Genomic DNA, 56,852 nt, shown 5'->3' on the forward strand with positions numbered 1-56,852 from the left:
TGCGGCGCCGCCGATACCGTGCCGTATATTATGGTGACCAACCTGGCGCGCACCATGCGTCAGCTTAAAGACCGCGACATATGGCTGGTGGGTACCGATGACCAGGCGCAGGCAAGCATCCACGACATCGATGCGCGCCGCCCCATGGCCTGGGTCATGGGCGCCGAGGGCGAGGGCATGCGCCGCCTTACCCGTGAAACCTGCGACGAGCTGGTGAACATCCCCATGCTGGGGGCGGTAGAAAGCTTGAATGTCAGCGTCGCCAGCGCGGTTTGTCTGTACGAAACGGTACGACAGCGCAATATGGTCGGCTGAGCTCAAACCGACGGCGAGTGCGTCTTTTACCGGGCGGTGCGGCGGGTTCAAGGTAACAGGCCTTTTCCGCTCGGCTGCAGCCGCGTTGTTTTTTTTCCATCTGTTTTTTGAATTTTTTATTGTGCACCGCCATGGCTAACAACGGCTTTACCACCACCCTCGTTCACTCTGATCGCCGCTCGACCGTCGAGCACGGGGCCATTCATAAGCCGCTTCATCCGTCGTCAGAGTATGCGTTTGCCGATTCACGCGAACTGGCCGCTGTGTTTCAAGGCAAGGCGGGCTTTACCTATGCGCGGCAGGGTACGCCCACCACCATGGCGTTGGAGGCCAAGATCACACAAATGGAGCAGGGCATCAACACGGTCAGCTTTGCCACCGGCATGGCCGCCTTGAGCGCCACTTTCTTCACACTGCTTAAGGCCGGCGACCACCTTATTTCCAGTCGGCATATTTTTGGCAATACCAATAGTTTGCTGGGTACGCTGGCCGGCCTGGGCGTGGAAGTAACCTTGGTGGATGCCACCGACGCTGCCAATCTGATGCCGGCCTTACGCCCAGAAACCCGTATGGTGTTTGTCGAGACCATCGCCAATCCGGGTACCCAAGTGGCCGACCTTGAGTCCATTGGCAAATGGTGTGCAGAACATGGTCTGCTCTACGTAATTGACAACACGTTGAGTACGCCGTGGCTGTGCCGGGGTAAAGACATGGGCGCCGGGCTGGTGGTGAATTCGCTTTCCAAGTACATTGGCGGGCACGGCCATGCCCTGGGTGGCGCGGTAACCGATACCGGGTTGTACGATTGGTCAACGTACCCCAATATTTCTGAGGTCTACCGCAACGGAGCGCCGCGCGGATGGGGCCTGACTCAAATCAAGAAGAAAGGGCTGCGCGACATGGGTGCCACCTTGTCCGCCGATTCTGCGCACCGCATTTCGGTGGGTTCTGAAACTCTGGCGCTGCGCATGGAGCGCTGCTGCAGCAATGCTCTGGCGCTGGCTCAGGCGTTGGCCGCCCACCCCAAGGTGTCCAAAGTTGGATATCCGGGCCTTTCCGCCCATCCGCAGCACCAGCGGGCAGGCCAACTGTTCGGTAACCGTTACGGCGCATTATTGGCCGTAGAGCTTATCGACGGCATCGATGTGTTCGAGTTTCTGAACCGCTTGAAAGTATTTGTGCTGGCCACGCATTTGGGGGACACGCGTACGCTTGTTTTGCCGGTTGCACACACCATTTACTACGAGATGGGCCCCGAACGTCGGGCGTCGATGGGCATTGCCGACAGCATGTTGCGCATCTCGGTTGGCATCGAAGATATTGACGATCTGACCAACGACTTTTTTCAAGCGCTGGACACGCCGCAGTAAGCGGCCCGGAGTCCCAAAAAGGCCCTCTTCGGTCAAGGTCGTTTCGGCGCTTCGCAGGGCATTTGTCAATTTATATCTTTAAGCAGAAAGTTTTAAAAAGTCAGCAATCGTGCGGGTTTTCAGCGTTTTTTCTCTTGACATGGGTTTATTTCAGAGGCTTAATACGCGTTAGCCGGCAGGCAGCGCCTTCACAGACATTTCCACCAGTCCATTGTGGCCGCTGCACTTGAACGTGCTGCGTTTTTTTTATTTAAAAACACCGGCCGTGGGTAGCATGTCCGGGTCGGTCATAATAATTTCCAGGGGTATACCTTAATGAACAAAACTGAGCTCATCGAACACATTTCCACCAAAGCCGATCTTTCCAAGGCCGACGCAGGCCGCGCCCTCGAAGCGTTCATCGGCGCCGTTAAAACGACCCTGAAAAAGAAGGGTACAGTCACTTTGGTTGGCTTTGGTACGTTTGCCGTTTCCGAGCGCGCTGCCCGCACTGGTCGCAACCCCCGCACCGGCGAAGCCATCAAGATCAAAAAAGCTCGTGTGCCCAAGTTCCGTCCCGGCAAAGCCCTGAAAGACGCCGTCAACTAAGATTCCTGATCACGCCATTTGCACGGATCCTAACAAAAAGATATAATCTTTTTTTTGGCACGAAGTGGCCCCAAAAGTATTAGGTCGTTGGCCGCAACTGATACGAACGGGGTGCTTAGCTCAGTTGGTAGAGCGGCGCCCTTACAAGGCGTAGGTCACAGGTTCGACCCCTGTAGCACCCACCACTTATGTCCGTCGAAACAAAGCCCTTAGAGAAATCTAGGGGCTTTTTTCATTTTGCCTTGCGCAAAGCATCACCAGCCTGTCGCAAACTGCCTCATCAAAATATTGAGAATTAAGGGTTTGTGCTGATAAATTATGAATCATTAATGATTTATGATTTAAAAAATGGAGGAGCTAAGGCATGTTTATTACGAATGCATGGTATGTGGCTGCCTGGGGCGATCAGGTGGGTCGGGCGCTGAAACAGATCACCATCATCGGCGAGCCCATTGTGTTGTATCGCACAGAGGCCGGTGACGCGGTGGCGTTGGACGACCGGTGCCCGCATCGCCGCGCCTCGTTGTCCAAGGGAAGGTTGGTGGGCGACGACGTGCAGTGCGGGTATCACGGCATTACCTTCAACTGCGCCGGTTCGTGCGTCAGTATTCCGGGCCAGGACAAGATCCCGTCGGGAATGAAGGTGAGGCGCTATCCGGTGATTGAAAGATGGCAGTGGATCTGGATCTGGATGGGCGATCCGGACGCCGCAGACGAGTCACTTCTGCCCGCCAATTTTCGATATAACGATGAACCCGGCTGGGTCGCAACGGGGGGCAGTTTGCCAGTCAAGGCAAATTACCAATTACTGACCGACAACCTGCTTGACCTGACGCATGAAACTTATGTGCATGGCAAAACCATAGGCAACGCTTCTGTGGTCGAAACACCCATGGAGTACGAAGTACGCGGCGACGAAGTTCATGTGAGCCGCATCATGCGCAATACACCTCCGCCGCCGCTGTTCAAACGAGTGGGCAAGTTCGAAGGCAATATTGATCGGTGGCAACTTATTCGTTTTCAGATGCCTGCGCATATATCGATTGACGCACGAGGTTACCCCGCAGGTAGCGATGACCTGCAACGCGGCATGAGATGGTTTTCATTGAATTCCATTACACCGGTGGACGCGCGCAGCAGCGTTTATTTCTGGACGATCACTCGTTGCTTTGACCTGAACGACCAGGATCTTTCCAGCTTGATCAACGAAAAAATTCTGGCCACTTTTCTTGAAGACGTCGAGGTGCTCGAGGCTCAGCAAAAGCTCATCGAAACCGACCGGCGCGGCCTTGACGAAGTAAGTATCCGGGCCGACAGCGGATCGATCTCGGCTCGACGAATCGTCAAGCGCTTAAGCGAACAGCCTCAGACGGTCAGCTGAGATTTTCTCGAGCGTCCGGGCCATACATTTTATTGAACAGGATCTTGCCCATGCCGGCTGAAAAAAAAGTAGCGTTTCGTGCCCCACCCTCTATTGCAGAAAGTATCGTGACCATTCTTCGAGATCGACTGGCCGGGGGCGTCTACCCGCCCGGTAGCTGGATCCGGGAAAGTGCACTGGCTGAGGAGTTTCAGTTCAGCAACGGCCCGATCCGCGAGGCGTTGCAGACCCTGGTCAATGACGGGTTGTTGGTTCGTGAGCCCTGGAAGGGCGTTCGCGTCGTCAGCCTCGACGACGACGAAATCGTCGAGATGTTTCAACTGCGCCTTGCGCTGCAAGAACTGGCCGCACAGTTGGCCGCCCAGCACGCAACGGCTCAGCAGATCGCCGAAGCCCGCACCCTATTGGCAGAAATGAACCAGGTGCTTGAGCGGGGCGACATCGATGCGCAGATGCCGATAGGCGGGCGTCTAAGCCAGTGGTTATGCGCATGCTCCGGAAACTCGCGGCTCGAACAAAACTGGAGCCGTCTTACTTATCAAACCCGTATGTATATCTACGCGTCGCTGCGCGATGCGAAGGATCTTCGCTCGATTGCGCTGTACTGGCACGAACTTGTAGACGCTATTGAACGGCGAGATAGCGCCGGCGCCTGCTCGGCTGTACGAAAGCTTGCCCGTCGAACGCTCGATGACTTGAACCTGTCATTGGGCCTCTGAACAAGCGTTCGCGTATTTCTTGATTTTATTCATAACAACAAGTACCCGGCCAGCAGCTTGCTGAAAACTGTTCTGCCGGCCGCCAAACAAGGAGACAGACATGGATTTCAAGAAGATGCTGGCCGTGGCCGCCCTGGTTTCCGCCGTGGGAAGCGCTGCAGCAAACGAGGTGCGAATTGGTGTGGTCACGACCCTTACGGGTCCGTTGGCGGCACTGGGTACCCACGTGCGTGATGGTTTTGCACTTGGGGTCGAGGAAGCCGGCGGCAAGCTCGGAGGCCTCGATACCAAGGTGTTTGTCGAAGATGACCAATTAAAGCCCGAGGTAGGACGGCAGGCCGTCAATAAGCTGTTCGGGCTGGACAAGGTGCAGATCCTGACCGGCGTCATTTTCTCAAATGTGGCCATGGCGCTGGCGCAGCCGGCTCAAGAAAGCAATGTCATCTTCATCAGTCCCAATGCTGGGCCGGCTCCTCTGGCGGGCAAAGGCTGTGCACCCAGTTTCTTTTCAACGGCTTGGCAGAACGATCAGCCGCACGAGGCAATGGGGGCCCATCTTCAGCAAGAGGGCGTCAAAAAGGTATACCTCATCGCCGGCAATTACAACGCCGGAAAGGAAGCGCTGAATGGCTTCAAGCGAGCCTACAAAGGCGAAGTCGTCGAAGAAGTCTATGCTGCGATGGGCCAACTGGATTTTGCGGCCGAAATTGCGCAAATTCAGGCTGCCAAACCCGACGCGCTCTATGCGTTCTTGTCGGGCGGCATGGGCATCAACTTCGTAAAGCAGTACGCCCAGGCAGGGCTTACCACTACCATTCCCTTATATTCGGCCTTTACGATCGACAGCATCACCATGCCTGCTATCGGCGAGGGGGCAGTAGGAACCTACCAAACCAATTTATGGAATGCCGACTTGCCCAACCCGGCCAACCAGCGCTTTGTTGAACGCTTTCGTGCCAAGTATGGTTACGAACCTTCCAACTTTGCCGCCCAGTCGTACGACACTGCTCGCCTGATCGACAGTGCGCTGCGCAAGACCGGCACCGCCGACGACAAGCAAGCCCTGATCAGCGCGCTTGAAGAAGCCGATTTCGAATCTGTGCGTGGGCCGTTTTCATTCAATACCAATCATTTCCCAATCGGCAATTTTTATCTCTTGAAAGTGGTGAAGGACACCGACGGCACGATCAAGCAAGTGACTGAAAAGACCGTTCTCGAAGGGGCGAAAGACGCCTACTACACCGAATGCTCAATGAAGGGCTGATGTCCCGGGGGCCAGGCTCTGGCTTGGTGCATAGCGCCGCGTCGTGGTTAAGCGGGTGGCTGGGCGTCCGGCAAACCGAATGAAAGGTGATGTTTGCATGAACAATGATCAAAGCTTGTGTGATCAAAGCTTGTTGAAAGACGAAGCCTATATTGGCGGGCAGTGGGTGGCGGCTGAGTCGTCGGCCTCGCTGAATGTGTACAACCCGGCAACCGGCGAGCTTGTAGGCGTAGTGCCCGATATGGGCGCCGCTGAAGCACATGAGGCAGTTGAAGCAGCGTCGCGCGCGTTTCCCGACTGGAGCTCCATGTCGGCCAAAGAGCGCGGGGTCATCTTGAAGCAGTGGGCGCGTCTGATCAATCTGAATAGGGACGCCATTGCCGAAATCCTTACTGCCGAGCAAGGCAAGCCACTGGCTGATGCGCGTAACGAAGTGGCGTTTTCGGCATCTTTTGTCGAGTGGTTTGCCGAAGAAGGAAAGCGGACCTACGGTGAGGTTATTCCTGCGCCACGCGCCGACATGCGCTACTTGGTGCAAAAAGAACCGATAGGCGTCTGCGCAGGTATTACTCCCTGGAATCTGCCTTGCGCCATGGTAACTCGTAAGGCGGCCCCGGCACTGGCGGCCGGGTGCACAATGGTGCTGAAGCCGGCAGAGCACACTCCGCTAACCGCGCTTGCCCTGGCAGCACTCGCCGAGCAGGCAGGTCTTCCACCTGGTGTGTTGAACGTTGTCACGGCCGGAAGGCAGAACGCTGCGGCGGTGGGCGCCCAGTGGACGGCGAGTCATGCCGTCGCCAAAGTCAGTTTTACCGGGTCCACCGCGGTGGGAAAGCGATTAATCGCTCAATGCGCTGATACCGTCAAGAAGGTGTCCATGGAGCTGGGCGGCAACTCTGCGTTCATTGTCATGGCAGATGCCGACCTGGAGATCGCAGTTGCTGCAGCCATGTTCGCCAAGTTCCGAAATGCCGGGCAAACGTGTATTGCGCCCAATCGGTTCTTTGTTCACGAGTCAGTGCTTGATGAGTTTTCCAGCCGGCTGCAGCGCGCCATGCAGGGCATTGTGATCGGAAACGGAGCCATGCCGGGTACGACCCTGGGGCCGCTGATTACTGATCAGGCGGTCGCCAAGGTTCGGTCTCACGTCGACGATGCGTTAAGCAAGGGGGCTCGGCTTCAGATGGGCGGGCAAAAGCCCGACGGGGTTGGATGCTTTTATGAGCCCACGCTGCTCTTGGGCGTTACCGCCGACATGCTTATGTGCAAGGAAGAAACCTTTGGCCCTGTCGTGGGCATCACCGCGTTTTCTGACGAAGCCCCGATGCTGCAGGCCGTCAACGCCACGCGGTTGGGCTTGGCTGCTTATTTGTTCAGCACAAACGCAGCCACCATACATCGAACCACACGGCTCATCGAAGCGGGAATTGTCGGGGTCAATACCGGAATGATCGCGACCGAAGTGGCGCCTTTCGGTGGCTATAAAGAATCGGGTATTGGGCGCGAAGGGGCTCGGCAGGGCATTGACGAGTTTCTGGAAACCAAATTCATATGCGAGGCGTTTCCAACATGATCAAACAGGGGCAGTCATGAGTAAAAAAATCTACCTGGACGGAAAACGCGTTCTGGTCACGGGTGCTGCCAGTGGCATCGGAAAGGCAATAGCCATTCAGTTGGCCGAAGATGGAGCATTGGTGGCCGCCGCTGATCTCAAGGCTCCTGTCGAGACGGTAACGGCGATCCAGGCGCTCGGCGGGACGGCGGTCGGCTTGGCGGCAGACGTTTCGGATGCGCAGCAGGTTGAACAGATGGTCGAAGACGCTCGGCAGGCACTTGGGGGGCTTGACGGTTTGGTCAATAATGCCGGCATGTTCTCTTCGATCATTCCAAGGCCGTTCGAAGAAATCGCTTCTGATGAATGGCGTAGGCTTTTTGACGTGAACGTGTTTGGCCTGGTGTCGTGTTGCCAGGCCGTTGTGCCGCTATTCAAGGTACAGGGTGGCGGCAGGATCGTCAACATCATATCGGGCACGCCCTTCAAGGGCGTCCCTTTCATGTTGCATTACGTGGCCAGCAAAGGCGCGGTACTTGCCATTACCCGCTGTCTGGCAAGCGAGCTGGGGCCAAGCAATATTCTGGTTAATGGTGTGGCGCCCGGGTTCACCTTGAGCGAGGGCGTGTTGAGCAACGAGATCCAGCTCAACAAGCTTCAGGATGTCTCCCGCAAGGCCCGATCCCTGGCTCGCGATCAGGTGCCTGCCGATGTGGTGGGTGCAGTGAGTTTTTTTCTTTCAGACGCGTCATCGTTCGTTACTGGCCAAACCATGCTCGTTGATGGTGGATCGTACTTCAACTGAGCGCAGCAGAAAAACCGCATAGATGGAAGAGTGTTGATGAAGGCAAATTCCGACGTGATTATTATCGGTGCAGGCATTGGCGGTTTAAGCCTGGCATTAAGCTTGCATCAGGCGGGCATATCGTGCCAGGTGTTTGAGGCGGTCCCCGAGCTGCGCCCTTTGGGCGTGGGTATCAACCTGATGCCTCACGCCAGTAAAGAGCTCGGCGAGCTGGGGCTGTTTCCCGAGCTGAATGCAGTGGCCGTACAAACCAGCGAATCTGTGTTTTTTACTCATCACGGCCAACAAATATACAAAGAGCCGGCGGGCGCTGCACTGGGTTATCCGTGGCCTCAATACTCAATTCATCGCGGCGACCTGCAAACCATATTGCTGGATGCAGTGCGATCGCGACTGGGGAAAGACAGCGTTCGCTGCGGGTATAGGTGTGTGGGCTTCACGCAAGACGACGATACTGCGACAGTGTCTTTTGTCGATGCTGACGGCAACCCATTACCCGCCGTCAAAGGCCGAATCGCCGTAGGTTGCGACGGCATACATTCGGTTTTTCGCAAGCAGTTGTACCCCGACGAAGGCCCACCGCGTTATTCAGGGGTGAATATGTGGCGCGGTACTACGGTTTGGAACCCCATACTCGGCGGCAAAAGCATGATCCGGGCGGGTTGGTTGTCGGTAGGAAAGATGGTTGTTTACCCAATTCGAAACGACGTGACCCCAGACGGCAAGCAATTGATAAATTGGGTGGCCGAGCTTGAAGCGCCGCGTTCGGCCGAGCGAGACTGGGGCCGTCCGGGCCAACTTGCGGATTTTCTGCCGGCATTTGAAAACTGGAACTTCGATTGGCTTGATGTGCCGGCATTGATCCAGTCATCAGAGTCCATTCTTGAGTATCCCATGTGCGACCACGACCCTTTGCCTACCTGGACTCAAGGACGTGCAACCCTCTTGGGGGACGCGGCACACCCCATGGTGCCCCGGGGCTCTAACGGTGCCGGCCAGGCAATTATCGACGCCCGTGTACTGGCGGGCGAATTGAAGCGCTCGGGTTTGACCCCTGAAGCGCTGCAAGCCTATGACGCAGTTCGGGTCGAGGCGACCACCCGTGTGGTGTTGACTAACCGGGTAAACCCCCCCGATGCAATTTTGCGCGAGGTATTCGAGCGGTCGAAAGGCCGGCGGTTTGAGCACATCGAAGATGTCATTGCGTTGTCCGAGCTTCAGGCCATTGCCGAAAATTATCGAAAAATAGCGGGTTTCGATGCGCCTTCTTTGTTGAACCGAAACCGCTACGTCTGAGGTTGGACACAGCTACCCCGAAACCCCCAGTCGGGCCGTACCCGAGCACAAGGACAATCCCAGGGTCAGGCGTCCTTCTTCGCGTACGACCAGGTGCACGCAATCGGCTTCGGCCTCGAGTGTCAGGCGGCTGCGTTCTTCGTCCGGACCCGGCTGGCCCTGGACGATCAGGTGTTCGCGCCAGGTAACCTTTGCAGTGGCCGCTTCGGTGCCATGCGTAATCACATCGCGCAGGGCGAGGTCCAGCGAATAATCGACAATATTCTCTTTGTTGACGGCAGCACCAAACACGCCGCCCATCTGAAGCAGGTCTTCTTTGGTCAGGGTCATGGCGATGCTGCCGGTGTGGGACCCATCTTTCTCGATCCGAACGTCTACCTGAAAACATGCCCCGTCGGCGATGTTGGTGTCGGTCCATTCGACCAGCGCGCGCGGATCGTAGTCGCGCATCAGGCCTTCGGCTTCCTGGCAGATGCGCTGCAGGTACTTGCGGATATCGTTGGGTGAGATGCCTTCGATGTCGGAAACCATGGTTCGCTCCTTCAAATAAAAAGCCGCGACGCCGGTTAGCGCCGCGGCAGGCCATAGGCAGGGCGACCAGCAAGCGATATGCCCCGGCACGCGTGGCCCGGGGCACAGCAAAGTGCTTTTATTCGGCGGCCACAAAGGCCCCGTCTTTGATGGTAAGCATCATCTGCGCCTGTTTGTCGAAGCCGAAATGATCATCTTTAGTGTACGTGATAACGCCCTGAGTAATAGGGATGCTGCCATGGGTTTCAAGCGCGTCTTTCAGGGCGCTGCGAAACTCGGGCGTGCCGGGCTTGCCTTTTTCGCGAGCAATGGGCACCACCTTGTCCAGGATCAGGTAAGCATCGTACGCGTGAGCGGCGAACTGGTTACGTGAGCCCGCGCCGTATTTTTTTTCGTACTCGGCGACAAAGTCGCTGGCGATCTTTTTGGACGGGTGGGATTCGGGCAATCCTTCGGGCAGAACTGCCAGGCCCGACACCACGAAAGAGCCTTCGACGGCCTTGCCGCCCAGGCGGATCAGGTCTTGGGAAGCGGCGCTGTGGGTCTGGTAGATTTTGCCTTTGAAGCCGCGATCGACCACCGTGGTGTGCGGCATGGCCGAGCCGCTGCCCGAAGCAACGATCAGTATGGCGTCGGGGTTGGTGGCGATGGCCTTAAGCGCCTGAGCCGTAACGCTGGTGTCGGCGCGCGCATAGCGCTCGGCGGTGGTAATTTTGATGCCGGCTTCTGTAGCCAGGCGGGTCAGGTCTTTAAGCCAGCTTTCGCCGTAAGCATCGCCGTAGCCAATAAACGCAAAGTTTTTGACGTTATGTTTTTTCATGTGTTCAATAACGCCACCGGCCATAACCGCCGTAGACTGGGGCAGCCGGAAGGTCCAGGTGCCTTTGCCTTCAGGGAACTCTGCCGGCGAAGCAGCCAACTGTACGGTCTTGCCTTCGGCTGCAGCTTCGCCCATGGCGATGGCCGGTGTTGTGGTGCTAGACCCAATAATGACATCGACCTTGTCTTCAGAGATAAGCCGTTGCGCATTACGTTGGGCCCGGGCGGGGTCGCTGGCGTCGTCCAGCGTTACGAACTTGACCTTTTCGCCGCCGACAGTTTCGGGCCAAAGCGCAAAACCGGTGTTAACCGGAATGCCCAAGCCGGACGCGGGGCCGGTAAGCGACAGCACGACACCGACGGTCAGTTCGGCATGGGCGGCCGGCATTGCGGCCAGAGCAAGTGAGGCGGCCAGCAGCGTGGTGCGCCAGATTTTTTTGTTTGCCATTGTTTTGTCTCCTGGATGATGCCGCAAGACTGTTTGCGGCGTTGTGGTTTTGGTTGGTTGAAAAAATCGGCATCGAAAAACCGAACCGGCGTGGCGTTGACTATGTGTGACTGGATTGAGTATCTGCTTTGATCACTCCGGCATCGGTCTCGTTGTACAGTGCGTCGACCAGGGCGGCCCGGTGCGTCAGCACGGCGCGCTGATTGATCGAACCTTTGTCGGTGATTTCGCCCAGGTCAAGAGAAGGGGGCTGGGTTAGTACCAGGCCGCGAGTGATGCGTGTGGCGCTGCCTGTTCCAAGGCTGTTCAGGCGCTGGATCAGTTGCTGGAAAAAGTTGCGGACCGCGGGGCTGGCCAGCGCCTCCTGGTCGGTGGCGCTTTCTGGCAGCCCGGAAAGTTTTCGGCACTGGGCCAGGTTGGGCACAATCAGCACGCCCAGTTCGCGACGGTTGTGGCCGGTAATGACCGAGTCTTGCAGGTAGGGCGCACCTTGGCGGGCAACCAGTGCCCGCAGCGGGCCTACGTTGACCCACGTGCCCGTATCGAGCTTGAAGTCTTCGGCGACCCGGCCGTCGAACACGAAGCCTTGGTTGGGGTCGTGGGGGTCGAGCCATTTAACGGCGTCGCCCGAGCAAAAGAAGCCTTCGTCATCGAACGCTTCGGCGGTTTTTTCGGGCTCACGCCAATAGCCCGGCGTCACGTTGGGGCCCTTGTAGCGCACCTCGGTCTTGTCGGCATTGGGTACAAGCTTGAACTCCATGCCAGGCAGAGGGTGGCCGATTTGGCCGGCCAGGGCACGCTCGTCAAGCACAAACATGGCCGACGGTGAAGTTTCGGTCATGCCTAAACCGGTTGTCATGACAATGCGTTCGCCGCACTCGAGTTCGGCCGTGGCGTGGAGTTTGTCCCATACCGGCTGGGCCAGCGCGGCCCCCGAATAGAACTGCATCTTTATGCGGCTGTAAAACTTGCTTCGCAATTCGGGATCGCTTTCGAGCGCGTTGGCGATTTTCTCCCAGCCGATGGGCACGTTGAAGTACACGGTGGGCGCGATTTCGCGCAAATTGCGCAGGGTGGTTTGCATGCCCTGATCGGTAGGCTTGCCCTCGTCTATGTATAACGTGCCGCCGTTGTACAGCACCATGCCCAGGTTGTGGTTGCCCCCGAATGTGTGGTTCCAGGGCAGCCAGTCGACCAGTACGGGCGGCTCTTCGGTGAGAAACGGCCAGGCCAGCACCATCATCTTCAGGTTGCTGCACATCATGCGCTGGGTGTTGATAACCGCCTTGGGCAAGCTGGTTGAGCCCGAGGTGAACAGGAACTTGACGATGGTGTCGGGGCCCGTCGCTTGTTGGGCCGTGTCGATGGCCGCAGTGGGCTCGGCAAACAATTGCTCGAAACTGGTGCAGGGCCGGTTGATGTTGCCGGGACGGGTGGCAACCAGCTCGATATCGGGGCTGATGGTGGCGTTGATAGCATCGCTGTAGAGCTGGGCATCAGCGGCAAATACCAGGCCGGGTGTGATCACCTCGAGTACATGGCGCAGTTTTTCATAGTCTTTGGAGACCAATGAGTATGCCGGCGAAATGGGCGAGTAGGGAATGCCTGCGAACTGGCAACCCAGAGCCAGCAAGGCTTGTTCGATGTCGTTGCCCGACAGTATCAAGACGGGCCGCTCGACACCTAGCCCGCGTTCGAGCAAGGCTTGCCCAATACGGCGAGCCGCTTGCAGGGCTTGGGCGTAGCTGATTCGGCGCCATGGGCCGTGGTCGGGCTCGCGCTGGGCGATGTAAGTGCGATCAGGCGCCTGTTTGGCCCAATAGATAAGCTTATCCGTCAGGCGAGCGGGGTAGTCGCCCAGTTGACCCGACGAACGGACGTAGGTGAACCCGTTGTCGCGCGTTTGGATGTCAATATCTTTGGGGCCGAGGGCCACGCTGCGATAACGCGGTGTTGTCTCCATGAGTCGTCTTCCAGATGATTCTTAAAATAATATCAAGTAACCTGATATTAGGCTTATACTACACGTCGAGATACCTGCTGACAAGCCCAATCATGATCCAGAAAAACCCGCAATTTGCGCAGACCTGGCCCCAGCGCCCCAACGGCATCGCCTATTTGATTGGCCGCCTCGATCATGTGTTGAACCGGCGAATTCGCGACGCTATCGCTCCCTGGGAGGTCACCGCCGCACAGTACACGGCGCTGTCGGTGCTGAATAGTCACGGGCAATTGTCCAATGCACAATTGGCTGAGCGCTCCATGGTGTCTCCGCAATCGGCAAATGAAATGGTCAAGCTCATGCAGGCACGTGGGTGGATCACCCGTGAATCGGCCGCATCGCACGGCCGCATCATTCATATACGCCTTACTCCTCAGGGTGAAGAGCTCTTGGCAGAATGCGATGCCGCCGTAGTGCGGGTCGAGAAGGCGCTGCTGGCCGAGCTCGACGAAGATCAGTACGCCCCTTTACACGGCCGGTTACGCGCCATGATGCGCGGGCTGAGCCATTTATCGCTATAGCCGGCCCGCAGTAACGCAACGCGATATTGCAAGCGATACAGCACTGTGGTTTTGCAACAGCGGCTGCCGATGAAATCATATTGCGAATGGTTCCCATTTCTGATATTGTGCTTGCTTGCCTGGATGGCCTTCCAGGAGCATTTAATATTTTGCCGTTGGATTCATGCCCCAGTCTCGTATCGAGCCGTTCCGTAGCCTTGCGCTAACCAAAGCCATTGCAGCCACTTGCGTTGCCGGTTTGCACTTCGCAGTGCTAGGCGTAATCTTGGCGGCCCCCAAAAAGACCGAGCTCGACCTGGCCGAATCAATCGAGATCCAGTTTGTCGAACTTGGGCCCGAAATCATCGACACCGCGCCCGAGCCTGAGGCCGTGTCGCAGCCCGATCCGCAACCTGATCCAGAACCCGAGCCCGAGCCCGAGCCCGAGCTGGAACCGGAACCGGAACCGGAACCGGAAGCCATAACGCCTCCGGAGCCGCCACCTTCACCTAAGCCGAAACCCGCTCCAAAGCCCGCTCCAAAGCCCGCAGCCAAGCCGGTCGTCGACCCTCCCAAGCCTGCGGTTCCGCCCACCGGCGCAGCCAGTGCGACCGCCGCGCCGCAGGCACCCAAGCCGATGCCCGATGACCAGCCTCGCCATGTGAGCCGGGTTGACTATCTGGGCAAACGGCCCAGTCCTCAGTATCCCAATGCCTCGCTGCGTCGGGGCGAAGAGGGGCGTGTGGTGGTACGGGTGCTGATTTCGCCGCAAGGCTCAGTCGTCAATGCCACGGTGCGATCCTCTTCGGGCTACGAGCGTCTCGACCAGTCCGCTTTACGGGCGGCCAGAACGGCGCGGTTCAAGCCATACACCGAGAACGGCGTTGCGTATCCCGCCCTGGCCGATATTCCTTTTGACTTTGTAATTTAGGAACCAGCATGTTCAATATTCTTCAAGGCGCATTGCAGGTCCTGGCGCAAGCCGGCAGCAGCGTAACCGATTCGGGCGCCGTGCAATCCGCAGTCGGCCCCGCCACGCAGGCCGACACCGGCGCATCGACAACGGGCGGCGCGCCCTCGCTGCTGGATGCCAGTGTTCAGCAATTGGCGGACGGAGGCATATTGCATTTTGTCGCGCAAAGCGACTTTGTCGGAAAAGCACTGTTTGTCATTCTGGTCTTGATGTCATTGGTCAGTTGGTACTTGATCTTCGTAAAGTCGTTTACAAACTGGCGGGTGAGCCGCGATTCAGCGCGTTTTTTGAACCATTTCTGGGCGGCAAGCTCGTTGGAGCAGGTCGAGAACGAGATCAATACGCACGGGGCAACGGAACCCTTTGCGCATGTCGCCAGCCACGCCATTCACGCCCGTAATCATCATGTGAAGTACGGCGCAATGAAACTCGAGGAAAAAGGCTCGACCGCAGCGTTTGTGACCCGCATGATCCGCAAGGTGATCGACGAAGAAACCGCCAAGCTCGAAAACGGCCTGACCGTGCTGGCATCCATCGGCTCCACCGCGCCGTTCGTAGGTTTGTTCGGCACCGTGTGGGGTGTTTATCATGCCCTGATCGGTATCGGACTGTCGGACGGCGTCAACATCAATAAAATTGCCGGCCCGGTCGGCGAGGCATTGATCATGACAGGCCTGGGTCTGGCTGTGGCCATACCGGCTGTGCTGGCGTATAACGCATTTGTGCGCAGTAACCGCGTCTATTTGTCGCGACTGGACGCTTTTGCGCACGATCTTTTCACCTTCCTTTCCACTGGTCAGCAGGTTATCGAAAATCGAGGCAAGATACGCGGCTTGCCGGCCGCCGCTCCTGCTACGCCTGCCGCAGCTCGTAAAGGCGAATAATCATGGCTTTTGGCAGCTTCGATACTAAAAGCAGCGGGCAGACCATGTCCGAGATCAACATGGTGCCGCTGATTGACGTGATGCTGGTGCTGCTGGTGATTTTCATCATTACCGCGCCGTTGCTCAGTCACTCCATCAAGATCAATGTGCCGCAAGTATCGGCAGAACCGGTCGAGCAAGAGCCCAAGGTCATTGACCTGGCGGTCGACGACCAGGGCCTGATGTTCTGGAACGAGCAGCCCGTACTGCTCGAAGAGCTCACCCCAAGGTTGAAGCAAGAAGCCGCGCAAGATCCGCAGCCTCAACTGCGTATCCGGGCAGACCTTGACACTCGATATGAGATTCTGGCTGAGATCATGGGCAGCGCCCGGGCGTCGGGCATGAAGCGGGTGGGCTTTGTGACCCGGCCTGCTGACAATGGGGGCGGGCAGGCCGCTCAGGCGGACTAAAGTTCTGCAAGCAGGGCAATGGTGGGCCGGTTCGATATAGAATCACAGCATGCGAGTTCTGGTTATCGAAGACGACGCCACCCTGGGCCCCGCTCTGCAAGAATTTCTAGCGGGGCAGGGTTACGCGGTCGATTGGCTCAAAGACGGCGAGCACGTGGCCGGCGCCGTTTCGGCGCAGGCCTACGATCTTTTGCTGCTCGACCTGAACCTGCCCGGCATCAGCGGGCTCGATATCCTTCGCCGCCTTCGAAACCAGGGCGAACAGGTGCCGGTACTGATACTTACTGCGCGCGACGCTGTCGAAGACCGGGTTGCGGGTCTGGACGCCGGGGCCGACGACTACGTCACGAAACCCTTCGAGCTGGCCGAGTTGGCGGCGCGCGTACGCGCATTTGCGCGGCGTCGCACAGGACAAGCGCAGCCCTTGCTCGAGGTCGGACCGCTGGTGTTTGACACCGTGAATCGCGAAGTACGAGCCGCCGGGTCACGACTGACGTTATCGGTGCGAGAACTTTCTGTGCTCGAAATGCTGATGGGTCGGGCGGGGCGGGTGGTCACCAAACGCCAGATTGTCAGTTCGCTGTCGGCCTGGGATGCCGACTTCAGCGAAAACGCGGTCGAGGTGTATGTGTACCGCCTGCGCAAGCGGCTCGAGGGCAGCGGCGCATCCATACAGACCGTACGCGGCTTCGGCTATTTGCTTGATGTCGAAAGCGCTGCCTGACTCCTTCGCACCGGGCGACACTCTCTTCAAGCGTTTGACGCGCCTGATGCCTGAGGGCTCGCTGGCTCGTCATCTCATTCTTCGCTTGCTTCCTCCGGTATTGCTGCTGGTCGCCATCGATCTGGTCATTACCTGGTACGTTACCACCCAGATCCATCTTGAAGTCTGGTTACTGCGCGATATTTTCTGGGCGATGTTGCTTGGTCAGTTTTTGCTCGTGGTCCTGTTTGCCTGGGTGCTGATTTCTGGCGTGCGCTCCAGCTTGCACTCGATCAATCGCCTGGCAGACGACCTGAAACAACGCTCGCTCGACGATCTGCAACCCCTCGATGCCACCGGCCTGACCACCGAAATCGCTCCGGTTGTGGCGCGCGTCAACGAACTGCTCAGCCGCCTTGACCAGTCGGTGCAGGCGCAAAAGCGCTTTATCGGGCACGCCGCACATCAGTTTCGCACCCCCTTAAGCGGCTTGAAGCTCGAATGCGAACTGATGCTGGCCAACGAGCTGCCTGACGACGTTCGTGCGCGTGCAGAGCGCATCAAGACCGTCACCGACCGCTTGATCCGGCTAGGCCAGCAGTTGCTGGTGCTGGCTCGGGCAGATGCATCGGCACGTCCTCAAGATACTTTCCAGCGCCTGGACCTCGCCGATTGGGTTCGGGTCAACGGTGCAGAGTGGGTACCTCGGGCGCATCGACAGCACGTCAGTCTGCAATTGGCCGCGCCCGACGAGCCGGTCTGGATTGACGCCGACCCCTTGCTGCTGTCCGAGTTGCTGGGCAACCTGATCGACAATGCCTTGTGTTATGGCGGTTCCGTACGCCATATCCGCTTGCAGGTAAATGCCACCCCGCCCGCCTTGTTGGTTGAAGACGACGGCGACGGCATCGACCCTGCCGATCAGGATCGCGTCTTCGAGGCTTTTTACCGCTCGCCGCAGTCGCAAGGTACGGGTTCGGGGCTGGGCCTGGCCATTGTCAGGGAAATCGCTTCGGCGCACGGCGCTTGGTGGAGCCTGACCAGCCGCCCCAGGCTAAACGGAACCCGCGTCAGCATTGTGTTTCCGGGTCCGCGCATCGGCGCAAACTTGACTAGACAATAGAACATGAAACAGCGCACTTACATAGGGACGATGTCATGAGCACCGAGAGTATGCAGGCCGGCTCAGCGCCGTCCGCCCCGCGACCGGGGGCGGCCCTGTTGCTGGGCGCCTTGGGCGTCGTATACGGCGACATCGGCACCAGCCCGCTTTACACCATACGGGCGGCCCTGTCGGGATTCAGCCCCGCCCAACCTCAGCACATTTTGGGCGTGCTGTCACTGTTGTTCTGGATGTTGATGTTCGTGGTGTCCCTGAAATATGTCGCCATGATCTTGCGGGCAGACAACCGGGGAGAAGGCGGTACGCTGGCTCTTATGGAGCTGGCTCTTCGAGGCCTTGAAGGCCGCAGCCGTTGGGTTGTGATGATCGTGGGTGTCATCGGGGCCAGCTTGTTCTACGGAGACACCATCATCACCCCGGCCATTTCGGTGATTTCTGCCGTCGAAGGCATTGGCGTGGTTTCTCACAAGCTTGACGACTGGGTGGTGCCGGTCGCCATGCTGCTTATTATCGGCCTGTTCGCCCTTCAGTCGCGAGGCACCGGCACCATGGGCAAGCTTTTTGGCCCCATCATGCTGCTGTGGTTTCTGGTTCTGGGCGTGTTGGGTGGTTGGCGCATTGTTCAGGCCCCGCAAATATTGCAGGCGCTCAATCCGGCGTGGGCGCTTTCTTTTATCGCGCAGGGGCCCTGGACCAGCTTTATTTTGTTGGGCGCCTTGGTACTGGCGCTGACCGGTGCTGAAACACTTTATGCCGACATGGGCCACTTTGGGCGTTCGGCCATACGCCGTGCCTGGTTTGGCATGGTCCTGCCTTCGCTGGTGTTATGTTATTTTGGGCAAGGTGCCTTGTTGCTGGCTGATCCGGCCGCGATCAAAAATCCGTTCTTCTTGCTGGCGCCAAATTGGGCTTTGTGGCCGTTGGTGCTGCTGGCCACTGCGGCAACCGTGATCGCCTCTCAGGCGGTGATCACCGGCAGCTTTTCAGTTACCCGCCAAGCCATACAACTGGGTTTTTGGCCGCGCATGGACATTCAACATACCTCGGCCAGTGAAGAGGGGCAGATCTACCTTCCGCGCGTCAATATTGCATTATGCCTGGCTGTGCTGGCGCTTATTGCTGTGGGCGGTTCATCGCAGGCGCTCGCCGGGGCCTACGGTTTCGCGGTAACGGGCACCATGCTGGTCACCTCGTTACTGGCGTTCAAGGTGCTGCCGGGGCGCTCGAAAGGCCCCCGGCGGGTCTTGTGGCTGGTATTGCTTTGTTTGTTCCTGGCGTTCGACGTCCTGCTGTTTTCGTCCAATCTTTTCAAGATTACTGCTGGTGGATGGGTGCCCTTGGTGGTGGCAATTTGCCTGTTCACCCTTATGATGACCTGGAAGCAGGGCCGCCAACGTATTCATGATACCTTGGCGGGCGACCAACCGCCCCTGCAGGCATTCATGCGCGATCTGGAGCAATACCCGCCTACACGGGTGGCAGGCACGGCGGTATTCATGAGCATGATCGTCGACACTGTACCGCCGGCGTTTTTACATAATCTCAAGCACAACAAGGTGCTGCACAGGCAGGTCGTGTTTCTAACGGTTAATAGCGCCGGCGTGCCCTACGTGGCGGCCCACGAGCGATATCGGCTCGAGCAGCTTAGTGCCGGTAGTTGGCAGGTCGTGGCCCAGTGGGGGTTCGAGCAAGAGCCCAATGTTCCGCAATTGCTTGAACAGGTTGGGCAAGAACACCCCGAGCTCGAACTCGAACCCATGCACACGTCTTATTACTTGTCGCGTCAAACCATTATCGTGGTGCGCAAGCTGCCCCTGCACCTGCGTTGGCGCCGAAGCCTGTTCGCGTTCATGGCACGCAACGCCAGCCGTAGCACCCGGTTTTTCAAGATACCGCCCAATCGTGTGGTCGAGATGGGAATGCAGCTTGAGCTTTAACGTCCGAGCAATAAAAAAGCCGTCTCGGCCAGAGACGGCGTGCAAATTATGGGCGGCCCGAATGCAGGCCGCGGGTGCTATCGCGGCGCCATACCTGCGCGGGGCAGGTTGCTGACTGCCGGATCAACGGTGTTCGGAGTGATGATGGTGGTTTGGGTTTCGGTGCCGCCGGGTATGGTGATCTCGGTGGTGCGCAGTATGCCGCCCCCTTCAACGCTGCCCTGAATGGTGGTGTTTGCCCCTTGCGACATCTGCGTCATGCAGTCGCCGCGCATGTCGGCGGGTAACGACTGGCAGCGCGCCGTGGAGTTTGATTGCAGCGATTGTTCTTGATGGGTCAGCAGCCGCTGCCTGCGCGCCTCTTGCATGGCCGCGCCCGCCTCGCGTTTGCATGTGGCAAGGTCTTGGTTTGTCTGGCCCGCGTTGCAGCGTTCGATGTCGTGGCGATATTTTGCTTCGATATCGGCGCTCGACCCGTTGGCGGCGAACGCACCCGCTGAAAAAAGGCCGGCGCTTAATGCGCAAATTGCCAAAACGCGTCGACGCTGTGTTGCTGAACAGTGATTCATCATGAACTCCTTTTAGACTGACGCAGCCGGAAATGAGTGATAGGCCGGAATGTGCTTACCCAGTATAAAAGAATGCCCGAACGACCCTGTAACCAAATATTGAACCGTCCGCTCGCCTGGTGGCGAAGCGCAGCAAGCGGCGTGCCGCCGGGCGCGTCGTAGTCCTGGAAGGCTAATCGTGTGAAACAGGCCGCCGTGCGTCGCGCCGTAAGCCGGCTTGCATTAGCAAGATAGCTGTGATGGGCGAGACGATTACCAAAAACATAATAATGAGCAGCTCGTGCAAGACAGGCCGCTGTGCCAGCGAAGAGGCCACCAGCACGCTGGTCAACACCACGCAGCAGGCGCCCATGGTATTGCCCAGAGTCACAGCGTGCATGCGCGAATAAAAACGCCTGAAGCGCAGTAACCCTGCCGAGCCGATTAGAGTCATGGTGCCGCTAAGCAGCAACAACAGCGTGCTGGGTATGGTTACCCACAAAGGAAGATCGCTCATGGTTCGATTACCTCGCCTCGAAGAAGAAACTTTGCCATGGCCGTCGAGCTGACAAACCCAAAAATGCTGATTACGACGGCAATGTCAAAATATAGACCTGTCTGATACTGCACGCCCAGTACAAGAATGATCAGCATGCCGTTGATATACATGGTGTCCAGGGCCAGTATGCGATCTTGCGGTGTCGGCCCGCGCAGCAACTGTACGGTGGCAATGCCCAGCGCAATGGCAAAGCAGCTTAGCGCATAGACGCCGGCCCAATACAAGACTGTAGTCATTCGAAAATCTCCAACAACAGGCTTTGATAACGGTTCTGCACCAGCTCGACCCAATGGGTCTCGTCTTTCAGATCGAGCACATGAAGAGTCAGGGTGTTGGTTTCTTCAGAATATCCTGACCAGACGGTGCCGGGGGTATATGTAATGATGCAGGCGAGGGCAGCCCGTGCGTGCGGGTCGGTCATGCTGAGCGGAATCTTCATGAAGCCCGGTGTGTGCGAATCGGGGCCAAGAATAATCAGGCGAGCGACGATAAAATTCGAATGGGTGATGTCGACGGCCACCCGCCAGAACAGCTTGAGCATGGCCCACGGACGCTTGGGCCGCGACCGCACCGGGCGAAGCGCCATGGCGGCCCAGGCAAGCAATAAAGCCAGCACGGCGCCGGTTACCAGATGCCCGGGCGACACCGAATTGTTCAGCAGCAGCCACATCAAGAGCAAGATCGCCGGCAGCACCAGCCAATACAGCGTGTTCTTCATGGCGTCGCTCCAAGGGGGCGCACTGGTTGCACGGCCATGACCGCATCAATGTACGACTGAGGCCTGTCGAGCATCAGCGCCGTGTCGTTCAGGAACGCCAAAACCGGCCCTGCCCAGATGGCCAGCGCGATACACGCAAGCAACAAAATGCCGACCGAGCCTGCTTCACTGATACGCAACCGTGGCACAACGGTGTCTTCAGAGCTCCAGAACAGACGTATGCCGGTGCGAGTCAGGGCGATGATGCCGGCCAGGCCCGAAAGCAGCACAGTGCCTACCAACGTCCAGGCGGCAATAGAGGGGGTGTCGGTGGCGGACGTTTGCAGCGCCGCCGAGAGCATCGACAGCTTGGCCACGAAGCCGGGCAGGGGCGGCAGGCCTGCTATCAGCAAGGCGCAGCAAATAAAGGCCATGCCCAAAAATGCCATGGCTGCCGGAATGGCCACCCCCACCACGTCGTCAGAGCGGTCAGGCGACTCTGGGTCGTCCAGGTCGAACGCTTCAAGACTGACTGCGAGCACGTCGGCACCGAAGCCGCGGGTACGTTCGATCATTTCAATCAGCATGTAGGCAGCGCCCAGGGCCAGGACTGAAGTAAGCAGGTAGAACAGTGCCGGGCCGGTAAGCGTGACGCCCGGCATACCTAGTGCGGCCAGCAAGGTACCCGATGACATGATCACGCAATAACCAATCTGGCGTTCGGCGTGTTGGGTGGCCAGCATGCCGATCGATCCGAAAACCAGGGTTGCCAGCCCCAGAGGAAACATCCACTCGCCGCCGAATGCGGCGGGAGCGCCGGTGGGTTGCAATAAGGAGCCCAGCCGTAGCAATGAATAGATGCCCACTTTGGTCATGATGGAGAACACCGCAGCCACGGGTGCACAGGCGTAGGCGTAGGCGTTGGGCAGCCAGAAATTAAGCGGCCACGCCGCAGCTTTGACCAAAAAGGCGATGCCCAATATGGCGGCGGCGGCTTCGAACAGGCGGCGGTCGCCGCCGGCAAGCTGGCCGGCCCGAACCGCCAGGTCGGCCATGTTGAGCGTACCGGTGACGCCGTAAATAAGGGCGATGGCTATCAGCAACAAGAACGACGCGGCAAGGTTGGTTGCAATGTAATGCAGGCCGGCGGTTACACGCAGCTCGCCCGAACCGTGCAGAATCAGGCCGTATGAAGCGGCCAGCAGCACTTCAAAGAACACGAACAGATTGAACAGATCGCCTGTAAGGAAGGCCCCGTTCAGGCCCATGAGCAACAACTGATACAAAGGTAAAAAGTGAACCCCCGCGCGCTCCCATCGGGCCGTGGAGTAAATCAGCGAGGCAAGGCCCAGCCCCGAGCAAAGCAGCAGCATGACGGCGGCCAGGCGATCGGCCACCAGTACGATGCCGAACGGCGCGGGCCAGTCGCCCAGCAGGTACACGGCGATATTGTCGGGCCAGAGTGCGGGCATATGGCCGGCGGTGACCAGTAATAACTGATACGCCACGAAAACCTGCATAAGCACCGAGGCAAACGACAATGTAAGGCGAGTCTTGCGGCGAGACTCCTTCAGCAGTACCAGAAGCGCGGCCGTCATGAGCGGCACCACAATGGGCAGCATGGGCAGATGTTGCAACCAGTTGTTCACAGGTCGGCCTCTCTGCCATCGACGTGGTCGTTACCGGCAAAGCCGCGCGATGCCAGCAGCACCACCAGAAACAGGGCGGTGGTGGCAAAGCCGATGACAATGGCGGTTAGCACCAATGCCTGTGGCACCGGGTCGGTGTAAAGCGACGGGTCGATTTCGTGGGCTTTGTCAATGACCGGTGCTGCGCCGATGCGCAGCCTGCCCATCGAAAAAATGAACAGGTTTACGGCGTAGGCCAGTAACGAGAACCCGATAATGACCTGAAACGTGCGGGGGCGCAAAATAAGCCAGACGCCTGAGCTGGTCAATACGCCGATAGCGAGCGCCAGAACAATTTCCACTAGGCTGCTCCTGAATTGGATAGGGGTGCGACGGACGAAGCGCCACCGGAGGGGGCTTTGCGTCGGAAGCGCAGCGATTGGTGAGCCAGGGCCACCAGAATCAGCACGGTTGCGCCGACCACCAGCATGTAGACGCCCAGGTCGAAAAACAGGACGCTGGACAGGTGAAGGGTGCCCACGACAGGGAGTTCGATGTCAGTGATCAGCGCCGACAGGAAGGGGCGGTACGCCGCCCAGGCGGACAATGCGGAGCCGCCCGCAACCAGCAGCCCCAATGCAATCCATTTTTGCGGCCGGATGCTCTGACGGGATTCGACCCAGACGACGCCACCCACGATGTACTGCAGGATGATGGCAGTTGCCATGATCAGCCCGCCCACGAAACCGCCGCCCGGCAGGTTGTGGCCCCGTAGCAGGAAGAACAGCGAAACCAGAACAGCCATGGGCAGCAGCAGCCGCGCCAGCACTGCAGGCGCCTGCATATTGCCGCGGGGCAGATCGGCGTCGGGATCGGGTTCGGGCTCGATGTGATCGAGCGAAGGGTTGTTGGCCCCTTGCTGGCGGCGAAGCGGGCCGTCCTTGATACTTTCCGGAGGTGGACGAAAACGCCGCAGCAATGCGTACACCGTCAGGGCAACGATACCCAGTACGGTGATTTCGCCCAGCGTATCAAAGCCCCGGAAATCGACCAGAATCACGTTGACCACATTCGAGCCGTGCCCTTCGGGCAAAGCGTTGCGCAGGAAGAACTCAGAAATGCCGGGCCCGGCGGGCTGTGTCAGTATGGCGTAGGCCAGCGCCGCCATGCCGGCGCCCGCGGCGATCGCCACAGCCAGGTCGCGCCCGCGACGGACCAGCGTTTTTGCATTCAGGGGTGCGCTGCTGTCTTTGGCCTGAATACGGGGTGGCAGCCAGCGTAAGCCCAGCAAAATAAGCACCACGGTAACGACTTCGACCGCGAGCTGAGTAAGGGCCAGGTCGGGTGCAGAGAACCAGGCGAAGGTCAGCGCAGTGGCCAAGCCGGCGCCGCCCGACAAGGCAAGGGTAGCCAGACGATGGAACTTGGCCTGGCGTGCCGCCCCGATGGCGCAGGCCGCGCCCGACAGCCACAGGGTAATGAAGAACAGGTCGGCCGGAGTCTCCATGACCGGATCCAGCCACCCCCCATGAACCAGCGGCAACAGTGCCACAAAGAAGGTGCCTGCCGTCACCAGCAGCAACTGGCGTTGCAGGCCGGGCGAATATAGCCAACCGAGCAAGGTAGCCGAGATGGAATCTATGCCTTCCATCAGCAGTTCGAAACTGCGGCGTCCGTCGAAGCGGTAGATAAGCGGCGCGCGCCCCGGCTTGACGTAGTTTTGATGGCGCAGCAAGTGCAGCAACAAAATGCCGCCGGCGAGCGCCATAAGGCTCATGGCAAGGGGTAGGTTGAAGCCGTGCCAGATTTTTAGGTCGTAATAGGGAGTAGCGTCGCCCAGAATGGACAAGGCCGCCGACTCGAGCAGCGGGCCAAGCGTGTATTTTGGAAGCATGCCCACCAATAAACAGGTCAGCACGAGCAGGCCGCTGGGCACGAGCATCCAGAACGGCGGCTCGTGCGGCGAGCGCGGCAAGTCGGTGGCAGGCGGGCCGAAAAAAACTTGCAAGATAAAGCGCAGCGAATAAGCGACGCTGAACGCACTTGCCAACACCGCCATGAGCGGCAGGCCGGTTTCGATGATCGGTCCATGGCCGGTAATGACCGTTTCGGCAAAGAACATTTCTTTGGACAGGAAGCCGTTCAGTAGCGGCACTCCGGCCATTGAAGCAGCCGCCACCACGGCCAGCGTGGCGGTAATGGGCATGGCCTTTCGTAGCCCCGAAAGACGTCCCATGTCGCGCGTGCCGGTTTCGTGATCGACGATGCCGGCAGCCATGAAGAGCGACGCTTTGAAGGTTGCGTGGTTCATCATGTGGAAGATGGCGGCGATGAGCCCTAAATTGCTGTTAAGCCCCAGCAGTAGCGTGATCAGGCCCAGGTGGCTGATTGTGGAGTAGGCCAGCACCCCTTTCATGTCTTGCTGGAAAATGGCCGCGTAGCCTCCGAGTACCAAAGTACAGAGCCCCGCCCCGCCAATAATGTAAAACCATTCGTCGGTGCCGGCCAACACCGGCCAAAAGCGCGCCAGCAGAAACACCCCTGCCTTGACCATGGTGGCCGAGTGCAGGTAGGCCGACACGGGCGTGGGTGCCGCCATGGCGTTGGGCAGCCAAAAATGAAACGGGAACTGAGCGCTTTTGGTCAGGGCGCCCAGGGCCATTAACACCAGAATGGTGGAGTACCAAGGGTGGCCGCGTACCAGGTCGCCTGAAGCCAGCACGACATCGAGGTCGTAGCTGCCCACCACGTGCCCCAGCATCAACACCCCGCCAAGCAGAGCCAGGCCCCCCGCACCGGTCACCGTCAGCGACATGCGTGCACCCCGACGCGCGTCGAGCCGGTGGTTCCAGTACGCAATGAGCATGAACGAGGTCAGGCTGGTCATCTCCCAGAACACGACCAGCTGGATGAGGTTGCCCGACATGACGACACCCAGCATTGAACCCATGAACATCAGGAAGAACGAGAAGAACCTGGGTACAGGGTCTTGAGGCGACAAATAGTACCGGGCGTACAGAACTATCAGCGCGCCCATTAATGTGATCAACATGCAGAACAGCCACGAATAACCGTCCATGCGCAGGTTGAAATCAATGGGAAGTGCCCCCGGGATCCAGGTGGTGGAGTACTGGATGACCTCACCCGACGAGATGGCCGGATAATTGACGGCTGCAAGCACCGCGCAAGAGATTGCAATGACGCCCGAAAGCCAGGCCTCTATATTGCGCGCATTGGCGGGTAGCGCGACGGCTATCAGGCTGCCAATGAACGGCAATACGAGAATGAGGATCAGGGACATTCGGGTTGCAGCAAATGAGGGGAGACGAAAGAAACCTTCCTAATGATACGATATTTTTCCGAGCGGTCAGTCCCCGGTTTTATCATCGATGCCCTGTGAGCCGCATGAAGTCGACCTTGGCAGGGTTTTCAGGCCCAGCACAAGGTAGGCGGTCACCCCTAACCCTATCAGGCCAAGTGGTATCTTCAAGGTTGGCACCACGAACAACATTGAATAGCCCAACGAAAGCCACATCAGCCCAATTGCCACAACCTTGATCCTGAGGGGAACGGCTTTTTTTTCTTGGTAGTCGCGCAGGTAATGGCCGAAAACCTGGTTTTGGGTGAGCCATGCATGCATTCGGGGCGACCCGCGCAAAAAACAAGCCGCCGCTACAAGCAGAAAAGGCGTGGTGGGTAACAGAGGCAGGGCCACCCCGAGCGCAGCCAGAGCCAGAGCAATACCACCGACGACGTTGAAAAATATCTTCATGCCTGATGTCCCTCAATACGGCAATAATACAGGCGTGCTGACGGCATATGCGCAACAAACGGCCCGCGTACGGATGTTGCAAGTTGTCGCGCCGGTCCCGGCTTGCTAGCATTACGCCCTGCAGAATTTGCTGCAGTCGATCAATGCATGCGTGCCAGTGGGGCGCGCCATAGGAAGCCGATACATGAACAACCAAATCACGCCTGCAGGCGAAAGCAGCTCGAACCGCGAAGCTGGTGCAGCAGGTAAGCCCGATTCGATTAAAACCGTGGCCACGGTGGTTTACGCTTTGCAGGCGGCAGCATTTTTTGTAGGCATTACCGCGATCGTGGCCGTGATCATCGCCCACGTAAAAATCGGCGACTCTCGTGGCACCTGGCTGGAATCCCATTTTCGCTGGCAGATCCGCACTTTCTGGTACTCGTTGCTGTGGTGTGTGGTGGGCCTGATCCTCATGACCATTGTTGTCGGCTATTTTGTATTGGTCGGCCTTCTGGTGTGGACTATTTACCGTATTGCCAAGGGCTGGTTGCGTTTGCTCGACGGCAAGGCCATGTATACAACGGCCTGATGGCCTTGCCCGGCTATCGCTGAGTGCTCTGACCGTTGTTCAACTGCATGATGCTATTTGGCTGGGCACGAGGGTTGCTGGGGGCGTGTGCATACCTGAAAGGAGATGCTCATGACCTGGCAGGCCCTGTTTGGTGAAGGCGCCACAACAAAAATTGCGGCGGTGTACGAAACACGCGATGCGGCCTCGGCGGCTGCGCAGGCACTTAGCCGGCAAGCAAAGCTGGAACCTTCACAATGGATGCTGGTGGCTCCCGAAGAACGCGATTATGCCCGCAAGCTCGAGCCGGAATCCAAGGGCATAGCCCGCACCGGCATCCGCGCCCACCTTATTTTGGGCGCCGTCGGCTTTTTGGTGGGGGTGGTGTTGTGGGCGGTGCTGTATGCGTTACCCATTACCTATATCGTCGCCTCGCCGGGCGCCAGCGCCGCAGTCATCGTCAGTTTTGCTACCATACTGGGCATGATGCTTGGTGGCCTCGTCACAGCGCGCCCCGACCACCAGATCGTCATACTGAAGGTCAGAAAGGCGGCCGAGCAGGGCAAGTGGTCGCTGGTGCTGCATCCGCGTAACCCCGAACAATGCGATGCGCTGATGAAAGCACTGACCGATGCAGGTGTCGACGTAGTCAGAACCGTCTGACCGTTTGCTGTCACTGCTTCAGTCATAACAATAATCCTAGGGCGCCGGAGCGCCCCATGGATATTTTTCTGCAAGCCGCCATTGATGAAGCCCGCAAGGGGCTGGCCGAAGGCGGCATTCCCATAGGTTCGGTCATTGTGCATCAAGGGCGCATTATCGGCCGCGGGCATAATCGCCGCGTCCAGCAGGGCAGCGCCATATTGCATGGCGAAATGGACGCCTTCGAGAACGCCGGCCGCCAGCCTGCCGCCGTGTATCGCGATTCGGTGCTGTACACCACCTTGTCGCCGTGCCCGATGTGCACGGGCGCCATACTGTTGTATGGCATTCCTAAGATTATCGTGGGCGAAAATCGCACCTTCATGGGCGATGAAGCCTTGCTGCGCGAACGCGGCGTGCAGGTCCACGTACTGCAGGATCCTGACTGCATCGCCATGATGACCGACTTCATCCGCGAGAAACCCGAGCTCTGGAACGAAGACATCGGCGTTTGAAGCAACCCGGGCAGCCTGCCCGGTTCCGTTGTTTTCGCGCGTCCCATTCTGAAGCCGACAAGGCTTCAGAATGGGAGCGGCTGCATGCGGCAGCGGGTTTTGGTTTAACCTTACAAAAACCCTAAAGCTTTGGTCTTCATGCAACCGATACTGCCCGCCTACCTGATCACCCGCTGGCTTCTTGTGCTCGTCATTCTTGCCGGGCTTTATTTTCTTCGCGGTTTCCTGGTTCCCGTTCTTGCCGCCCTCATCATCGCCTTGGCAAGCTGGTCGCTGTATCAGCGCTTGCTCCGACGCTGCGGCGGTCGCGACGCGTTGGCAGCGGGCCTGGCTCTGGGTATCGTGATTCTGGGCTTGGTCATCCCGTTGTCGCTGGCGATGAGTTTCGCTGTGCAAGAGGCCAGCAGCTTCATACGCTGGGCGCTGGCGGCCAACCGCGACGGCGTGCCGATGCCCTTGTGGCTGGTCGAGCTGCCCCTGGTGGGCGAGTGGCTTGGACGCCATTGGGTCACCTATCTCGGTGAACCGCATGCCTTGGGTGAACTCGTTGAAATGGTCAGTGGCGAGCACCTTGGCAATATCTATCGCATGCTGCTTTCGGCGACCGGTGATGTGTTTCGGTTGCTGCTCACAGTCCTCTTCATGTTGATTGTGCTGTTCTTTGTCTATAAAGACGGGGCACGCATACGTACGCAGCTCGATGTGGTCGGCGAACGCGTTCTACCCGGGCGTTGGCAGCGTTTTTCGCGCATGGTGCCCGCCACCATCAACTCAACCGTTACCGGCATGGGTCTGATTGCGCTGGGCGAGGGCGTGGTGTTGGGTGTGGCCTATTGGATTGCGGGCGTTCCGTCGCCGGTCTTGCTGGGGGTCGTTACCGGATTCATGGCACTGGTTCCCGGCGGGGCGCCTTTGACATTCACTCTGGTGTCCATTTATCTGGCCGCCTCGGGCCAGGTCATGGCCGGGCTGGGTCTTTTCATCTGGGGTACCGTCGAGCTTTTCATCGTCGACAAGACCTTGCGGCCACGTCTGGTGGGCGGGCCGGTCAAGCTGCCCTTTTTGCCTACCTTCTTCGGCCTGGTCGGCGGGGTACAGACCATGGGTTTCGTGGGTCTGTTCATCGGCCCCGTCCTGATGGCGCTTCTCGTGGCGATCTGGCGCGAATGGACGCTTGAAGAAAGCGCCGCCGTGCCGGGCCTGTCGGATGCGGGCTACGAGCCGGTCATGACCGCCCAAACCCCCATGCAGTATGGGGGCGGTGCCACGACGGGGCCCAGACCGACCCATCAGGATTCCGGCGCCCCGTCCTGATCGACGGGGCTGCGTCAGGGCACTTCATTACGTTTCTCCAGTTTGTTTGAGCCGTCGGACAGCGTTGCGAAGCCGCTACGAATGATTCTGTTTCTTATTTGACTTTAGTATCAAGAATGATTATCGTTCTGCTTCGCAGTAGGAGTAAGCTCATCGCTTTTTCCTGCCTGCTCCAGACCGCAGTTTTTAAAACATTAAAAAACGGAGAACAGCCCAATGGCTCGTCACGCTCAGCACCCTGTACAACGTTTCAACCTACTGCATCTGGCCGTGTGCGGTGCGCTTGCGGCGCCGGCGCTTGCGAGTGCGCAACCCGGCAGCGTGTCTGAACTGGCACCCGTGCAAGTTCAAGGGGTTGCGCCCACCTTCAAGCCCGAAGCGGTGCAGTCGACCAAGTTTCAGGCGCCGTTGCTGGACACGCCGCAGACGATCAATATCGTGCCTTCCGAAGTGCTGCAGCAACAGAACGCGCAAAGCCTTCAGGAAGTACTTGGCAACGTGCCGGGTATTACGTTTTCCTCTGGGGAAGGTGGGGCCGGTTGGGGCGACATGATGACCATCCGCGGCTTTTCGGCCGAGCAGAGCATTACTGTGGACGGCGTGCGCGAAAGTGCCCTAAGCACCCGTACCGATATTTTCAATATGGAACAGGCCGAGGTGTTCAAGGGCACGGGTTCCATTGAGTCAGGCGTTGGGTCAGTGGGCGGTTCGGTCAACCTGGTAACCAAAACACCCAGGCTCGACAATTTTTATGATTTTCATGTGGGTGTCGGCACCGACCACTACCGTCGCACCACCGCTGATCTTAATCACCAGATCGGCGACACCATGGCTTTTCGACTTAACGCCATGTGGCATGAGAACGACGTAGCCAAGCGTGGGGGCACCGATTACGAGCGCTGGGGTATCGCGCCTTCGTTTACCTGGGGCCTGGGCACCGACACCCGTGTTACGGCCATGTATATGCACCAGAAGGACACCAACACACCTGACTGGGGCGTCCCCATCAACCGCAGCGGTCATCGTATGAACGGCGTCTCGCGCGAGTACTGGGGGCAGCTCTCGAACATGGACACCGAGGAAACCGAGTACAACAGCGCGACCTTGCGTGTCGAGCATGACTTCAACAGCAAGACCTCCGTTCGCAATCAGACGCGCTGGGCGGAAACCAAACGGTTTACCTTACTGAATACAGGTGGACGGATGTTGAATGCGGTCGGCGCCACCGAGGCCGGACAGATCATCGCAGCCCCAGGCAACAGCAATTATTGGGGCTACAACTCGTCAGGTGCAGAGGTGTATCCAACAGGCTACCTGGCCGTGAATCGTTTGCGGGGCAATGCCAACTCCTATAAAGGCGAAGTGCTAGCCAATCAGACTGACCTGAATCTGGATTTCAATACCGGCAGCGTTCGTCACCAGTTGGTAACCGGGGTTGAGTTCTACGAAGAAAGCTATCGCAAGGATCCTCGTAGTTATCGTGTGCCGAGCTTCATGGTGCCCACGGGAAGCGATGCGCTGGCGTATGTGATCGACGTCCGTAACCCCACCACGCATTATGACGGTTCGTGGTCAACAAAAGAATTAACCAGCAAAGAAGGTGCCAAGGTCACCAACTGGGGGTTGTATGCCTATGATCAGATCACGCTGAACGAGCAGTGGGAAATCGCTGCCGGGTTGCGTTACGACAAGTTCAGGGTCAAGTGGTACGACGACATGGGTGCTCGCAGGCCGTTTGAACAAAGTGAAGGCGTATGGAGCGGCCGCCTGGGCGTGGTCTATAAGCCGGTGCGGAACGGCAGCATTTATCTTTCGTACAGTCAGGCAAGCCAGCCGTCCGCGGCCGATGCTGCATCGCGCACCGGCACTGGCCATGAAGATGGGAATGCAGCGCACTATTCGCCCGGTAAGGCCAAAACATGGGAGCTGGGCACCAAGTGGGACGTTCTGGACGACAAGCTGGCATTCACCGCCGCCGTGTTCCAGGTCGAGCGCAGCAACCCGTCAGACACCAATCCTGACAATCCCAGCCAGACTATTCAGTCCAGCGCCAAAGAGCGGGTGCGTGGTGTTGAGCTGGGCGTCGCCGGTAACGTCACGAGCAAATGGTCGGTCTATGGCGGATGGACGCTATTGCGCAGCAAGATTCTTGAAAATCAGGAAGACCCCGCCCAGGTGGGCGGCAAGATGAAGAACGTCCCCGACATGACCTTCAATCTCTGGACGAACTATGAGTTCGATCATCGATGGGATGCGGGTCTTGGCGCGCAGTATATTGGCAAGCGTCGCTTCGCCGCCGGTAACACGGTGGCTCGGAACGCCTCGGCCGACGTATACATGCCCAGCTTCTGGTTATTCAACGCAGCCGTGGGTTACAAGGTCAACAAGAACTTCGCCTTGCGCCTGAACGTCAACAACGTTTTCGACAAGTTTTACTTGCAGCGCGGCTCGGCCAGCTCCGACGGTTTCCAGTTGTTCGGTATTCCGGGTGCCGGTCGTACTGTGATGCTTAGCGCAGACGCACGGTTCTGATGCGCTTGTCGCAGTAGAGTCAGCCGTGCAGGGCCGGTGTGCACTCGCTTGCCGGCCCTGCAAAATAAACCGCTATATTTATAGCGGTTTTTCTTCTTTATCCGCAGGGCGGAACAGGAATAGCAATCATGATGCTGAAAATTCCCGACATATTGACGCCGGAGCAGTTGCGGCAATGCCGCCAGGCCCTGGAGCGAGCCGAATGGTCCGATGGCCGCGAGACGGCGGGTTACGTGGCCGTAAGTGCCAAAAGCAATAAGCAGCTGCCGCTGGATCATCCGGTGGCGCAGCAGGTCGGGGAACTGATTCTCAATCGTCTGGGCAACAACCCGGCCTTTATTGCCGGCGCCTTGCCCCAGCGGGTGTTGCCGCCGCGCTTTAACCGTTACGAAGGGGGCGGGCAATACGGTGACCATATCGATAACGCCGTCTTCGGCGTGCCGGGTTCGCCGCATCGAGTTCGAAGCGATATTTCCGCCACACTTTTTTTTAGCGATCCGGAAGACTACGAGGGCGGCGAGCTGATCGTACAAGACAGCTATGGTGCGCACAGCGTCAAGCTGCCGGCCGGCCACATGGTGGTGTACCCAGGCGCAAGTCTGCATCGGGTCGCCCCGGTAACCAAGGGGGTTCGCCTTGCGGCGTTTTTCTGGATACAAAGTCTGGTGCGTGAGGATCATCGCCGCGCCATGCTGCTGGAACTGGACAACGCCATACAAAGCGTGGCTAAAAGCCAGCCCGGCCATCAGGCCCTATCTCGCCTAACCGGGGTCTATCACAACCTCATCCGCGAGTGGGCGGACACATGAGCACGCCATTACCCCCCCTGGCACAGATACCACCCCAGATTGCGGCCGTGGCCGATTACGAACCTTTCGCCCGCGAACGCATGAGTGAATCTGCCTGGGCGTACATAAGCGGCGGGTCGGCCGACGAGCTGACCAAAGTCCAGAACCAGGCCGCCTTTGCACGCATGCGCCTGCGTCAGCGGGTGCTGGCCGACATGCGTGGGGCGCACACCCGGTTCAGGCTGCTGGGCCACGAATGGGACCACCCCATCATGCTGGCGCCGGTTGCGTTTCAGAAGCTGGCGCACGAGCAGGGTGAGCACGCGGCCGTGCTGGCCGCCTCGGCCATGGGGGCGGGCATGGTGGTCAGCACTCAGGCAAGTGCTTCGCTCGAAGAACTGGCGGCTCATGCGACCCAGCCTTTATGGTTTCAGCTGTACATTCAGCCCGATCGCGAATTTACGCAGGTGCTGGTGAATCGAGCAGAGGGGGCGGGTTATCAGGCCTTGGTGCTGACGGTGGATGCCCCCGTAAACGGGGTGCGTAACCGTGAACAAAGAGCAGGGTTTGTCTTACCCGCAGGCATTGAGGCCGTGAATCTGCGCGGCATGAAGGCGGCAAGGTTACACACTGCCCGGCCCGGATCCAGCCCGCTGTTTGGTCAGGGCCTGCTTGATTGCGCCCCTCGGTGGAGCGACCTGCGTCAACTGGTCGACTCAACTCACCTTCCGGTAATCGTCAAGGGTATTATGGACCCTGATGACGCATGCCGGGCGCTGGATCACGGCGCAGCAGGCGTCATTGTTTCCAACCACGGCGGCCGCAGCCTTGACGGGTTGCCGGCCGGCATCGAAGCACTGCCTGCGGTAAGTCGTGCGGTGGCGCAACGAGCACCTGTTTTACTCGACGGCGGTGTTCGGCGGGGCACAGACGTGTTCAAGGCGCTGGCCCTTGGCGCCAGCGCTGTACTCATAGGCAGGCCCTATTTATACGGCTTGGCGGCGGCAGGTGCTCGCGGCGTGGTGCACGTCTTGCATATGCTGCGCACTGAACTGGAAATCGCCATGGCGTTGGCCGGTACGGCCACGCTTGCCGATATCGATGAATCCTCGATCATCCTCAACACAGGAATCTCAACATGTCATTCATGAATCGCTGTACGCTCGCCGCCATCATCGGTGCTTTGGTGGTCGCACCTTCTGTTTCGGCGGAAGAGGTTGTCAAGGTGGGTTTGATCACCACCTTGACCGGCCCTTTTGCTGAATTCGGCCAACAGATGCAAACGGGCGTCAAGGCGTATCAATCCATGCACGGCGATACGGTGGCGGGCAAGCGGGTTGAGATTATTTTGAAGGACACGGGCGGCGCGCATCCTGAAGTGGCCAAACGGCATGCACAAGAGCTGGTGGTGCGCGAAAAGGTGGATTTCCTGGCGGGCTTCGTGTTTACCCCCAGCGCCCTGGCGGCTGCACCCATTGCGACACAGGCCAAGGTGCCTCAGATTGTCATGAATGCGGCGGGCGAAAACCTGCCTTCGCGCTCACCCTACATGGTGCGAACCTCGTTCGAGTTCACAACCACGGTTCCGCCTATCGCCAAATGGGCCTATCGCGAGGGCGCCCGCACTGCCTACGTGATTGCGGCCGATTACGCCCCTGGCCTTGATGCAGAAAAAGCATTTATCAAGGCATTTGAAGCCGAAGGCGGCAAGATCGTGGGCACGGTGCGCACCCCCATTGTCACGGTTGATTTCTCGCCCTATATCATGCGGGTCAAGGACGCGAAACCCGACGTTCTGTTTGCCTTTGTTAACGGCGGCGACGTGGCGCCCGCCCTGATGCGCGAGTTTCGTGCGCGCAATCTTGAGGCCGAGGGCATCAGGCTTATCGGCACCGGCGACATCGTCGACGAGCCCATTGTGAACGTCATTGGCGAAAACGGCATGGGTGTGGTTACGGTCTACCCCTATTCCATGCACCATGATTCCGACCTTAATCGCCGTTTTGTCGAAGAGTTTATCAAGCTGCGGGGTGACAAGAATGCGCGTCCGGCGATTATGGCCGTGGCGGCTTACGACGGCATGGTCGCCATTTACGAAGCCCTTCGCAAGACTCAGGGCGATACGGACGGTCAGAAGCTTATCGAGGCCCTAAAGGGTATGGAAATCGACAGCCCCCGGGGCCGCATTCGCATCGATCCTGAAACACGCGACGTCGTGCAAACGCAGTATATTCGTCGATTCGAAAAAGTGGACGGCGTATACGCCAATGTCGAATTCGAAGCTTTCGAGGCAGAGTAAACATGGCGAGCGCTCAGCCTGTTCACCGCGTCGATCCTTTGCTTGAAATGGGCTGTGCCGCACTGACCAGGGCCTTCAAAGAGGGTTCCCTTAAACCCGTCGAGGTTGTAGAGGCGCTGAAATCAGCCGTTGAAGCGGGCGATCCGGTCATTAACGCATTCTGTCATTTCGACTGGCCGCACGCGGTGCAAGCAGCGCTCGCCGCCCAGGCCCGCTACAGCGCCGGTGCGCCTCTGGGGCCACTCGACGGCGTACCCGTTTCCGTCAAAGACCTGATCGACGTGGCCGGGTGGCCGACCCGCCGGGGTTCGCGGACCATGACCGACGCCGCGCCGGCAAGTGTCGATGCGCCGGCTGTCCAGTTATTGCGCAATGCGGGCGCCGTGCTGTTCGGAAAAACCACCACCACCGAATTTGGCTGGACCATACGCTCCGACAACCCGCTTACCGGTCTTACCCGCAATCCTGTCAACACGTCACGTTCGGCGGGTGGTTCCAGCAGCGGGGCGGCAGCGCAGGTAGCTGCGGGTTGGGGGCCTCTTGCTTTGGGCAGCGACGCAGGCGGATCAGTGCGCGTGCCAGCCTCATATTGCGGGTTGGTGGGGTTCAAGCCCAGTTTCGGCGCTATACCCATGATCCCGTCCAGCGCGTTCACGGAATTTGCCCATCTGGGTGTTATTTCGCGCTCGGTCGAAGACTGCAGCGCGGCAATGATCGTGCTGGGTAAGCCCGATGCGCGCGACCTCGCCTCGATGTTTGCCAGAACACAGTCCAACGGGTCTCAGCCCCTGCGTCTGGGTTGGTCGCTTTATCTGGGGTCCGACCTGCGGCCCGATGAACACGTGGTTAATGCGTTCCAGGCTTGCCTCCAGAAATTGCGCGGGGCGGGATATTACTTGCAAGAGGTTCAACCCGGCCTGCACGACTGCGCGGAAGCCATGTGGATGATATGGCGGTCTCGCATGCTGGAATCTTTCTATGCCTGGCCGGCCGAACGACGTGATCAATTGGGTGCTGGTTTGCAGCAGCTATACCGCGAGGGGCAGGCCATGACCATGACCGAACTGGCGCAGTCCCGGGTTCGGCTGCGCCAAATGGCGGCCGATTTGGGCCGTGTGTTCAGCCAGGTCGATCTTTTGCTTACCCCCATGATGCCGGGTTCGGCCCCTGTGGCACAAGAGTCCGTCGAGGCCGAACGGGCACCTGCCATGAACTGGTTTCGGCAAAGCGGCTACGCTTACCCGTTCAACGTAACCGGGCAGCCTGCCGTGTCGCTGCCGATTGGCATTTGCCCCGAAGGGCTGCCGCTGGGCCTGCAAATTGTGGGCCGCAAGTACCACGATGCGCAAGTGTTGCAGACGGCTGCCGAGCTAGAGCGCCTTATGGCGCAGAACGCGCCCTAGACCGCTGCCAGCGGCACCTCGTCAAACCAGGCATCATCCACTTCAGGCAGGGGTATGGCGTCAATCAGTTGTCGGGTAACGTCGCTTCGAGGCGCGTCAAACACCTGTTCGCAGCGGCCGGCCTCGACGATGACGCCGCGGTCCAGCACAATGACCTCATCACACAGGCTGCGGATTACCGACAGGTCGTGACTGATAAAGGCGATGGTCAGATTAAGGTCGGCGGCCAGCTCTTTTAACAACGCCAGTACGCGGGCTTGCGAGGACACATCCAGCCCCGAGACAATTTCGTCTGCCAGAATAAAGGCGGGGTTCAAGGCGATGGCTCGGGCAATGCCCACCCGTTGGCGCTGGCCGCCCGACAGTTCATGAGGATAACGCTGGGCAAACGCTGCCGGCAATCCGACCCGTTCAAGCATTTCCAGGGCGCGGCGCTGCGTGTCGCCCAGGCCGTAGCGTTTCATGGGCGTGGCCACAATGTGCCCGATGGTGTGACGCGGATTAAGCGATGACATCGGATCCTGGAAGATCATTTGCAGGTCGCGGCGCAAAGGCTTGAGCGCTGTCTCGTCCAGTCGGCTTATGTCTTTGCCCTTGAACTGAATGTGTCCCGAGCTGGGCGCAAGCAAGCGCACCAGCAGGCGGCCCAGCGTGGTCTTGCCCGAACCGCTTTCGCCCACGATGCCTGTAATGGCGCCATGAGGCAGTTCGAACGAGATGTCTTTAAGAATTTCGATACGGGGTGCCGGGCGCAGCAGAGGTTTACGCGATAGGTCGGGCAGCGCAAGATTAAGGTTGCTGACTTTAAAAAGGGGCTCAGGCATTGGCGACCTCGTCGTATTGCGCAATCTCTTGTCGAAGCGTGGCGACCAGTTCGGAAGGCACCGGGCGTAAAGGTTCGTGCGGATGGGTGTAGCGGGGTGTGGCCGCGATAAGCGCACGTGTGTAAGGGTGCTGCGGATTGGTCAGTACCTGGGCTGTGGCGGCGCTTTCCACGACCTTGCCTGAAAACAATACCGTAACGGTTTGGCTGATCTTGGCCACCACGCCCATGTCGTGCGTCACAAACAAAACCGCCGTGTCGGTTTCGGCCTGCAGCTCGCGAATCAGCTTAAGTATCTGTTTCTGAACGGTGACGTCAAGGGCCGTGGTGGGTTCGTCGGCCACGATGAGTTTGGGGCGGGGTGCAAACGCGGCGGCAATAAGCACGCGCTGACGCATGCCGCCCGACAGTTCATGCGGATACGAAGCCATGACCCGCCTGGGGTCGCGGATACTGACGCGATCAAGCAGCTCGTGTGCGCGCTGCAGGGCGTCGTGACTTGACCAGCCCAGGCGGCGTATAAGGCGATCGGTAATTTGCACGCCGATGCGCCTTGACGGGTTAAGGGCCGTAAGCGGGTCTTGCGGAATCAAGGATGCAACCGAGGCCACAGTCTGGCGTCGTGAGGCGGGGCTGAGCTCGTCCAGCGAAGCGCCCTGCAACAGGATGCGGCCCGAGCTTTTGCTGATTCCGCGCGGCAGCACACCCAGTACTGCTTTGCCGATCATGCTTTTGCCGGCGCCGCTTTCGCCCACCAAGGCGCGGACTTCACCAGGCTGTACGGAAATTGACACGTCGCGCAACAAGCGCGGGCCGTTGTCGACCGATACGTTCAGGCCTTCTACCTGCAAGGCGGGAGTATTGGGGGTGGGGTTGCCGGGATGATTCATGGCTTACTCGTTTGTGCGTGTTGATGGCGGCGTCAGGCATCAACGCATCAGCGGATCGAACTGGTCTTTAAGCCCTTCGCCCAACTGGCTGAACGACAGGACGGTAAGAAACAGCACAACCAGCGGCGCGGCCAGCACCCACCAACTGAAATGGATCGAGGCGCGGCCTTCGGCGATCATGCCGCCCCAGGTAGGCGTGTCAGAAGAGATCGATAGGTTCACGAAACTTAGAATGGCCTCGACAATAACGGCGACGCCCATTTCAAGGGCCAGCAACGCCACGACGGTAGGCAGCACATTGGGCAGGACTTCACCCGCCAGGGTGGCCAGGCGAGAAGCACCGCCGATGCGGGCCGAATGGACATAATCCATGCGGGACTGCACCATGGTTTCGGCACGCACAACCCGTGCGAAGCGGGTCCAGTCGATGATGGCAATGGCCAGAATCACTGAAGTAAGCCCGGTGCCCAGCACGGCCACCAGCAAGATGGAAAACAGGACGGGTGGAAATGCCATCCAGATGTCGACCAGCCGCGAAATAATGCGGTCGATCCAGCCGCCGTAATAGCCTGCAAGCAGGCCCAGGGCCGAGCCGAACAGGCACGCGGCACTGGCGGCAATAAGCGCAACGGTAAGCGCAATGCGGGCGCCATAGATCAGGCGGGACAGCACATCGCGGCCCAGGCTGTCGGTGCCCAGCAGATAGCCCGGTTCGGCGCCTTCCAGACCCAGTGGTGGCAAGCGCTCGAGCATCAGGTCTTGGGTAAGCGGGTCGTGCGGTGCAATAAAAGGCGCCAGCATAGCGGCCAGGGCAACCAGTAACAGCCAGCCGGCCGAAAGCCACAGCCGCAGATTGCGTCGGCGCGCACGACGGCGCGGCTCAGTGTGCGTGGTACTAAGGGCCGCTTCAGCCATGGCGCAACCTCGGATTCAAAAAAGTGTAAGCCAGGTCGACAGCCAGGTTCACCAGAATAAATATGGCGGCAAAGGTCAGCACAATACCTTGTATCAGGGGCAGGTCGCGGTTTATGACCGCATCAATGGCCATATTGCCCAGGCCTTCGTAGGCGAACAGGCGCTCGACAATAACTGTGCCACCGATGAGAAACGTAAACTGCACGCCGATCAGGGTAAGGGTGGGCAGGGCGGCATTGCGCAAGGCTTCGCGCAATATGACCTGAGTTTCGGTAAAGCCGCGTACGCGAGCCAGTACTGTGTAGTCAAGCTCGAGCACTTCTTTTAGCCCCTGCTTGAGCAACTGAGAAATAATGGCCGCCAAGGGCAGGGCCAATGCCAGTGCAGGCATGAGCATGTGGCCAAGCAGGTCGGCCACCAGATCGAAGCGTAAGCGAATAATGGCTTCGAACAGATAAAACTGAGTGGTAAACGGCAGGCTCAGGGTGGGCGATATACGCCCCGAAATATGAAGCACGGGCCACAGCACGCCAAACAGCAGAATAAGCAGCAGACCCCAAAGAAAATCGGGTATGGACAGTGTTACGCCATTGAGCAGATCGACCCCGGCTTCGGTAGAACGTCCGCGTTCTTTGGCACCCAAAATGGCAGTGAAGCCCCCCAGGGCGACGGCAATCAGCAGGGCGAGTATGGAAAGTTCGAGCGTGGCAGGCAGACGTTGCAGCACCAGTTCGGAGACAGGCAGACGCAAGGTGATCGAGTTGCCGAAATTACCTTGAATGGCATTGCCCGCCCAGATGACAAATTGCTCGAAAAGCGATTTGTCCAGCCCGTACATGGCGGTTAGCTGCGCAATGTCGGCCTGTGTGGCGCCGGGCGGCAGCATCATGGCAATGGGGTTTCCGGGCGCCACGCGGATCAGCACAAATACGACGATGGCAACGCCGATTAGCGTCAGCACCATCGAGAGGAGCCTGGCAAGAATGGATTTAAGCATTGATGCTACATGTGTTGCTTTGAGGCGGTAACCCCCGCAGGGGTTACCGGAAGAAAGGCAAAAACAGCGAGACGCAAGAGATTACAAAATGGCTTAAGCGGGCTTCATCATGTAGGGGGTAATATCGCCTGTGGCCGCAGGTGGGACAACGATTTTGTCGGTGTGAATCACCGGCATCACATACTGCAATAGAGGAATGACGTAGCCTTGCTCCATGATGTAAGCGTTAACGTCCTTCCAACCTTGTATGCGTTTTGCCTCGTCGGTTTCGCCCCACAAGGGCATGATTTTTTGATCGAGGTCGTCGGTGTCCCACGACGAGTGGGGTGACGGGCCGAACATGGCGTGGCCGGTAGAGGTGGTGGGGTCACCAATGGCGTTGCCCCAGTTGTAGAAGGCTGCCGGCGCAAGTTGGTCGGCCGCCCGAAGCTCGAAGTGCTTGGCGATTTCGTAGATTTCGATCTCGGCTTCAATACCCACCCGGCGCCACATGCCTACAATGGCCTGGATCATTTCGTAGTCTTTGGGCTTGTAGCCGCGCGTGGTCTGTATTTTGAAGCGTACCGGCTTGTCGGGCGAAAAGCCCGAGGCCGCCAGCAACTGCTTGGCTTTTTCAGGGTTGTACTCGAATTTGAGGTTGGGGTCGAACGCGTCGTACTCGGGGGCCTCGAGCGTGGACAGCGGTACGCCGTAGCCGCGTAGCAGGCGGTCGATAATCAGCTTTTTGTCGATGGCATGGTGCGCCGCCAGGCGCACGTTCTTGTCGAGCATGGGGCCCACGTCGTTCAGGAAGATCATGCCTACGTCGGCCACCGGAAACGCCTCGCCCTTGAGCCCGGGCTTTTTCAGCAGACGGTCGTACTCTTCGTAGGGAATTTCGAGGGTGACGTGCGAGTTGCCCGATTCGATTTCGGCCACACGACTGGCGGCATCGGGTACGAACTTGATGGTCACGGTCTTGTATGCAGGCTTGCCGCGCCAGTAGTTTTCGTTGGCCACCAGGCGCACGTAGGCGCCGCGCTCGTAGGCGTCGATTTTGTAGGGACCGGTGCCGATGGGCGCGCGCTCGAAGCCTTCGGGGCCCACTTTTTCGAAGTAGGCTTTGGGCAACACATAGCCGGTCAGGAAGGCCATCCATTTGAACACCGTGGGTTCGTACTCGAGCACGTCGCCCGTTATGACGTTGCCGTCAATTTTGTAATTGCCGAATTTGCCCCACACAAACTGGCCCGGGTTGCCCGATTTGGGGTCGGCGGCGCGTTCAAGCGAGAAAACGACGTCTTCGGGACCGAAGTCGGACCCGTCATGCCACTTGACGCCTTCGCGCACCTTCATGCGAATTTGCTTTTTGTCGTCGCTGAAACCCCATTCGGTCAGCAGGCCAGGGGTAAAGCTAAGATCGGGTTCTTGCTGTATGTAGCGGTCGAACACAGTAAGATAAAGCGGTTGCAGCTTTGGGTTGACCCCCGAAGACCCGGTGGTGGGATCCCAGTTTGGAACGCCGGTGTGGTAGGCAATGACCAGGTTGTCGGCAGTTTGGGCTAGGGCCGGCGCGCCAATCATGGTAAGCGCAGCCAGACTGATACTGGTTTGAAGGAACTCGCGTCGGGTGTGGGCCATGGCTTGTCTCTTGTCGATGTTGTTGTGAACCCCAAAGGAACATATGCCCCCTGGAATCATTGATCTTAAGAGTCAAAGCTTGAAGCTTAAAGTGGTGTTAACCCGGTAAACAAATATTTCGGTCAGCCCAAGTGTTTAATCAGTTCGTCGGCAAGTTCCTGGTAGGCGCGGCCGGCGACGCTACCCGGCGCGGTGGCCACGACGGGCGCCCGCTCGATGCCCATGCGTTCCACCGACGAGGCAAATGGAATCCGGGTTTTTAAAAACCGGCCTTTATACGCCGCCTGCATGGCTCCGATGGTTTCGGAATGCAGGTTTTTAACGCCCTGCGCCATCGAGAAAAAACCCAGCAGTTTTTTTTCGGGCAAATTGTGATCTTTGAAGAAATCAATCAGCTGCTCGAATGTGCGCTGCGAAAGTGTGGTGGGAATGACCGGGATCAGTATGACGTCGGAAGCCCGAAAGATGTTTTCGGACAGTGTCGAGATGCTGGGCGGGCAGTCTAGCAAGATATAGTCATAATCCTTCTGAACTGCCTTCAGGGTCTTTTTGAGCCTGGACTGGCTATTGCGCATCTGCGATAAAAATACGTCGAACTCGCGAAAGTTCATGTTGGCCGGCAAGATATCAAGATTGTCGTAGTCGCTGCCCCGAATCGCCTTGGCGAATTTCTCGACATCCTTGAAAAAAGCGGCTTCATCCAGTTTTTTGGACGGCTTGACGCGAAAGTAGAAGCTGGAAGCCCCCTGAGGGTCGAGATCACAAAGCAAGGTGCGATTACCGGTTGCGGCCAGCGAGTAGGCCAGGTTAACGCAAGTTGCTGTTTTGCCTACCCCGCCTTTGTTCGAATAGCACGCAATTATCTTCATGTGTCGTCGTCCTGTGGCGGCTGCTGAGGTTTGGGCGGTTGAAAAAGCTGTTGGAAGGCATGGCGTATGCCCGGGCGATTGAACCGATTAAGCTGCTTGAGCACCCTGGCGCGTTGCTCGATCTGGCGGCGGTGCAGCACCGCTATCAGCGCACCGACGCTTTGCGCAATTTCCAGGTCGGCGTCAAGGTGCTGTGTGCCCAGCCTGCTTGCAAACAGGCTGAGGTTGTCTTGTTGCACCGAATAGTCGTTGAACAATCCCAGCTCGTCCTGAATGCTTTTTAGCGCTTTAAGCAATGGGCTGAGCTCGGCTTGTGGAAATACCGGGCCGAAAAACTCCATAAGATAGCGAAGCTTTTTACAGTGGATGCGCAGCTCGTGTATTTGTGCGTCGGGCGTGGCAGGAGTGATTCCGCCAGCAATCTTGCGCACCCTGCGATAGCGTTGCCAGATTCGCTCGGTGGCGTAGTCGTGCGCGGCAAGCATGGCGTTGACACCTGGCCTTACACCCCCGCGTCGCGAAAAACGCTTTGCCGCCGCCGTGACTGCACGCGTGTAGGGGGTGCTTTGAAGATGACGCGTCAGGCGGTTTTTTTCGGTGGCTCGCACCTTGGCCAACAAACTGAAAAGGGCGTCAAGGCCGCCATGCAGACTGTCGGGCAACAGGTCGTAGTAGCGCTGCTGTTCCAGCAGGTAGACGTCCAGGTCACGCAGCGCGCCGGTAGGCGCCATGAATGCGGAAAACTCGGCTTTTAGCGCGGTGGTCTGGTCTTCGTCGTACACCCCCTTGAACAAGCTTAATACCGAACGGATCTTACGCAGATGAATGCGATAGTCGTGAAGGAACTCAGTGTCGTAGTCGGCGATAATGCCGAACTCATTGGCCCGCATCAGCGGAATATGGGTGGCGATGATCTTGTTCGCGGCATCAAAGGCGGTGTCATCCTCTTCGATCGGGATTTCGGGCTTGGGGTCATACGTGGGCCGGGGCGGGAAGAGCTGCTTGTAAAGCTCGCTGCATTGCAAGGGCGCGCCGCCCAGGCTCTGGATATGCTCGTGCAGCAAACCAAGCGACTCTTCATAGCCCTTTATGCCATGCAGCTCCACAATCACCGCGCGGTCTTGCGAGGTAACCAGCTGCATCAGGTTGGCCCGGCAGTGTGTTTTACCCTCGTCGTCGATAAAAACGGCCGTGGCTCGGTGCCGCTCGCCGGTTCCTATGGCCAGCAGGCTGCGCAGCGGAGAGGTTTTTCCTAAGGCGCGCTTGACGGGGCCGTCGGCAAATTCGGTGGCGAACCGGGTTTTGTTTGTCGAGGCTTGCGACACCAAGGGAAGCTTGTCGTCGAGCAGTTCAAGGGCGGCGGGGGTTTCAAGCAGCAGACGGTTCGAGCCGCGCAGCGTCTGGTCGAAAGTATCGAGTGCGACAAATGCTGTGGAGTCGGTGCGTGCTTCGTTGGCCGGCATGGGGTCGAGCCCGCCAATGGGTAGCGTGACAAAATCGTTTACCGCGTCGATGGGTAGACAGTACGACCTGCTTATTGAGTTTGCCATTAACTCTTCTGTGCAAATTGACCGGAATAGCCCAGGGCAACGGTCGCGATAACGATGCAGGCATTGTTTCATGCCGTATTGGCAGGGTCAAGGTAGTGGGCTGAACGGCCCAGCCGGTAAGGGCAGGCGCTTATCGGAAGGTAAAGCAGGTCGCATGACCCCCTGCGCTAAGGAGAAAATCGTTGTTTTTTCCCACGTGTTCGCAGCCTTTGAGCGATGGTTTTTTCGGCTTCCACGGCAAAGAACAACACAAGGGCCGCAGTAAGTGTCAACAGCCACTCAACGGGGGTCAGCGCGGCGGACCCAAAGAGGCGCTGCATGGGGGGCCAATAAACATAAGCCAACTGCAAAAACACGGCAATGGCCATGGTCAGCAGCGCATAAGGGTTGCCGAGCAAGCCTTCTCGATCGAGCACTGGGCGTTGCAGGCGGCGGCTGTTGAGCAGGTAAACCACTTCGCACAGCACGATGGTGTTAACGGCCATGGTGCGAGCCACTTCAAGCGACGCGCCACTATCGAGCTTGTACAGAAACAGCGTAACGGCGCCCAGCATCATAAGCAGCGACACAAATATAAGGCGCCATACGAAAAACGGAGTAAACAGCGGCTCTTGCGGAGGGTGCGGCGCTCGACGCATGATGTTTTCGTCGGGTGCATCGAACGCCAGTGCTATGCCCAGCGTGCCGGCGGTGACCATATTGATCCACAACACCTGGGCGGGTGTCAGCGGCAGCGTAAAGCCGGCCAGCAACGCAACGATTACCACCAGAGCTTCGCCGCCGTTGGTCGGCAGCATGAACAGGATGAACTTGCGAAGGTTGTCGTAAACGGCGCGCCCCTCGCGTACGGCTGAGGCAATCGTCGCGAAGTTGTCATCGGCCAGCGTCATGTCCGCTGCTTCGCGCGCGGCATCCGTGCCCTTCAAACCCATGGCCACACCGACGTCGGCGCGTTTTAACGCCGGTGCATCATTAACGCCGTCGCCCGTCATGGCTACGATGTGTCCGCTTTCTTGCATGGCTTGAACCAGCCTCAGCTTGTGTTCGGGGCTTGCCCTGGCGAAGATATCTACCTCGCCGACAACTCGACGCAGTCCGGCATTGTCCATCAGCGAGATTTCAGCGCCGGTCATCGCGGGCTTGCCTACGCCGATGCCCAATTGGGCACCCACGGCCCGCGCTGTGTCGATGTGGTCGCCGGTGATCATTTTTACCCGGATGCCGGCCGTATGGCATTGCGCCACTGCGTAAATCGCCTCTTCGCGCGGGGGGTCGATCATGCCGACCAGCGCCAGCATGACGAAGCCGTGTTGCATGTCGGCCGGCGTTAGCGTGCTCTGCTGCGGGGCAGCCGCCTTGCGGGCAAGCGCCAGCAGCCGTAGGCCGCGCCCGGCAATATCGTTGGCCATGCGCCGCCAATAATCAACGTCTACTTCCCGGGTTGCGTCACCTTCGAGCTGGGTTGTGCACATCGACAATACCTGCTCGGGCGCGCCTTTCGCCAGGATCCAGTCTAGGCCGGCGGCGTCACGGTGATGGGTGGCCATGTAACGGTTTTCGGACTCGAAAGGAATGGAGTCGAGTCTCGTCCAGTCGTCGATAGGGGCTCGCGTTGCGAGGCCCGCCTTGGCACCCAGCACCAGCAGGGCGCCTTCGGTGGGGTCGCCCACAATCTGCCAGCCGCCATCGCCCTGTTCCAGCGTGCTGTCGTTGCAAAGGATTCCGGTTTGCAAGACAGGGATCAAGTCCGCATCAATACGGCCGTCGATTTCATCGCCGTTTTCTGTAAGGAGGCGGCCCTTGGGCTCGTAGCCAACGCCAGTGGCCTGGTAACGGCCGGCGCCTGTAACGATTAGTTGCACCGTCATTTCATTGCGGGTCAGGGTGCCGGTTTTGTCAGAGCAAATAATGGTGACTGAGCCCAGTGTCTCCACGGCCGGCAGGCGGCGAATGACAGCGTGGCGGCGCGCCATGCGCTGGACGCCCAGCGCAAGTATGATGGTCATGATGGCCGGCAGCCCTTCGGGGATGGCCGATGCAATCAAGGCCACGGCCATCAGGAACATATCGGTAAGCGGGTAGCCGCGCACCATCACGCCGAACGCGAAAGTGGCGGCGGCCAGGCCCACAATCACAACGGCCAGATGAAACGAGAAGCGGTTGATCTTGCGCATCAACGGCGTGGCGGCATTTTCGATACCGCTAATCAAGTGACTGATGCGACCGATCTCGGTTTTGAGGCCGGTAGCCACCACTACCCCCACTCCTTGCCCACTGACCACCAGCGTGCCCGAATGGGCGATGCCGCTGCGCTCGCCCAACAGGGCCTTTGCGTCAACGGCATTTGTATTTTTCTCTACTGCCAGCGACTCGCCCGTTAATGAGGCTTCGTCAATGCGCAGTTCGCGCGCATGCAGCAAACGCAGGTCGGCGGGAACTCGATCTCCCGAGGCGATCAGGACGCGGTCGCCGGGCACCAACGTGGCGGCATCCACCTCTTTCCGCTGTCCGCTGCGCACGGCCATGGCGTGCGGCGAAAGCATGCCGCGTATGGCGGAAAGCGCATTCTCGGCTTTGCCCTCTTGCACAAAACCAATCACGGCGTTAACCAGCACCGCACCCCATAGCACACCCGCATCGACCCAGTCGCCCAAAAAGGCTGTGATCACGCCGGCGCCCATCATCAAATAAAGCAACAGATTGTGAAACTGGTGCAGGAACCGGAGCAGGGGGTGGCGAGGCTTGGCCGCAGCCAGTTCATTACGGCCGTAGGTGGCAAGACGGGCTGCAATGTCGGTGTCCGACAGTCCGCTTTCGGGCGACTGCAGTGCTTGCATCACCTGTTCGGGGGGCTGGCTGTGCCAGGGGTTGTTGTCAGAAGGTATGCCGGGGATATTGCACATTGCTTGTGCCTTTGCCGCGCACGCGCGCCGCGTTTAAGCACTGTCGTGTTTGCTGGGAAAGCGGCCCTGAGCCGAACGCTGGGCGAGCCGGACCAGGCGAGGCCTATGCTTTCTTGACGAACATGGTCTTGAGGCTCATTGGGCCAAAGCCATCGACCTTGCAGTCGATATCATGGTCAGCGTCTACCAGACGAATGCCTTTTACCTTGGTGCCCATTTTGATGACGCCGCCCGATCCTTTGAGTTTCAGGTCTTTGATAACCGTGACCGTGTCGCCGTCTTGCAGAACATTGCCTGCTGAATCACGGAAGATCTTTTCGCTGGTGTCTGCCTGAGCTTCGGCGTGCACGGCCCATTCATGTGCGCATTCGGGGCAGACATACGCCGCGCCATCCTCGTAGGTATAAGTAGAATGGCATTGGGGACAGGGGGGGAGTGCGCTCATGAGTATTCCTTGTAAATAGCCGGCGGTGCGAACGCGGCGATCGATGCTACACCAGCTTACCAGTGGTTGGCCGGGCAAATAAATAGCCTTGCATATAACGGACGCCCAAGGCGCTGAGCTGATCACACTCGGCCTGTGTTTCGATTCCTTCGGCAATGATGACGATGTTCAATTTCTGGGCCATGACAATAACACCCGCCACAATGGCCTGTCGTACTGTATTGCTGTCGATGTCGCGGGTAAGCTCCATGTCCAGCTTGAGCACATGGGGCTGGAATCGTGCCAACAGGTTCAAGCCAGAGTAGCCGGCGCCAAAATCATCAATGGCCGTCGTGAACCCGTGTCGATGATATTCTTGGAAGATGTTTACGAGGTGCGTCGGGTTCTCCAGCTGCTCGCCCTCGGTGACCTCAAACATTAGCCTTTCTAGCGGAAAATCGCATCGGCGGGCAGCTTTTAACGTGGCCTGGATACAGGCTGCGGGCTGATATACGGCATTGGGCAAAAAGTTGATGCTCAGCTTGCAGTCCGGCAGATCTTGCAACCCGAGGCTGCTGGCCAGTTCTATGGCCTTGATGCGGCACGACTGATCAAACTGATAACGGTTGCCGTCGTTGACCTGTGCAAGGATGGTCGCGGCCGACTCACCTTGCAGGCCTCGAACCAGTGCTTCATAGGCGTAGGGCCTGCCGGTATGAAGGTCGAGGATAGGTTGAAATGCCATGGTGAAATCAAAATCCAATCCATGTCCGTCCCGGCAAGCCATGCAGCTCGGGGTCAATGAAGGGCGGTCTGTAGATGTGTTTGACATTGGGTCGCTGGGGGATAGGCGTGGGTAATAGGGATGAAGCCGGAGCGGCGTGCGCTCGGCGATCGGCGCTTACAACTCAATTTTCACCGTTCCCTTTCCTTCTGACTTTGCACTATATAGCGCCTTGTCGGCCCGAGCTATCGCTGAGTTCAGTTCTTCTTTAAACGATAGTGCAGTGATGCCGGCGCTTGACCCGAACTCGACCAGATTGATTTTTTCCACTTTAAGTTCAAGGCTGGCATGAACAATTTTTTGAGCCACGCCGTGCGCATGTTCGAGTTGGGTGTCTGGTAACAAGATCACAAACTCGTCGCCGCCAAGGCGGGCTACGAAGTCATCCCGGCGAACGCTCGACAATAACAATGCGGCAAACATTCTCAGTAGCTCGTCGCCGGCAAGATGCCCGTAGGTATCATTAATCTGTTTGAATCGATCCAGATCCAACAAAAGAAGTGCATGGCCGCGTTCTGAGGGCTTGGCTGACAGGCGGTTGAACGCATTTTCCAAGGCACCTCGATTTGGCAGGCCGGTCAGTACGTCCCGATGCGCAAGATGCAAAAGTCGCTCGGTCTGATTGCGCTGTTCGGTGATATTGCGTTGTATCGCGCCGAAATATCGTATTTCGCCGGTCTCATCCGACAATGGAACGATATGCAGGTGCAACCAGTAAGCGGTGCCGTCCTTGTGATAGTTCAGCACTTCTTCACGGCATTCGCGGTGTTGCTGCAATGCACGCCTGATACGGTCCAATGCCTTGCGGTCTGTTCCGGGCCCTTGCAGCATGCGCGGGCTTTGGCCCACTGCTTCTTCGAACGTATAGCCGGAAATCTCGGTGAATGCCTTATTGACATAGACAATTCTGGGCCCAGGGGCATCGATGGGATGAGCGTCGGTAACAATGATGATGTCATCAATGCGCTCTAGCAGGGTCGATAGAAAGCTCGCTGACAGCGGGGGCGCACAGTACATGTAGGGGGGCTCATAAAACAACGGCAACTGTGATCATACCGCCTTGCCCGCAGCCTGCCGCCGGAAAGCTGGGGTGCCAATCGATTTATTCATGTCCGCGTAAGGGCGACAGGCATTTTGTTCCCCGCTCATGGCGCTGAGGGGCAGCACCAAAGGATCGAGTAGGTCAATCGGCGGATGCGCTGATATGAGCGACATTGCTACGATTAAATCCGGCATTTCGTAACAAACGTGACAACGCAAACTTGTTTGGCGATAAGCCGAAGCCGCATCGCAGCGCGCATCAAGGGCCACTATGAACAAGAGAATTGCTCCTGCTCCCGGGCTGTACCGCCTTCGACGGCGCTTGTTCCATTTCGCCGTTTGGTGCAGCGTGGGCTTGGCGGCTTTCGGGTTTGCAAGCGCTGCTCCCCACAAGCAGGCCATATTGCGTGGGGATTTCCAGGAAACAATCAGTCAGAATGTTCTCCTGAGCGGGCTCTTCTCGGAGCGCCGCCGTCTGGCCACCATGGGGGGCGCGGTCGTCGGCTCTGTGGTGTCCGGCAACCCTGGAATGGTCATTGTTGGTGTGTCCGATGGAGCTTTGGACGGAACGCACATTCAGTCGTTGAACATTGCTGTCGGTAAACACAGACCGCCGCCAGAGGTGTGCCTGACCGTACTGACCCGGGACGGCGACTACTGGGCCAACAATCAATACGAACTACCCGCGGATGCAGTGGCAGGCGACGTCGTGTTGCTGCCCTACGAAAAATCCCGTCACCTTCGGGTTCTGCAAAGTTATGCTGACACTGAAATCGCCGTAATGGCATCCAGCGGGCTGTGTGACGCGCCGTCAGGAGAAGCGCTGTTGATAGGCCATGCAGGATCCAGCAGAACCCATGTGCGTCTGTATATCAATTCGTCCGGCGCGACCGATGTCTATGCCTCTTTTCCTGACCGCGACCGAGTTGCTTGTAAAGCGACCGGGCAGACCCGTTTTCGCTATGACTACATCTGCACCCTTGAATGGCCGGCCAACCAGAAGGGGGGTGCCAAAATTACCGTGATTCGCGAGCAATACGGGCAAGATATGCCCGAGGCCTCTGTTGTGGTTGTTCGCGGTGCACCATGACCGACGAGGAAACCGCCGGACCCGCTCCTGACACGGCGACAAGTCGCGTGCCGCTGGTTGCCGGGATAAGGTTGCTTCCCATCATGACGCTGGCCATCTTGCTTTTTTTCGCGGTTGCCTTGATCAACGTGTTACGAAGCGATGTCCCGTGGCAGTTGCACTTGACGGCACAGACGGAAACCATTGAATTCGATTTGATCACGCCTACCCAGTGGAAAATCGGATTCGCGGTAATTTGCATACCCGAGGCTGGTGGCGCGGGCACTTCGCCCAGGGGCGAGACCTCTGTTTGCGGAGGTTCTAACTGGCAACCTTTGCCGGTGGCCGGCACAGCGCTGGCCAGAGGGTTGGAGTTGCGGGCTGACGAGCACAATCCAATTAAAATCAGGATCTCATCCGGGCCGTCGCCATCGTCGCGGCCATCGGGGCTGATTCGAATGACATTACGTCGCGAAGGCGCTTCACTTGGTCTTCTACGCGAGATAGACCGCCCCGTTGTGCGTTTACCTTCCGAGATGAACCTGCTGTGGTTGGCAGCCCCCAGCCCCGCTCAGGCGTCTGTCATTGTGCTGCCGTTTTATGGCACTACAAAAGTTGGGCATGACGTAAGCAGCGGCTTCGGAGAAATGTTGCAAGGCGGAAAGCTGGCCGTCTTTGCCACCTCTGACGAGACCTTGACGGGGCGCAGCCTGGCCGAAGAGTCTGAACTCGCTTTGGGCGACCAGGTAAGGCTGGGCGCCGCCCAAGACAATCAGGGCAACCTGCTGTTTCCTAAAGGGTTCGTTCGCTTCACCACATCAAACCCTACGCACGAGGTCAAGGTACTGGACGTTGCGATGTTTGCACGCGCGGACGCAGTGGAAATCGATCGCTACGGCGGCGGCAATTTTAGTTTCCAGGCCAGTTGGTGGGTCAAAATCAAGCACAAGAGCGGTGTCGTCATCGCCGTCGTGTTAGCGACGGGCTTTTTGACCCTGTTAAGCGCGTTGTTCCAGATTATCCAGGTGGTGTCGACGATAAAAGTAAAGCGCTGGTTCCCTTGATGGAGCCGTCAGGTTTTCTTAGATAAGGCTATTAACGAGCCTGCCGATCACGGCTGCGATTGGCGGAAAGGGGCGATGTGCTAAGGCTAAATATTGGGGCCTGAGCAAAAGAGGGTCGAATTGACCGGGCTGTGGAATTACTTGATCGACAGCATAAGCTGATAGGTATCGGCAGTTGCAGATCGCATAAGCTGACCAACAACGATCTCATAGGTTTGTTTCTGGCTTTTGAATGTGTACTGGTCGCGTGCATCAACCAGGCCAAGTATCGAGAAAACAGTATTCTGGTCTTTGGATGTGATGGCGACGCGCACGTTTTGTCCCTGGCGGGTCGAGAAGTGAAAGCACTGCGTCGCATCGGGGTCAACCGAGTCGGAAATCGTGATTGACGAAGCGCCTGCTTGAAATTGAATCGTCCTGCAGGGCGCTTCGGCCCGTGCAAGCTGGCCGCAGACTGAAGAAGCCATGACGGCAAGCGCAATGGCCAGCGACCGCTGTAGGGTTGAGCTGAGCGCGGGCGTCAGTATTTTCCAACGACGCGGTCGGTCAGGCTTGGGCCTTTGGAATACAGACATGTGGTGAATTCCTGAAGTTGTGGGCTGTATCAGAGCAGCAGTATCGACGTTTGCCTAAGCACACTAATCATTTTGCCGGCGCCGGCCACCACCAAGCTGCGGACGAGACTTTTGAGTGAGCGATTTCCTTGCAGTAATCCTTGTCGGAAAATCTGCTTTCCGCATTTTTTACCCGCACATTGCGCCAAGCCGCCTTGGTATGCACATACTGCTTCATGTCTTTTACCTCGTAATTTGCATCTTCCCGCTCGGCATACGCTTTGATCGGGTCACCCGATATTTTTCCGTCTTCAATCGGCCAGGCGCAGACCATGGCATACCGAGGCAAATCGTCAATGTCGAAAGGCAATTTCGGGGGCATCAATTTCCGGGAGGACTGGGCGAACTGAATTGAGGGAAGATACTCTACATACTGCAGCAATTTGACTTCGCCTGAATCGAACCATCCGAAGGTTGCCGTGCCGCCCGCCGGCGCATCGTCATCCGGCACGATAATGTTTGGGGACAGGGTGAAAAGATTTTCGGACTCGCGGGCGGTACGCTTGTTTTTCCAATATGTCCCGAAAAAATGCATCTGCGCCTCGGGTTTGTAATCGGAGTGTGGGCTACCTTGCGACGGTTCAGCGCCGTAAGCGGGCGACGCGAGCATCAGTGCCGCGCAAAGCAATGGCGTCAGGCGCGTCTTGCGCATTGGCTGGCTGGCCGCGATCAGAAAGACAGTGAGCTTCATGGCCCTACCTCGCTGAGTTGATTCGGGTGCTTTGCCAAACGATCATACTGCTCGTCGAGCTTAGCGCCATCGGGAATTTGGCCTTAATGAGGGGCCTCCAGGTAAAGTTTCTATGCACTGGCGACAAAACAGGCCACGCGTGGTCCATGATGGAAGTCACCCTTCCAAAACACGCAGGCCCTCCACCCCACGACCACCCCTGGGACGAGGCCTACTACGTAACGCAAGGCCGTGTGCGGTTCAAGTTAGATAGCGGAGACCAACTGATTCAAGCCGGTGAATTTCTCTATGCGCCCGGGGGAACCCTGCATGGATTCCAGGGCGACTCTGAAGGGCCGGCCTGCATGCTTATCATGGACGCCCCGGCCCACGCTGAGGCGTTTTTCCGAGATGTCGATCGCGAAGTGAAAGCTCCGGCAGACCGGGAAAAAATTCCCGAAATCGGCAGGCGCAACAGCATATTCTTCCGGATGAAGCAATAGCACGACTCGATGCGTTGTCGAGCGCCCGTTACTTATTTCTAGAAAAGGGCGCTCAACACGCATCGCCAGGCAGTGCCACTGGTTCTGCTTCGGGCATATACTCAACTCAGGTGCGTTTCATAATCGCCGAGGAGGCCATCATGAACCAAAATGCGTCGTTAACTGCCGAGCAATTCAAGGCCAAGACACACCAGGCGTGGAATCACGCGGCCAAAGGGTGGAACAAGTACACACCACAAATTCATCAATGGTTAGCCGCGTCCACCCAGCTTATGCTTGACTTGGCTGAAATAAAGCCTGGGTTTAGTGTGCTTGACGTTGCCGCCGGCGCCGGCGATCAGACGCTGGATGCTGCTCGGCGTGCAGGGGCATCGGGGTCGGTGTTGGCCACCGATATTTCGGAGCTGATTCTTGAACTCGCCCAGGAAAATGCTCAGAAGGCCGGCCTGAACAATGTAGAGACCAAGGTGGCCGACGCCGAGAACCTCGATCTGCCGCCAGCCAGTTTTGACGCGGCAATATGCAGGCTGGGCCTGATGTTCTGTCCCGACCCGCTCAAAGCCCTTCATCAGATGCAACATGCCCTAAAACCGGGTTCGCGCGTCTGCGTCATGGTTTTCTCGCAACCCGAGAAGAACCCTTGCGTTGGCATACTTCTGCAAACAGCTTTCAAATATGCAGGTTTGCCTCCACCCAGCCCTTATCAGCCTGGTGGGTTGTTCAGCCTGGGCAAGCCCGGTCATCTTGACGAGCTTTTTGAATCCGCCGGGTTCGAGAATGTCAGCTCAAGGGCGGTCCAGGCACCGTTCAACTTGCCATCGGCCGGCTCTTATCTAGAGTTCATCCGCAATTCGGCTTCACCCATCATGCAGATTCTTGGGGCCCTGAACGACTCGGACAGAGCCCTGGCGTGGGGCGAAATGGAACAAAAACTTCAAATTTTCGAGACCGAAAGCGGCTGGCAGGGCCCGAACGATTTGCTGCTGACAGCGGGCAGCAAAAAGCCATAGGAATGTCATAAAAAAGCCCTAAGTAATGCCGTTTAGGGCTTGAGTATTGGTGGAGACGAGGAGGATCGAACTCCCGACCTTCGCATTGCGAACGCGACGCTCTCCCAGCTGAGCTACGTCCCCGACGCGAACATTCTACAATTTTTTATTCTTGTCGCGTGCTTTATATTAGAATTATCTAAATAAAAGGCGTGCCTACGTTCGTGCGTACACTATTCGGCGCGTGATAATACCGGCGCATTGCATTCCAGAGCTACAGAATCATCGGCAAGTAGTACGGACAATCATGTCAATCGAATACCCTCAAGACAAAACAAGCGTGCCCTTATTTGAAACGGAACTCCGCCATGCGTCCTGACGCCGACATTCAAAGAAGCGGTGTCTGGTCTCGCTGGCTGCCCATACTTTCCTGGGGGCGGCAATACGACCGCGACCAGTTCGGCGGCGATTTGCTTGCGGCTGCCATTGTCACCTTGATGCTGATTCCGCAAAGTCTGGCGTACGCCATGCTGGCAGGCGTTCCGGCCCAGGCGGGCCTATATGCAAGCATCTTGCCCCTGGTCGCGTATGCCGTGTTCGGCAGCAGCCGTACGTTGGCCGTGGGGCCGGCGGCGGTTACGTCGTTGATGACTGCTGCGGCGATTGGGCAAGTGGCTACGTCGGGCAGTGCGGCATATTGGGAAGCCACCCTGGTGCTTGCTCTTATGTCCGGCCTGATCCTGATATTGATGGGGTTGCTGCGGCTGGGGTTTCTGGCGAACTATCTGAGTCATCCCGTTGTTTCGGGGTTTATTTCGGCTTCGGCCGTGCTGATTGCACTAAGCCAGGTTCGACATGTCCTGGGCATCCCTGCTCAGGGAGGCACGCTGCCTCAATTGCTTCCCTCATTATGGCAAGGCCTGCCGCACACCAATCTGCCTACCCTGGCTCTGGGGTTGGGGGCTTTGGGATTTTTGTGGTGGTCGCGCAGCCGGCTCAAACCCCTGTTGTTGCGCGCAGGGGTTGGGATGCGTTGGGCCGACGCGCTGGCCAAGGCCGGGCCGGTGGCGGCCATAGCGGCTACCACACTGGCGGTGTGGGCTTGGGGGCTGGCCGCTCGTGGGGTAAACGTGGTGGGTAACGTGCCGCAAGGCTTGCCGCCTTTTACCGTACCGGTCTGGAATCCCGCTTTGTGGATGGATCTGGCGCTGCCCGCGTTGCTGTTGGGCGTGGTGGGGTTTGTGGAGTCGATCTCGGTGGGGCAAACACTGGCGGCGAAGCGGCGTCAACGTGTGGTGCCCGACCAAGAGCTGGTGGCCCTGGGAGCCAGCAACGTTGCCGCGGCTTTTAGCGCAGGCCTGCCGGTTACGGGCGGGTTTTCGCGGTCGGTGGTCAATTTTGATGCCGGTGCGCAAACGCCTGCGGCCGGCGTCTATACCGCAGTCGGTATCGCTGCGGTGACCTTGTTGTTTACGCCCGTGCTGCGTTACTTGCCTCAGGCCACGCTGGCGGCAACCATCATCGTTGCGGTGCTGTCGCTGGTTGATTTGGGCACGCTCAAGCGTACGTGGCGCTATTCGCGTTTTGATTTCGCAGTGGTGGCCGGCACCTTGGGTGTTACGTTGGTGGCGGGGGTCGAGGCCGGTTTGATCGTGGGCGTTGCCTTGGCGCTGGTGCTGCATCTTTATCGCAGCAGCAGGCCGCACATTGCCGTGGTGGGCCAGGTGCCGGGCACCGAGCATTTTCGCAATGTGCTTCGTCATAAGGTCGGCACCAGCCCGCATGTATTGGGCTTGCGAATCGACGAAAGCCTGTATTTTGCCAATGCCCGCTACCTGGAAGACCGTATCAATGAGGCCGTTGCCGGCCTGCCCGAGCTGCGCCACGTGGTGTTGCAGTGCTCGGCGATCAATGCCATTGATGCCAGTGCCCTCGAAAGCCTCGAGCACATCGAGGCGCGTCTGGTCGATGCCGGCATCCGCCTGCATTTGTCCGAGCTCAAAGGGCCGGTGCAAGACCGCCTGGCGCGAACCGATTTTTTGCAGAACCTGAGCGGCAAGGTGTACCTTACCCACTACCAGGCCATTGAAGATCTGGCACCCGAAAGCCTGGCCTAGTGCGGTATTCTGGCGGCATGTCTGAATCCACTTTTCAATTCAAAGCTCAGCGGCCGGAAACGGGGGGGCCACCGGTATTGGTTGCTGTGCTGGCGGCCGGCCTG

General features: G+C 58.3%; 56 protein-coding genes and 2 tRNA genes (1 of these 58 running past the window's edge). 32 read left to right on the top strand and 26 right to left on the bottom strand.

Going from position 1 to position 56,852, the window contains the following annotated elements:
- The 10 genes from VL003_RS03305 to VL003_RS03350 all read left to right on the top strand — a co-directional run.
- Positions 1–315, top strand: a 315-nt coding sequence (locus VL003_RS03305; RefSeq protein WP_325439547.1) for a TrmH family RNA methyltransferase, incomplete at its 5' end; no start/stop codon positions are given.
- A 131-nt stretch (positions 316–446) separates the two neighbouring features.
- Positions 447–1,685 (top strand): cystathionine gamma-synthase family protein, encoded by a 1,239-nt coding sequence (locus VL003_RS03310; protein ID WP_325439549.1) that lies wholly within the window; start codon positions 447–449, stop codon positions 1,683–1,685.
- A gap of 315 nt (positions 1,686–2,000) precedes the next feature.
- Complete coding sequence (locus tag VL003_RS03315) at positions 2,001–2,273, top strand: HU family DNA-binding protein (protein WP_093970339.1); 273 nt, start codon at positions 2,001–2,003, stop codon at positions 2,271–2,273.
- A gap of 109 nt (positions 2,274–2,382) precedes the next feature.
- Positions 2,383–2,458 (top strand) — tRNA-Val (locus tag VL003_RS03320).
- A 179-nt stretch (positions 2,459–2,637) separates the two neighbouring features.
- On the top strand, positions 2,638–3,654 hold the full coding sequence (locus VL003_RS03325; RefSeq protein ID WP_325439553.1) for an aromatic ring-hydroxylating dioxygenase subunit alpha: 1,017 nt from the start codon (positions 2,638–2,640) through the stop codon (positions 3,652–3,654).
- Positions 3,655–3,704: 50 nt separating this feature from the next.
- On the top strand, positions 3,705–4,373 hold the full coding sequence (locus tag VL003_RS03330) for a GntR family transcriptional regulator (protein WP_325439555.1): 669 nt from the start codon (positions 3,705–3,707) through the stop codon (positions 4,371–4,373).
- Between the two features lie 100 nt (positions 4,374–4,473).
- Positions 4,474–5,637, top strand: coding sequence for an ABC transporter substrate-binding protein (locus VL003_RS03335; RefSeq protein WP_325439557.1), 1,164 nt, complete (start codon positions 4,474–4,476; stop codon positions 5,635–5,637).
- 97 nt (positions 5,638–5,734) lie between these two features.
- On the top strand, positions 5,735–7,210 hold the full coding sequence (locus VL003_RS03340) for an NAD-dependent succinate-semialdehyde dehydrogenase (RefSeq protein WP_325439559.1): 1,476 nt from the start codon (positions 5,735–5,737) through the stop codon (positions 7,208–7,210).
- 16 nt (positions 7,211–7,226) lie between these two features.
- Positions 7,227–7,994 (top strand): SDR family NAD(P)-dependent oxidoreductase, encoded by a 768-nt coding sequence (locus VL003_RS03345; protein WP_325439561.1) that lies wholly within the window; start codon positions 7,227–7,229, stop codon positions 7,992–7,994.
- A 36-nt stretch (positions 7,995–8,030) separates the two neighbouring features.
- Entirely contained in the window at positions 8,031–9,290 is a 1,260-nt protein-coding gene (locus VL003_RS03350) for a flavin-dependent oxidoreductase (RefSeq protein WP_325439563.1), read from the top strand.
- Positions 9,291–9,302: 12 nt separating this feature from the next.
- Here VL003_RS03350 and VL003_RS03355 read toward each other — a convergent pair whose 3' ends face one another.
- From VL003_RS03355 to VL003_RS03365, 3 genes are all read right to left on the bottom strand, one after another.
- The gene (locus VL003_RS03355; RefSeq protein ID WP_325439565.1) at positions 9,303–9,821 is read right to left on the bottom strand and encodes a hypothetical protein; all 519 of its coding nucleotides are present in this window, start codon (positions 9,819–9,821) and stop codon (positions 9,303–9,305) included.
- Between the two features lie 118 nt (positions 9,822–9,939).
- Positions 9,940–11,088 (bottom strand): ABC transporter substrate-binding protein, encoded by a 1,149-nt coding sequence (locus tag VL003_RS03360; protein ID WP_325439567.1) that lies wholly within the window; start codon positions 11,086–11,088, stop codon positions 9,940–9,942.
- A gap of 100 nt (positions 11,089–11,188) precedes the next feature.
- Complete coding sequence (locus VL003_RS03365; protein ID WP_325439569.1) at positions 11,189–13,051, bottom strand: feruloyl-CoA synthase; 1,863 nt, start codon at positions 13,049–13,051, stop codon at positions 11,189–11,191.
- 92 nt (positions 13,052–13,143) lie between these two features.
- On the opposite strand from VL003_RS03365, the gene VL003_RS03370 reads away from it, so the two are divergent.
- The 7 genes from VL003_RS03370 to VL003_RS03400 all read left to right on the top strand — a co-directional run bounded on the left by VL003_RS03370 (position 13,144) and on the right by VL003_RS03400 (position 19,659).
- On the top strand, positions 13,144–13,611 hold the full coding sequence (locus VL003_RS03370; protein WP_325439570.1) for a MarR family winged helix-turn-helix transcriptional regulator: 468 nt from the start codon (positions 13,144–13,146) through the stop codon (positions 13,609–13,611).
- A 163-nt stretch (positions 13,612–13,774) separates the two neighbouring features.
- Positions 13,775–14,521 (top strand): energy transducer TonB, encoded by a 747-nt coding sequence (locus VL003_RS03375; RefSeq protein ID WP_325439572.1) that lies wholly within the window; start codon positions 13,775–13,777, stop codon positions 14,519–14,521.
- Positions 14,522–14,529: 8 nt separating this feature from the next.
- Positions 14,530–15,447 (top strand): MotA/TolQ/ExbB proton channel family protein, encoded by a 918-nt coding sequence (locus VL003_RS03380; RefSeq protein ID WP_325439574.1) that lies wholly within the window; start codon positions 14,530–14,532, stop codon positions 15,445–15,447.
- A 2-nt stretch (positions 15,448–15,449) separates the two neighbouring features.
- Positions 15,450–15,896 carry an ExbD/TolR family protein gene (locus VL003_RS03385; RefSeq protein WP_325439576.1) on the top strand — a complete coding sequence of 149 codons (447 nt, stop codon included), beginning with the start codon at positions 15,450–15,452 and terminating at the stop codon, positions 15,894–15,896.
- A gap of 49 nt (positions 15,897–15,945) precedes the next feature.
- Complete coding sequence (locus VL003_RS03390) at positions 15,946–16,620, top strand: response regulator transcription factor (protein WP_325439578.1); 675 nt, start codon at positions 15,946–15,948, stop codon at positions 16,618–16,620.
- Between the two features lie 46 nt (positions 16,621–16,666).
- Complete coding sequence (locus VL003_RS03395) at positions 16,667–17,722, top strand: sensor histidine kinase (protein ID WP_325439657.1); 1,056 nt, start codon at positions 16,667–16,669, stop codon at positions 17,720–17,722.
- 35 nt (positions 17,723–17,757) lie between these two features.
- On the top strand, positions 17,758–19,659 hold the full coding sequence (locus VL003_RS03400; RefSeq protein ID WP_325439580.1) for a potassium transporter Kup: 1,902 nt from the start codon (positions 17,758–17,760) through the stop codon (positions 19,657–19,659).
- 77 nt (positions 19,660–19,736) lie between these two features.
- Here the strand turns inward: VL003_RS03400 and VL003_RS03405 are convergent, their stop codons facing one another.
- From VL003_RS03405 to VL003_RS03440, 8 genes are all read right to left on the bottom strand, one after another.
- On the bottom strand, positions 19,737–20,231 hold the full coding sequence (locus tag VL003_RS03405; protein ID WP_325439582.1) for a hypothetical protein: 495 nt from the start codon (positions 20,229–20,231) through the stop codon (positions 19,737–19,739).
- 169 nt (positions 20,232–20,400) lie between these two features.
- On the bottom strand, positions 20,401–20,724 hold the full coding sequence (gene mnhG / locus VL003_RS03410; protein WP_325439584.1) for a monovalent cation/H(+) antiporter subunit G: 324 nt from the start codon (positions 20,722–20,724) through the stop codon (positions 20,401–20,403).
- A complete protein-coding gene (locus VL003_RS03415) occupies positions 20,721–21,002 on the bottom strand; it encodes a K+/H+ antiporter subunit F (protein WP_325439586.1) in 282 nt (93 codons plus the stop codon). The genes mnhG and VL003_RS03415 overlap by 4 nt, the downstream gene beginning before the upstream one ends.
- Positions 20,999–21,484 (bottom strand): Na+/H+ antiporter subunit E, encoded by a 486-nt coding sequence (locus VL003_RS03420; RefSeq protein ID WP_325439588.1) that lies wholly within the window; start codon positions 21,482–21,484, stop codon positions 20,999–21,001. The genes VL003_RS03415 and VL003_RS03420 overlap by 4 nt, the downstream gene beginning before the upstream one ends.
- Positions 21,481–23,112 carry a monovalent cation/H+ antiporter subunit D gene (locus VL003_RS03425; RefSeq protein WP_325439590.1) on the bottom strand — a complete coding sequence of 544 codons (1,632 nt, stop codon included), beginning with the start codon at positions 23,110–23,112 and terminating at the stop codon, positions 21,481–21,483. The genes VL003_RS03420 and VL003_RS03425 overlap by 4 nt, the downstream gene beginning before the upstream one ends.
- Positions 23,109–23,453, bottom strand: coding sequence for a Na+/H+ antiporter subunit C (locus VL003_RS03430; protein ID WP_325439592.1), 345 nt, complete (start codon positions 23,451–23,453; stop codon positions 23,109–23,111). The genes VL003_RS03425 and VL003_RS03430 overlap by 4 nt, the downstream gene beginning before the upstream one ends.
- Positions 23,453–26,392: a monovalent cation/H+ antiporter subunit A gene (locus VL003_RS03435; RefSeq protein ID WP_325439594.1), complete on the bottom strand. Its 2,940-nt coding sequence runs from the start codon at positions 26,390–26,392 to the stop codon at positions 23,453–23,455. Before VL003_RS03435 ends, VL003_RS03430 begins: the two co-directional genes overlap by 1 nt.
- A gap of 66 nt (positions 26,393–26,458) precedes the next feature.
- Positions 26,459–26,863, bottom strand: a complete 405-nt coding sequence (locus VL003_RS03440; protein WP_325439596.1) for a YbaN family protein — start codon at positions 26,861–26,863, stop codon at positions 26,459–26,461.
- 184 nt (positions 26,864–27,047) lie between these two features.
- On the opposite strand from VL003_RS03440, the gene VL003_RS03445 reads away from it, so the two are divergent.
- The 9 genes from VL003_RS03445 (at position 27,048) to VL003_RS03485 (ending at position 36,906) form a co-directional block, all read left to right on the top strand.
- Positions 27,048–27,434: a DUF4870 family protein gene (locus VL003_RS03445; RefSeq protein WP_325439598.1), complete on the top strand. Its 387-nt coding sequence runs from the start codon at positions 27,048–27,050 to the stop codon at positions 27,432–27,434.
- A gap of 111 nt (positions 27,435–27,545) precedes the next feature.
- Entirely contained in the window at positions 27,546–28,076 is a 531-nt protein-coding gene (locus VL003_RS03450; RefSeq protein WP_325439600.1) for a hypothetical protein, read from the top strand.
- A gap of 56 nt (positions 28,077–28,132) precedes the next feature.
- Positions 28,133–28,570, top strand: coding sequence for a nucleoside deaminase (locus VL003_RS03455; RefSeq protein WP_325439602.1), 438 nt, complete (start codon positions 28,133–28,135; stop codon positions 28,568–28,570).
- Between the two features lie 138 nt (positions 28,571–28,708).
- Entirely contained in the window at positions 28,709–29,884 is a 1,176-nt protein-coding gene (locus VL003_RS03460; RefSeq protein WP_325439604.1) for an AI-2E family transporter, read from the top strand.
- 216 nt (positions 29,885–30,100) lie between these two features.
- The gene (locus VL003_RS03465) at positions 30,101–32,416 is read left to right on the top strand and encodes a TonB-dependent receptor (protein WP_325439606.1); all 2,316 of its coding nucleotides are present in this window, start codon (positions 30,101–30,103) and stop codon (positions 32,414–32,416) included.
- Positions 32,417–32,544: 128 nt separating this feature from the next.
- Positions 32,545–33,225, top strand: a complete 681-nt coding sequence (locus VL003_RS03470) for a Fe2+-dependent dioxygenase (protein WP_325439608.1) — start codon at positions 32,545–32,547, stop codon at positions 33,223–33,225.
- Positions 33,222–34,355: an alpha-hydroxy acid oxidase gene (locus tag VL003_RS03475; protein WP_325439610.1), complete on the top strand. Its 1,134-nt coding sequence runs from the start codon at positions 33,222–33,224 to the stop codon at positions 34,353–34,355. Before VL003_RS03470 ends, VL003_RS03475 begins: the two co-directional genes overlap by 4 nt.
- Positions 34,343–35,503 carry an ABC transporter substrate-binding protein gene (locus VL003_RS03480; RefSeq protein ID WP_325439612.1) on the top strand — a complete coding sequence of 387 codons (1,161 nt, stop codon included), beginning with the start codon at positions 34,343–34,345 and terminating at the stop codon, positions 35,501–35,503. Before VL003_RS03475 ends, VL003_RS03480 begins: the two co-directional genes overlap by 13 nt.
- Positions 35,504–35,505: 2 nt before the next feature.
- Positions 35,506–36,906 (top strand): amidase family protein, encoded by a 1,401-nt coding sequence (locus VL003_RS03485; protein WP_325439614.1) that lies wholly within the window; start codon positions 35,506–35,508, stop codon positions 36,904–36,906.
- Here the strand turns inward: VL003_RS03485 and VL003_RS03490 are convergent.
- The 12 genes from VL003_RS03490 to VL003_RS03545 form a co-directional block, all read right to left on the bottom strand.
- The gene (locus VL003_RS03490; RefSeq protein WP_325439616.1) at positions 36,903–37,730 is read right to left on the bottom strand and encodes an ABC transporter ATP-binding protein; all 828 of its coding nucleotides are present in this window, start codon (positions 37,728–37,730) and stop codon (positions 36,903–36,905) included. The genes VL003_RS03485 and VL003_RS03490 overlap by 4 nt on opposite strands.
- A complete protein-coding gene (locus tag VL003_RS03495) occupies positions 37,723–38,619 on the bottom strand; it encodes an ABC transporter ATP-binding protein (protein WP_325439618.1) in 897 nt (298 codons plus the stop codon). The genes VL003_RS03490 and VL003_RS03495 overlap by 8 nt, the downstream gene beginning before the upstream one ends.
- Before the next feature lie 39 nt (positions 38,620–38,658).
- Positions 38,659–39,534, bottom strand: coding sequence for an ABC transporter permease (locus VL003_RS03500; protein WP_325439620.1), 876 nt, complete (start codon positions 39,532–39,534; stop codon positions 38,659–38,661).
- Positions 39,527–40,531, bottom strand: coding sequence for an ABC transporter permease (locus VL003_RS03505; RefSeq protein ID WP_325439622.1), 1,005 nt, complete (start codon positions 40,529–40,531; stop codon positions 39,527–39,529). Before VL003_RS03505 ends, VL003_RS03500 begins: the two co-directional genes overlap by 8 nt.
- Positions 40,532–40,624: 93 nt before the next feature.
- Positions 40,625–42,151, bottom strand: a complete 1,527-nt coding sequence (locus VL003_RS03510) for an ABC transporter substrate-binding protein (RefSeq protein ID WP_325439624.1) — start codon at positions 42,149–42,151, stop codon at positions 40,625–40,627.
- Positions 42,152–42,273: 122 nt separating this feature from the next.
- A complete protein-coding gene (locus VL003_RS03515; protein WP_325439626.1) occupies positions 42,274–43,020 on the bottom strand; it encodes a ParA family protein in 747 nt (248 codons plus the stop codon).
- Complete coding sequence (locus VL003_RS03520) at positions 43,017–44,570, bottom strand: CHAD domain-containing protein (RefSeq protein WP_325439628.1); 1,554 nt, start codon at positions 44,568–44,570, stop codon at positions 43,017–43,019. The genes VL003_RS03515 and VL003_RS03520 overlap by 4 nt, the downstream gene beginning before the upstream one ends.
- Before the next feature lie 167 nt (positions 44,571–44,737).
- Positions 44,738–47,473: a cation-transporting P-type ATPase gene (locus VL003_RS03525; protein WP_325439629.1), complete on the bottom strand. Its 2,736-nt coding sequence runs from the start codon at positions 47,471–47,473 to the stop codon at positions 44,738–44,740.
- A 103-nt stretch (positions 47,474–47,576) separates the two neighbouring features.
- The gene (locus tag VL003_RS03530) at positions 47,577–47,918 is read right to left on the bottom strand and encodes a zinc ribbon domain-containing protein YjdM (protein ID WP_325439631.1); all 342 of its coding nucleotides are present in this window, start codon (positions 47,916–47,918) and stop codon (positions 47,577–47,579) included.
- Between the two features lie 46 nt (positions 47,919–47,964).
- Positions 47,965–48,642: an EAL domain-containing protein gene (locus VL003_RS03535; protein WP_325439633.1), complete on the bottom strand. Its 678-nt coding sequence runs from the start codon at positions 48,640–48,642 to the stop codon at positions 47,965–47,967.
- A gap of 156 nt (positions 48,643–48,798) precedes the next feature.
- Complete coding sequence (locus VL003_RS03540) at positions 48,799–49,698, bottom strand: sensor domain-containing diguanylate cyclase (protein ID WP_325439635.1); 900 nt, start codon at positions 49,696–49,698, stop codon at positions 48,799–48,801.
- 33 nt (positions 49,699–49,731) lie between these two features.
- Positions 49,732–50,001, bottom strand: coding sequence for a hypothetical protein (locus VL003_RS03545; protein WP_325439637.1), 270 nt, complete (start codon positions 49,999–50,001; stop codon positions 49,732–49,734).
- On the opposite strand from VL003_RS03545, the gene VL003_RS03550 reads away from it, so the two are divergent.
- Positions 49,994–50,812 carry a hypothetical protein gene (locus VL003_RS03550; RefSeq protein WP_325439639.1) on the top strand — a complete coding sequence of 273 codons (819 nt, stop codon included), beginning with the start codon at positions 49,994–49,996 and terminating at the stop codon, positions 50,810–50,812. The two genes, VL003_RS03545 and VL003_RS03550, sit on opposite strands and share 8 nt — an antisense overlap.
- The gene (locus tag VL003_RS03555; protein WP_325439641.1) at positions 50,809–51,855 is read left to right on the top strand and encodes a hypothetical protein; all 1,047 of its coding nucleotides are present in this window, start codon (positions 50,809–50,811) and stop codon (positions 51,853–51,855) included. Before VL003_RS03550 ends, VL003_RS03555 begins: the two co-directional genes overlap by 4 nt.
- A 137-nt stretch (positions 51,856–51,992) precedes the next feature.
- Here VL003_RS03555 and VL003_RS03560 read toward each other — a convergent pair whose 3' ends face one another.
- The gene (locus tag VL003_RS03560; protein WP_325439643.1) at positions 51,993–52,430 is read right to left on the bottom strand and encodes a hypothetical protein; all 438 of its coding nucleotides are present in this window, start codon (positions 52,428–52,430) and stop codon (positions 51,993–51,995) included.
- Between the two features lie 67 nt (positions 52,431–52,497).
- The gene (locus VL003_RS03565; RefSeq protein ID WP_325439645.1) at positions 52,498–53,160 is read right to left on the bottom strand and encodes a hypothetical protein; all 663 of its coding nucleotides are present in this window, start codon (positions 53,158–53,160) and stop codon (positions 52,498–52,500) included.
- 26 nt (positions 53,161–53,186) lie between these two features.
- Here VL003_RS03565 and VL003_RS03570 point away from each other — a divergent pair, with 26 nt between their 5' ends.
- Together VL003_RS03570 and VL003_RS03575 are read left to right on the top strand one after the other, a co-directional pair.
- Complete coding sequence (locus VL003_RS03570) at positions 53,187–53,642, top strand: cupin domain-containing protein (RefSeq protein ID WP_414708229.1); 456 nt, start codon at positions 53,187–53,189, stop codon at positions 53,640–53,642.
- Between the two features lie 110 nt (positions 53,643–53,752).
- Positions 53,753–54,652, top strand: a complete 900-nt coding sequence (locus VL003_RS03575; RefSeq protein WP_325439649.1) for a class I SAM-dependent methyltransferase — start codon at positions 53,753–53,755, stop codon at positions 54,650–54,652.
- Between the two features lie 47 nt (positions 54,653–54,699).
- Here VL003_RS03575 and VL003_RS03580 read toward each other — a convergent pair.
- Positions 54,700–54,775 (bottom strand) — tRNA-Ala (locus tag VL003_RS03580).
- A gap of 224 nt (positions 54,776–54,999) precedes the next feature.
- On the opposite strand from VL003_RS03580, the gene VL003_RS03585 reads away from it, so the two are divergent.
- Both VL003_RS03585 and VL003_RS03590 read left to right on the top strand, forming a co-directional pair.
- Complete coding sequence (locus VL003_RS03585; RefSeq protein ID WP_325439651.1) at positions 55,000–56,748, top strand: SulP family inorganic anion transporter; 1,749 nt, start codon at positions 55,000–55,002, stop codon at positions 56,746–56,748.
- Between the two features lie 17 nt (positions 56,749–56,765).
- Positions 56,766–56,852, top strand: partial view of a nucleotidyltransferase family protein gene (locus VL003_RS03590; RefSeq protein WP_325439653.1) — the 5' portion only. It continues 570 nt past the right edge of the window; only the first 87 of its 657 coding nucleotides appear in the window; it begins with the start codon at positions 56,766–56,768; its stop codon lies beyond the right edge, outside the window.

Source organism: Pusillimonas sp. (assembly GCF_035515275.1).
Taxonomy (GTDB): domain Bacteria; phylum Pseudomonadota; class Gammaproteobacteria; order Burkholderiales; family Burkholderiaceae_B; genus Pusillimonas.

Bases quoted from the DNA above. Each gene is read 5' to 3' on its own strand.
- VL003_RS03535 (WP_325439633.1), bottom strand. From the start codon at position 48,642: ATGGCATTTCAACCTATCCTCGACCTTCATACCGGCAGGCCCTACGCC.
- VL003_RS03560 (WP_325439643.1), bottom strand. From the start codon at position 52,430: ATGTCTGTATTCCAAAGGCCCAAGCCTGACCGACCGCGTCGTTGGAAA.
- VL003_RS03415 (WP_325439586.1), bottom strand. From the start codon at position 21,002: ATGACTACAGTCTTGTATTGGGCCGGCGTCTATGCGCTAAGCTGCTTT.
- VL003_RS03485 (WP_325439614.1), top strand. From the start codon at position 35,506: ATGGCGAGCGCTCAGCCTGTTCACCGCGTCGATCCTTTGCTTGAAATG.
- VL003_RS03475 (WP_325439610.1), top strand. From the start codon at position 33,222: ATGAGCACGCCATTACCCCCCCTGGCACAGATACCACCCCAGATTGCG.
- VL003_RS03490 (WP_325439616.1), bottom strand. From the start codon at position 37,730: ATGCCTGAGCCCCTTTTTAAAGTCAGCAACCTTAATCTTGCGCTGCCC.
- VL003_RS03390 (WP_325439578.1), top strand. From the start codon at position 15,946: ATGCGAGTTCTGGTTATCGAAGACGACGCCACCCTGGGCCCCGCTCTG.
- VL003_RS03440 (WP_325439596.1), bottom strand. From the start codon at position 26,863: ATGAAGATATTTTTCAACGTCGTCGGTGGTATTGCTCTGGCTCTGGCT.
- VL003_RS03505 (WP_325439622.1), bottom strand. From the start codon at position 40,531: ATGCTTAAATCCATTCTTGCCAGGCTCCTCTCGATGGTGCTGACGCTA.
- VL003_RS03380 (WP_325439574.1), top strand. From the start codon at position 14,530: ATGTTCAATATTCTTCAAGGCGCATTGCAGGTCCTGGCGCAAGCCGGC.
- mnhG (WP_325439584.1), bottom strand. From the start codon at position 20,724: ATGAGCGATCTTCCTTTGTGGGTAACCATACCCAGCACGCTGTTGTTG.
- VL003_RS03510 (WP_325439624.1), bottom strand. From the start codon at position 42,151: ATGGCCCACACCCGACGCGAGTTCCTTCAAACCAGTATCAGTCTGGCT.
- VL003_RS03565 (WP_325439645.1), bottom strand. From the start codon at position 53,160: ATGAAGCTCACTGTCTTTCTGATCGCGGCCAGCCAGCCAATGCGCAAG.
- VL003_RS03325 (WP_325439553.1), top strand. From the start codon at position 2,638: ATGTTTATTACGAATGCATGGTATGTGGCTGCCTGGGGCGATCAGGTG.
- VL003_RS03515 (WP_325439626.1), bottom strand. From the start codon at position 43,020: ATGAAGATAATTGCGTGCTATTCGAACAAAGGCGGGGTAGGCAAAACA.
- VL003_RS03375 (WP_325439572.1), top strand. From the start codon at position 13,775: ATGCCCCAGTCTCGTATCGAGCCGTTCCGTAGCCTTGCGCTAACCAAA.
- VL003_RS03445 (WP_325439598.1), top strand. From the start codon at position 27,048: ATGAACAACCAAATCACGCCTGCAGGCGAAAGCAGCTCGAACCGCGAA.
- VL003_RS03465 (WP_325439606.1), top strand. From the start codon at position 30,101: ATGGCTCGTCACGCTCAGCACCCTGTACAACGTTTCAACCTACTGCAT.
- VL003_RS03345 (WP_325439561.1), top strand. From the start codon at position 7,227: ATGAGTAAAAAAATCTACCTGGACGGAAAACGCGTTCTGGTCACGGGT.
- VL003_RS03340 (WP_325439559.1), top strand. From the start codon at position 5,735: ATGAACAATGATCAAAGCTTGTGTGATCAAAGCTTGTTGAAAGACGAA.
- VL003_RS03470 (WP_325439608.1), top strand. From the start codon at position 32,545: ATGATGCTGAAAATTCCCGACATATTGACGCCGGAGCAGTTGCGGCAA.
- VL003_RS03420 (WP_325439588.1), bottom strand. From the start codon at position 21,484: ATGAAGAACACGCTGTATTGGCTGGTGCTGCCGGCGATCTTGCTCTTG.
- VL003_RS03385 (WP_325439576.1), top strand. From the start codon at position 15,450: ATGGCTTTTGGCAGCTTCGATACTAAAAGCAGCGGGCAGACCATGTCC.
- VL003_RS03330 (WP_325439555.1), top strand. From the start codon at position 3,705: ATGCCGGCTGAAAAAAAAGTAGCGTTTCGTGCCCCACCCTCTATTGCA.
- VL003_RS03550 (WP_325439639.1), top strand. From the start codon at position 49,994: ATGAACAAGAGAATTGCTCCTGCTCCCGGGCTGTACCGCCTTCGACGG.
- VL003_RS03555 (WP_325439641.1), top strand. From the start codon at position 50,809: ATGACCGACGAGGAAACCGCCGGACCCGCTCCTGACACGGCGACAAGT.
- VL003_RS03310 (WP_325439549.1), top strand. From the start codon at position 447: ATGGCTAACAACGGCTTTACCACCACCCTCGTTCACTCTGATCGCCGC.
- VL003_RS03520 (WP_325439628.1), bottom strand. From the start codon at position 44,570: ATGGCAAACTCAATAAGCAGGTCGTACTGTCTACCCATCGACGCGGTA.
- VL003_RS03365 (WP_325439569.1), bottom strand. From the start codon at position 13,051: ATGGAGACAACACCGCGTTATCGCAGCGTGGCCCTCGGCCCCAAAGAT.
- VL003_RS03525 (WP_325439629.1), bottom strand. From the start codon at position 47,473: ATGTGCAATATCCCCGGCATACCTTCTGACAACAACCCCTGGCACAGC.
- VL003_RS03450 (WP_325439600.1), top strand. From the start codon at position 27,546: ATGACCTGGCAGGCCCTGTTTGGTGAAGGCGCCACAACAAAAATTGCG.
- VL003_RS03495 (WP_325439618.1), bottom strand. From the start codon at position 38,619: ATGAATCATCCCGGCAACCCCACCCCCAATACTCCCGCCTTGCAGGTA.
- VL003_RS03455 (WP_325439602.1), top strand. From the start codon at position 28,133: ATGGATATTTTTCTGCAAGCCGCCATTGATGAAGCCCGCAAGGGGCTG.
- VL003_RS03395 (WP_325439657.1), top strand. From the start codon at position 16,667: ATGCCTGAGGGCTCGCTGGCTCGTCATCTCATTCTTCGCTTGCTTCCT.
- VL003_RS03400 (WP_325439580.1), top strand. From the start codon at position 17,758: ATGAGCACCGAGAGTATGCAGGCCGGCTCAGCGCCGTCCGCCCCGCGA.
- VL003_RS03370 (WP_325439570.1), top strand. From the start codon at position 13,144: ATGATCCAGAAAAACCCGCAATTTGCGCAGACCTGGCCCCAGCGCCCC.
- VL003_RS03335 (WP_325439557.1), top strand. From the start codon at position 4,474: ATGGATTTCAAGAAGATGCTGGCCGTGGCCGCCCTGGTTTCCGCCGTG.
- VL003_RS03460 (WP_325439604.1), top strand. From the start codon at position 28,709: ATGCAACCGATACTGCCCGCCTACCTGATCACCCGCTGGCTTCTTGTG.
- VL003_RS03360 (WP_325439567.1), bottom strand. From the start codon at position 11,088: ATGGCAAACAAAAAAATCTGGCGCACCACGCTGCTGGCCGCCTCACTT.
- VL003_RS03435 (WP_325439594.1), bottom strand. From the start codon at position 26,392: ATGTCCCTGATCCTCATTCTCGTATTGCCGTTCATTGGCAGCCTGATA.
- VL003_RS03315 (WP_093970339.1), top strand. From the start codon at position 2,001: ATGAACAAAACTGAGCTCATCGAACACATTTCCACCAAAGCCGATCTT.
- VL003_RS03540 (WP_325439635.1), bottom strand. From the start codon at position 49,698: ATGTACTGTGCGCCCCCGCTGTCAGCGAGCTTTCTATCGACCCTGCTA.
- VL003_RS03350 (WP_325439563.1), top strand. From the start codon at position 8,031: ATGAAGGCAAATTCCGACGTGATTATTATCGGTGCAGGCATTGGCGGT.
- VL003_RS03355 (WP_325439565.1), bottom strand. From the start codon at position 9,821: ATGGTTTCCGACATCGAAGGCATCTCACCCAACGATATCCGCAAGTAC.
- VL003_RS03405 (WP_325439582.1), bottom strand. From the start codon at position 20,231: ATGATGAATCACTGTTCAGCAACACAGCGTCGACGCGTTTTGGCAATT.
- VL003_RS03585 (WP_325439651.1), top strand. From the start codon at position 55,000: ATGCGTCCTGACGCCGACATTCAAAGAAGCGGTGTCTGGTCTCGCTGG.
- VL003_RS03480 (WP_325439612.1), top strand. From the start codon at position 34,343: ATGTCATTCATGAATCGCTGTACGCTCGCCGCCATCATCGGTGCTTTG.
- VL003_RS03530 (WP_325439631.1), bottom strand. From the start codon at position 47,918: ATGAGCGCACTCCCCCCCTGTCCCCAATGCCATTCTACTTATACCTAC.
- VL003_RS03500 (WP_325439620.1), bottom strand. From the start codon at position 39,534: ATGGCTGAAGCGGCCCTTAGTACCACGCACACTGAGCCGCGCCGTCGT.